Origin of the sequence: Kitasatospora sp. NPDC087861 (assembly GCF_044742585.1) — a bacterium.
Taxonomy (GTDB): Bacteria; Actinomycetota; Actinomycetes; order Streptomycetales; family Streptomycetaceae; genus Kitasatospora.
This window is the reverse complement of the sequence record NZ_JBIUUS010000045.1, coordinates 1-49,530: the sequence shown is the minus strand read 5'-3', so window position 1 is coordinate 49,530 and position 49,530 is coordinate 1. Positions and strand designations below refer to the sequence as shown.

The window sequence follows — 49,530 nt, the reverse complement described above, 5'->3', positions numbered from 1 at the left end:
AGGGTGGTGCAGGTGGTGGCGGTGGGTTCCTGGAGGAAGACCTGGAGCATGGATGGCACGAAGTGGGTGATGGTCACCCCTTCGTCTTGGATCAGCTTGGCGAGGTAGGCGGGTTCGCGGTGGCCGCCGGGTCGGGCGATGACGAGGGTGGCGCCTTCGAGGAGGGTCCAGAAGAATTCCCATACGGAGACGTCGAAGCCGAATGGTGTCTTCTGCAGGACCCGGTCATCGGCGGTGAGGCTGTAGGCGTGTTGCATCCAGGTGAGGCGGTTGACGATTCCGGCGTGGGGGACGACGACGCCCTTGGGTCGACCGGTGGAGCCGGAGGTGAAGATGACGTACGCGGGGTGCTCAGGGGACAGGGTCCGGCCTGTCGGGTTCGTTGTCGGGTGGCTCGACGCCGTCTCAAGGACGCTGCGGTCAACGGTGATCGGAGCACCCGCCTGGTCGAGCAGGTAGTCGATGCGCTCGGCGGGGTAGTCGGGGTCGACGGGCAGGTAGGCGCCGCCGGCCTTGAGGATGCCGAGGAGCGCGGTGACCATCTCGATGGAGCGTTCCATCAGGACGGGTACCACCGTCTCGGGGCCGACACCCTGCTCGGTGAGCAGGTGCGCGACCTGGTTGGCCCGCGCGTTCAGCTCCGCGTAGGTGAGTGACTCGTCCTCGAAGACCACCGCCACCGCGTCCGGTACCTGCGCCACGCGGGCCTCGAACAGTTCGGGCAGGGTGCCCGCCGGGACCTCGGCCGCCGTGTCGTTCCACCCCTCCAACACCCGTTCCCGCTCGGCCGGGCCGAGCAGATCGACCCGGGCGAGCGGGACAGCCGGTTCGTCGACGTCCGCCAGCGTCTCCAGCAGGCGGGCGAGCCGCCGGGCGTGGTCGGCGGCGTCGGCCGGGTCGTATACGCCGGGGTTCGCGTTGACGACGAGCTGCATGCCCTTGTCGGCCCCCCGGTCGTAGACCACGAACGACAGGTCGTCGACGGAGCCGTTGGTGAGGCTGTGCGCGGTGGTGGGGTGCCCGGCGAAGCGCAGGTCGTAGTCGAAGGCCATCACGTTGACGAGCGTGCCGAACAGGCGGGCGTCGCCGGCGCCGACCAGGTTGAGGTCGCGCTGGAGGTCCTCGTAGCGGTAGCGCTGGTGGCGCAGGGCCTGGCGCATGGTGCTGCTGGCCTGGCGGGTGAGGTCGGTGAGCGAGGTGCCGGGGCGGACGGTGAGGCGGATCGGCAGGACGTTGGCGAGCATCCCGGGGGTGCTGCGCTGGAGCGCGGTGCTGCGGCCGGCCACGGGGAGGCCGAGGACGAGGTCCTCGGCCCCGGTGAGCCGGTGGGTGTAGAGGGCGGTCGCGGCCATGATGAGGACGGGCAGGCTGGTCCTGAGCCGACGGGCGGCGGTGCGCAGCCGGTCGGCCGTCGCGGGCGCGATGTCCTCGATGTGGCGGATGCAGGCGTGGGCGGCGGGGGCGAAGCGTCCGCCGAGGCTGACGGCCTCCGGGTGGTCGGCGAACTGTTCCGTCCAGTACCGGCGGTCGGTGGCGAACTGTTCGGAGGTGCGGTAGGCCGCCTCCTCCGCCAGCAGCTTCTGGTAAGGCGGCAGTGGGTCGCGGGCGGGGCGTCCCTCGACCAGGGCGGTGTAGATCTCGGCGACGCGGGCGGCGAGGAGGGCGCCGGTGTAGGCGTCGCCGGCCGCGTGGTGGCCGCGCTGGTACCAGAAGAACCGGTCGCCGGCCGGGAAGAGCGCCATCTCGTAGGCCGGTCCGCGTTCCAGGTCGACCGGATGGGCGAGGTCCACCCGCATCCAGTCCTGGACGGCGGCCCACGGGTCGGGCTCGCCGCCGACGTCCCGTACCTGGACGGGGGAGTCGGGTACCGGGGCGACGACCTGGCGCACCTCGCCGCCGCTCCGGGTGAAGCGCAGGCGCAGCATCTCCGTCTCGGCGACGAGCCGGCGCAGGGCGGCCTGGAACAGCTCGGTGTCGACCGGGCCGTGGATCTCCAGGCACTCGGCGATCTGGTAGGCCGGGTTCGAGGGGTCCAGGTGCTGGGCGAACCACATGCCGGACTGTCCGGCCATCAGCGGCCAGGAGGCGGTCTGGGTGTCCGACATCTTCATTGCTCCGGTTCGTTTACCAGGGGCCGCTGCGACAGGGCGGCGTCGACCGATCGACCTCGGCCGCGCGCGGGCCGAAGGGGGTGGTGCGGGTGGAGGGTTCCACGGGTGAAAGGTGGTGTGGCGAGGGGTGGTGCGGCGAGGGGTGGTGCACGGTGGGGACGGAGCGGGCCGAGGGCGAGGACGGGCCCGGCTGTCGTTGATCACGCTCCGCCGTCGAGACGCTGCCTGACGAACCGTCACCACAGGTGCCCGTCAGGTGAATTCGGCGTTAAGTCTCGACGAACGAGATGGCCCCGGCCGGCCTACCGGCCCTGCCAGCGCGGGGGCCGCTTCTCGACGAAGGCGCGGGGGCCCTCGTCCGCGTCCTCGCTGTGCATGCGGCGCTCCTCCCACGGGAAGCGGGTCCGGAACGCCTGCTCCAGGGGCATGGTCGCGGCCGCGGCGGCCGCCTCCTTGATCGCGCGGACCGCGAGCGGGGCGCAGCCGAGGATGTCCGTGACCCAGGTGTCCACGCAGGCGTCCAGTTCGGCGGCCGGCACCACCTCGTTGACCAGGCCGAGTGCGTGGGCCCGGGCGGCGGTCATCGGGCGACCGGTGATCAGGTGGCCGAGGGCGGCCCGGTAGGGGGCCTGCCGGGTGAGCCGGAAGACGCCGCCGGCCCCGGCGATCAGGCCGAGCCTGGCCTCGGGGAGGGCGAACGTGGCGGTGTCGGCGGCGACGACGATGTCGCAGGCGAGTGCCAGCTCGAAGCCGCCGCCGAAGGCGTGGCCGTTGACCCGGGCGATCACGGGCTTGGCCAGCTCGAACCGCTCGGTGAGCCGGGGCCAGCCGGGTTTGCCGCGGCTGCCGAAGGTGGCGGGGGTGTTGCTGCCGTCGGCGATCCGGGCGGCGAGCTCCTTGAGGTCCTGGCCGGCGGAGAAGGCGCGCTCCCCGGCGCCGGTGAGCACGGCGAGCCAGAGCTCGTCGTCCTGCTCGAAGTCGTCCCAGACCAGGGCGAGCTCCTCGTGCGTGCGGAGGTCCATCGCGTTCAGGCGGTCGGGTCGGTCGAGCGTCACGCGGGCGACGCGGCCGTGCTTCTCGTAGCGGATCCGGGTGAGGTCTGCCAGCTCCATCGGCTCTCCGGCTCTTCTGGGGGTACGTGGGTCCGTCGACCACCGTCCGGGCGGCGGTGGTCGGCCGGTGGCGGACGGTCAGGCGGCAGCAGCAGCTGCAGTGGTGGCGGCCGCCGAGAAGCGGCCGACCTTGCCGATCACGTCCTGGCTGTAGAGGCGCAGGGCCTGCTGCATGGCGAACTCGGCCATGTACTGCCGGAACTGCTCCGGCGGCTCCTCCGCGAGGTTGAGCATCCGGCGGTTGGTGACCACGGCGGGGCTGTCGAGCCGTTCGAGGGATTCGGCCACGGCGCGGTCCATCAGATCCGGTTCGACGACCTCGTCGAGCAGCAGCCGGGCGTCGGGCTCGGTGGCGTGGATCCGGCGGCCCCAGAGCACCACCTGCCGCGAGACCCGGCCGCCGGCCAGCCGGCCGAGCCGCAGGTTGCCGGCGCCGGGCACGATGCCCTCCTGGGCGGCCGGCAGGCTGACGTAGGAGTCGGACGCGGCGACCACCCGGTCGAAGATCATCAGCAGCTGGGCGCCGCCGCCGATGGCGAAGGTGTCGACGGCCGCCACCCACGGCTTCTCGATCACGGGCGTGTGCCAGGCACCGGAGTGCTCGACCCGGAGCCCCCGGAAGATCTTGTTGAGATAGCCGAGTTCGCGCCGGAGCAGGAAGTCGACCAGCGAGATCCGGCCGGTGTGCAGGCTCTTGAGGTTGATGCCGGCGCTGAAGACCCGGCGGCCCCGGTAGCGGGGGTGGGTCATCTCGCCGCCGCGCAGCAGACCGACCCGGACCTCCGGGTCCAGCAGGGCGAGGTCGACGGCGGTCTCCATGTCCTCGACCTGCTGGTTGTCCTCGGCGTTGAGGCAGTCGGTGCGGCACATGGTGAGGTGGGCGGCGCCGTCGCGCCGTTCCAGCCGGACGGAGCCGAGGTCGAGGGTGCCGGTGCGGCGGAACTCGGGCAGCAGGTCGAGGGCGCGGGCCGTGGGCAGCGCCATCGCGTCGATCAGGTGCCGGCCGGAGCCGGGCGAGCGGAGCAGCTCGCGCAGGAAGAGGCCCTGGTCGATCTCCAGGCCCTCCTTCTCGGCCTGGAGCCGGCCCTGCTCGACCGCCATCGACTCGGCGCCGGGGAGCAGTCCGGGCCAGCTTTCGGTGGCGCCGACGACGAGCTCGGGCAGCCGCAGGTCCAGGGTGTGACCGTCGGTCAGCTGCCGGTAGACGGTCTCGCCGTGCAGCCGCAGGAACCGGCCGCGCACAGTGCGGACGGCGTTCTTGGCGTCGGTGGCGAGCGCGTGCTGGGCGGGGGTGCGCTCGGCGGGCACGGGCAGGGCGGCCAGCGCGTCCTCGGCCCGGTCGGCGGCGTCGGCCAGGGCGCGGCGGTCCGCGGCGAGGCTGCTGCCGCCGGTGGCGTCGGTGGCGACGCTGTCGCCGGTGCGCGCGTTGCCGACCGACGCCGGGGCGGCGGTCATACGACGGCCTCGACGGGGGCCTCGAGGGGAACCGGGCCGACGGCCTCGGCGGCGGCCCGGCGCAGCACCCGGTCGCAGGCCGCCAGGTGCCGGCCCAGGGCCTCCTCGTGGCCGGTGGTGGTGGCGTCGAGCATCAGCTGGCGGCGGATCGACAGTCCGGGCCCGGCCGCGGCGAGCAGGTCAGCGGCGTCGGCCAGGGCGGCCGCCGGGTCGTCGGCGAGCTCGTCCAACAGGTGCATGGTCAGCGCCTGCCAGGTCGGGACGGCGGTGCCGAACAGGACGACCTGGCGGGTCGCGGCGGCACCGGCCTGGTTGGCGAGCCGGTGCAGGGCCATGCCGGGCCAGACGCCGTCCGGGCCGGCGGGCGGCAGCAGCCGGGTGGCCGGGTGGGCGATGCGGTAGTCGGTGGTGAGCAGCGCCTCCACGGCGGTGCCGCCGCAGTCGCCGCCGGTGTCGCCGCCGACCAGGGCGACGGTCGGCCGCTCCAGGCGCTCCAGGCGGCGCAGCGCGCGCTCCCACTTGTTGACCAGGGTCAGCGGCGGGGTGGCCGTCGGGGCGGTGGGCGCGCCGGAGACCCGGAGTACCACCGGGGCGTGGCCGTCGGCGTCCTCGGCCCGGTCGCAGAGCGCGTTGAGGGCCTGCACGGTCTCGGGGGAGAGCGGTCGGCCGCCGTCGATGAGCAGCGGCTCTGGGGTGTGGGTCATGGTGGTGTGGTCTTCCTGCTCGGTGCGGACGGCTACCAGCGGGCCAGCGCCGTCTCGATGGTGGATCCCGGGCCCATGGTCATCAGCACGCCGTGGTCGCCGGGCTGCGCCACCTGCTCCTCCAGCAGCCGTTGGTAGGAGAAGAGGAACGAGCCGCTGGAGAGGTTGCCGTAGTCCCGCAGCACGCTGGTGGTGTGCCGGAGGTCGTGCCGGGTCAGGCCCAGGTTGACGCCGACGGCGTCGATGACCTTCTTGCCGCCGGAGTGCACCAGCCAGTGGTCGATGTCGCTGCGGCGCAGGCCGGTGCCGTCGAGCAGCCGGTCGACGACGAGTTCGGCGTGGGCACCGACCACGTAGGGCACGTGCGGGTCGAGGAAGAAGCTGAACCGCTCCTGCTCGTCGTCCCAGTCGTAGCGCATCGCGTCGATCGCGTCGGTGATGATGTAGCTGGAGAACTTCAGGAGTTGCGGGCCTTCGGCGGCGGGCGCCTCGCCGGGAGTGTCGGCTCCTCCTGGAACCCGGGCCCCGTCATGGGCCCCGACCCCGGCCGCCCCGCCGGCGACCAGGGCGACGGCGGCCGAGCCGTCCCCGAAGAGGCTGTTCACCACGGAGGTCCGCATGGTGCCGTCGAAGACGTAGGCGGCGGAGCACGCCTCGGCGCAGACCATCAGCGCCAGCCGGCCGGGGTTGGCGCGTGCCCAGCCGTTGACGGCGTTGAGCGCGTTGAGCCCGGCGTTGCAGCCCATTCCGACCACGTCCAGGCGGCTGGTGTGCGGGTCGATGCCGAGTTCGCGGATGACCAGTGCGCTCAGGCCCGGGGTGAGGAAGCCGGTGGTGGTGACGCAGCAGACGTAGCCGATGTCGGCGAGGTCCGCACCGGCCTCCTTGAGGCACGCCTGGACGGCGCGGACGCCCATGTCCACCGCCTGCGCCTTGTGCTTGGCGAGCAGTTCGCCCTGGACCTCCATGACCCGGGAGCCGTCGGGTCCCTCGGGCGGCAGGGTCAGATAGCGGCGCTCGATCGCACTGTTGAGAAACAGGGAGCGCACCCGGGGATCCCGGACGGCGAAGATGTCCAGGATTTCCTGCTGGGAATAGGAATTCGCCGGAACGGCGGTACCGACTCCGATGATCCGGGCCGGATCGGTCGCGGTGGTCGTCATCGGTACATCCGGTCCCGGTAACTCGGCCTGTTTCGCGGTATTGGCGCGTAAAGGTCGATGGGTGTCACGGTCTCCCCGTTTCTGTTCGGCTTGTGGGCCGCCCTCTGGACGTAACGTACGGAACGCGCGGGCCGGTTCATTCCGTCGTGGATCCGTCAATCCCGACAGCAGTAACGGATGAAGTCCGCGAGCCGGTTCAGGCCTTCTTCGATTTCCTCCGGCCGGAGGTGGCTGAAGGACAGCCGCATGACGTTGCGGGGCTGCGCGTCGGCGTAGAAGTGGTGCACCGGGGTCCAGAGCACCCGGAACTTCTCGGCGCTGACCTCCAGCAGCTCGTCGCCGGCCGGGAAGGGGACGGTGAGCAGCAGGAAGAACCCGCCCGCGGGGACGTTCCAGGAGACGCCCGAGGGGTGGCCGCCCGCGCCGTCCGGGGAGGTGCCGGCGGCGCGGCCGAAGCGTCGTTCCAGGCCGGACAGGACGTGCGCGAGGTTCGCCCGGTAGTGCGCGGTCTCCCGCACGTTGGCCGCCCGCAGGCTGCCCTGGTGGGCCAGCAGCTTGCCGCCGATGACGGCCTGGGCGATCGGCGAGGTGTTGACCGTCAGCATGCTCTTGATCTTGGCCAGCTGGTCGGCCAGGGTGTCGTCCGTGCCGGCCACCCGCTGGTCCGCGAGCACGTAGCCGACCCGGGCGCCGGGCAGGCCGGTCTTCGCGAAGGATCCCAGGTAGACGACCCGGGCGGTGGTGTCCAGGGCTTTGACGGTCGGTGGGCCGCCCGGATCCCCGAACAGGCCGTACGGGTTGTCCTCCAGGATCAGGAGGTCCTCCTCGGCGGCGATCTCCAGCAGCCGTCGGCGGGCCTCCAGGCTCAGTCTGAGCCCGCTCGGGTTGGCGAAGTCCGGGATGACGTAGCAGGCCCGGGGGTTGAGGCCGGCCGCGCGGGCCCGCGCCACCTGGGCGGAGAGGTCCGTCAGGTCGATGCCCTCGGCCGACTCCCGGACCGGCAGGACCCGCATGTCGGCCAGCCGGGCGGCGCCGTGCGCGCCCACGTAGCTGGGCGTCACGGCCAGCAGGACGTCCCGGTCGGTGCGGCGCAGTGCGCGCAGCGTCAGGTAGAGCGCCTCCTGGCAGCCGACCGTGACGACCAGGGCCTGCGGGTCCGCGGTGATGCCCTCGTCCACCCGCAGGTGCTCGGCGATCAGCTCGTGGATGATGCCCTTGGTGCGCCCGTACTGGAGCAGGGTCTGCCGGACGGCGGCCTCGTCGCCGCCCAGCCGGGTGGTGAGGTGCTCGCGGTAGACGTCGAAATAGCGGTGGACGTCGGCCGGGTCGAAGAAGCCCTCGAAGGGTCTTCCGGCGGCCAGGGATATCGCGTCCGGGAACCGCTGGGCGATCTCGTTGAGGAAGTTCATCGATTCACTGACCGGTGCGGTGAGGGAATCGTGAAGGCCCGACAGTTCAAGTTCCGTGACCACGCTCGGGGCGGGTCGGCCGTTCACCACATTCGTCCTTCTGGGCTGTGCGGAGTTCAGCACTCTGCTGACGTGGGTCGGCATCGCATACTCTTGCGTTCGATGCGTCGCGGGCTGCAGGCTAGTCACAGTCTTCAGTCCGTGACAACCGAGGCTTAGTCGAAAGCGCGTAATCCCGGATCTGTCGCATGCCGACGAGTGGTGAATTCATCTTGCGTTAGCATTCCGGCGATCTTCTGTTCCGTCCCGTCCTTGAAGCTCATGAGCCGCGAGTGCGCCGTGCCCGGGGCTCCGCCGACTCCACGGCCGGGGCGGGGCAGGCCGGGTCCTCCCGCCCGCGCACGATCCGAGCGCAGGCGAGGCGCGCAGCCGGCCGGGCCACCGCGAGCAACCGCAAGCACCGGTCACCGTAACCACCGGTCACCGTAACCACCGGCCGCGACAGGCACTGGCCGCCGTCTGCCGACGGTCGATCAGCGCATCCCCCGGCGGCCGTCCATGAGAGGAAACACCGATGACGAACCCGTTCGAGGACACCGAGGGTACCTACCTGGTCCTGGTCAACGAGGAGGGCCAGCACTCCCTCTGGCCCGTCTTCGCGGAGGTGCCCGCGGGCTGGACCACCACGTACGGCCCGGCCGGCCGCCAGGAGTGCCTGGACCACGTGGAGAACACCTGGACCGACATGCGGCCCGCGAGCCTCATCCGCTCGATGGGCTGACCGGCGGCCGCTGCGGGGCCGGTCCGTGCGGGCGGCCGGGCCCGCCCGTGCGGCGCGGTCCGCGCGGGCATGCCCGGCCCACACGCCCTCCGGCCCCGCACGCCCGGCCCTGAACACCCGTCGGCCCCGCACGTCGCGCGGGGCCGACCCCGCGCGACGTGCGCCGGCCCCGGGAGGCCGGCTCGCCCGGCGGGACCCCCGACGCACCGACCAGACCGGGAGCGAACCCGCACCATGCACGGCGATCCGACCCCTGCGCCCCACTACCGCCTGGTCTGCTCCGCCTGCGGGCACCACCAGGCCGACGATGGCCTGACCCTCGGCTGCGCGCGGCCGCACGAGCCCGGGCTCTGGCGGACCGACTACCGGACCGCCGATTTCATCCCCGACCCCACCGCGGGCGGGGTCTTCCGCTACCGCCACTGGCTGCCGGTGCGGCGCACCCTGGCCGGCACCGGCCGGACGGCGGTCTACCGCAGCGAACGGCTGGCCGCCGCGCTCGGCCTGGACGAGTTGTGGATCGCCTTCAACGGCTACTGGCCGGAACGCGGTGGCGACCTGACGACCGGCACCTTCAAGGAGTTGGAGGCCGCCACCGTCCTCGGCCGGATCCCGGAGGACGCCGGCACCCTGGTGGTCGCCTCCGCGGGCAACACCGCCGCCGCGTTCGCCGAACTCTGCGCGCGCCACCGGGTGCCGGTGGTCATCGTGGTGCCCGCCTGCGCGCTGCCCCGGCTGCGCACCCGCACCCCGGACTCGCCGTGGGTGCGCCTGGTCGCCGTCGAGGGGGCGGACTACGCCGAGGCGATCGCCCTCGGCGACGCGCTCGCCGCGCTGCCCGGGTTCACCCCGGAGGGCGGCACCCGGAACGTCGGCCGCCGCGACGGCCTGGGCACCGTCCTGCTCGCCGCCGCCGAGGAGATGGGGCGACTGCCGGCCTACTACGTGCAGGCCATCGGCAGCGGGGCCGGCGCCATCGCGGCGCACGAGGCCGCGCTGCGGCTTCGATGTCGCCCCGGCCCGCTGCCGCAGCTGATCCTGGCGCAGAACGACGCGTACGCCCCGGTCCACCGGGCCTGGCGGACCGGCGAGCGCCCGTGGGAGTGCGCGTCCGAAGCGGACGAACGACTCGCCACCACCCGGGCGTTCGCGCCTGAACTGACCAACCGGCGCCCGCCGTACGACGTGCGCGGCGGGCTCCGCGAGGCGCTGACGCAGAGCGCCGGGCAGGTCCTCACCGCCGACCGGGCGTCGGCCCTGGTGGCGATGGACACCTTCCGCGAACTGGAGGGGAACGACATCGAACCGGCCGCCGGGGTCGCGCTCGCCGCACTCGGGGAGGCCGTCCGGACCGGGCGGATCGACACCGCGGCGCCCGTACTGCTCAACGTGACCGGAGGCGGCCGGGCCCGGCTGGCCCGGGACCACGCCCTGACCGGCCTCCGGCCCGATCTGCTGGTGCCGCGCACCGCCGCCCACGACGCCGCGCGCGTCGCCGGGATCGCGGCGGCGCTCACGGCGGCGGCCCGCCGGCCCATGACGGTCTGACGCCACGTCAGAATCCTGCGGGGGTCGGATCTCTGGAGGGCCGGTCGTCCCTCTTTCGGGTGGTTTGAGACCTCCCTCGTGACCTGGGCGCACGGGCCGCCGGATGATCCTCCCGGGGCCGTGTGCGACGGCCTGAGGAAGGATGACGCGCAGCATGAGCACGACGCGACGAACTGTCCTGAGCGGCGCCCTGGCCGCCCCCTTGCTGGCCCGTTTCACGGGGTCGGCGGCCGGTGCCACCCCGAACGACGACGACACGTGGGGCACGATCTCCGACGGCTGGGTCGAGATCCGCTGGACCCCGCAGGCCCAGGCCCAGCTCGACCGGTTCGAAGCGACGGTCGAAGCCATCGCTCCCGCCCGACTCGTCAAGGACTCCCAGGGGGTGGCGCTGCGCTTCCCGCTGAGGTCCGGAACGGGCGACCCGTCGCCGACCGACCTTCCGCAGGCGCAGGGCAACGGCCTCCTCGACGGCGGCGTGACGGTGCGCACGCCGACCGTCCGGTTGCAGGTCACCAGCCTGAACGGCACCCTGCAGGACGGCCAGGCGTTCGGGACCTGCGTGGTCAACGGGGTCGACGTCGGCATGCGGTCGGTCTTCCGGTGCGGACTGACCGAGGGCGCCCTCGCCGCGGACCCGGCGCCGCCGGGCCGGCCGCTCACGCTCCGCCTCAGCGGGGCGCCGCTGCGCCCGAGCGGCGAGGCGCTGGAGGCGTTCGCGAGCGCCTTCGGCGAAGCCGCGTTCACCGCCGACACCGTGCTGGCGCACGTGACCGCCGAAGGCCGGTACACCCCGCCCAAGCAGGGAACCGCGAGCAGGGAACCGCGAGAAGTGACCGCGAGTAGTGAACGACGAGTAGTGAACCACGAGTAGTGAACCACGAGTAGTGAACCGCGAGTAGTGAACCGCGAGCCGGCCCCGGGCTCACTCGGCCTGGGCCGGCTCCGGCGCACGGGCCGGGCCGGGGACGCCACCGCCGAACCGGCGCTGCCGGCCGGCGTACTCGGCGACGGCGTCCAGCAGGTGGCGCAGGCCGAAGTCGGGCCAGGGGACGGGCTGGAACACGAACTCGGCGTAAGCGAGCTGCCAGGGCAGGAAGTTGCTGATCCGCTGCTCACCGGAGGTGCGGATCAGCAGGTCGACGTCCGGCAGACCGGGCGTGTACAGGTTCCGGGCGATGTCGGCCGGGCCGATGTCCTCGGGCCGGAGCGTCCCCGCGGCCGCCTCGGCGGCCAGCGCGCGGGCCGCGGTGACCAACTCGTCCCGGCCGCCGTAGTCGAGGCAGAGGGTCAGGGACAGCACGTCGTTGTCGGACGTCATGCTCTCGACCACCGCCAGCGCGGCCGCCAGCGAAGGATCGATCCGGTCGCGGCGACCGCACCACCGCACCCGTACGCCGAGCTCGTGCAGCCACTCGACGCCCCTGGTGATCCCGTCGGCCATGGAGTCGAACAGGGCGGCCAGTTCCTCCCCGGAACGGTCCCAGTTCTCGGTGGAGAACGCGTAGACGCTCAAGTGCCGGATGCCCAGCCGCAGGGCGGCGTTGACCAGCCGCATCGCCGCCCGCTCGCCGGCGTGGTGGCCCTCGACGGCCGACAGGCCGCGCAGTTCGGCCCACCGCCGGTTGCCGTCCATGATCACGGCGACGTGGTCGGGCACCGGTCCGAGTTCGCGCGGGGCCTGGCGCCGGGCGGTCCCGGTCGGCGTCAGCGGCTCCAGGCCGTCGACCAGTACCCGCGCTCGCAGGAGCGTGACCTCGTCGAAGTGCAGTTGTGCACCGAGCAACAGGGTGTGCAGGAAGGGCTGGTTCGCCGGGGCCACCATCCCGGCCGCCGGCGCCGCCTGATCCAACAGCTCGCGCCAGCGGTCGAGTTGGAAGCCCACGAGGGCGTCCAGCGCCTCGCGCGGCTCGCCGCGCCGCAGGTCGGCGACGTCCAGGCCCAGCCGCCGCAGGTCCGAGCCCGGCAGGTAGCACCGGCCCGCCGCGAGGTCGATCGGCAGGTCCTCGAAGATGTCCGCCAGCTGGCCCGCCTCGCCCAGCAGTGACGCCAACCGCGAGGCCTCCGGCCCGCGGGGCTCCAGCAGCGGGGTCGACAACTCGAAGACCGTCCCCGAGACCCCCCGCAGGTAGCGCCGCTGGTCCGCGAAGGTGTCGAAGGCCGGCGGGCGGACGCAGTCGGCCTGGATCGCGTCGAGGAACTCCGCCAACACCGCGCGGTCCAGGTCCCACCGCCGTACCGTGTCCACGAACGCCCGCCGCAACGGGTGGTCACTGCGCCCGGACCGCACCTCCGCCAGCGTGTCGGCGCGCCAGCGGGCGATCCGCCCCGCGCGCTCGGCCGGCGCGCCCTCGTCGGCGATGCGATCGGTCCGCACGGCGAAGCCGTGCACGGCACGCAGGTGGGGCCGGACCGCGGCGGGCAGGACCTCGCCCGCGGTCCACAGCGGCAGCCAGAACCGCCGGGTCTCCCGCGCGCAGGCCTCATAGGACTCGCACAGCTCCGGCGTACCACCGAACGGTGCCTCGGTACTCGACATTCCCGGACCCTGCCCTTCCGGCCGACCTCGGCGGCCATGAACCTTCGGCATCACCAACGACCCAACCGCCCATCGGTTTTGCCGACCACGAGGCCGTCTCCAGCACCGCCGACGGCGCTGCCGCAGGCGCCGCCTGCGGCGCGTGGACGCCCCTCGGCGGGCGTGCGGCAGAGCGGCGCGCCCGCTGGACCGGGTGAAGCGAGCGGAAGGCCGGCTTCGGCTGGGGCTACGGAGACCGCGACGGCGAGTCGTCCGGCCCGGCCGGAGGCGGGGTGGCCGGCGGCTGTCCGGCCACGTCCACGTGGTCCGCAGCCGGGGAAGGCGGCTCCGGGAGCGCCGCCGGGGGCGCCTTCTCCTCCCAGCCCAGACCTCCGGCCGAGCCGGGGAGCGGCTGCTCCGCCCAGATGATCTTGCCCTGGGGGGAGTACCTGGTGCCCCAGTGATCGGTGAGCTGCGACACCAGGAACAGCCCGCGGCCGCCCTCGTCCGTCGTCGCCGCGTACTTCAGGTGCGGGGAGGTGTTGCTGCCGTCGGCCACTTCGCAGATCAGGCTGCGGTCGCGCAGCAGCCGCACCCGTACGGGCGGCAGGCCGTAGCGGATGGCGTTGGTGACCAGTTCGCTGAGGACGAGTTCCGTGCCGAACGCCAGATCGGCCAGGCCCCACTCGTCGAGCTTCGCGGTGCTCCACGCTCGCACGTCGGCGACGCTGGCCGGATCGAACGGCACCTCCCGATCGGCGACCTGGTTCGGACCGAGCACCCGGGTCTTCGCGATCAGCAGCGCCACGTCGTCCTGCGGACGGGCCGGCAGCAGGGCGTCCAGCACGGCCTGGCAGTGCTCCTCGGGCTGCCGCTCCTGCTCGGAGAGCACCCCGCGCAGGAGTTCCATGCCGACGTCGAAGTCCCGGGTGCGCTCCTCGATCAACCCGTCGGTGTACAGGACGATCTGGGTGCCTTCGGGCAGGTGCACCTGCGCCGTCTCGAACGGCATTCCGCCCGCGCCCAGTGGCGGGCCGATCGGAAGCTCCGGGAACACGACGCTGCCGTCGGGCCAGACCAGTGCGGGCGCGGGGTGTCCCGCCCGGGCGATGGTGCAGAGCTGGGAGATCGGGTCGTAGATCGCGTACAGGCAGGTGGCTCCGGTGACGGCGGTGCCGTCGCCACTGTCGGACTCCTCCTGGTCGATGCGGTTCACCAGTTCGTCGAGGTGGCCGAGCAACTCGTCCGGTGGGAGGTCGAGGGTGGAGAAGTTGTGCACGGCGGTGCGCAGCCGGCCCATGGTGGCCGCGGCGTGCAGCCCGTGGCCGACGACGTCGCCCACGACGAGGGCCACCCGGCTTCCGGGCAGCGGAATCACGTCGAACCAGTCGCCGCTCACTCCGGACTGTGCGGGCAGGTAGCGGTGCGCGACGGTGAGGGCGCTCTGTTCCGGCAGGGCGCGCGGCAGCAGGCTGCGCTGCAGCGTCACGGCCATGGCGTGCTCGCGGGTGTAGCGGCGGGCGTTGTCGATGCTGACCGAGGCCCGCGCGACGAGCTCCTCGGCCAGTGACCGCTCCTCCTCGTCGAACGGCTCGCGCTTGCGTGACCGCCAGAAGTTGGCGACGCCCAGGATGATGCCGCGCGCCCGCAGGGGAGTGGTGATGAGCGAGTGGACGCCGTACTCGACGATCTGCCGGGTCCGTTCCGGGTCCTGGGCCAGCCAGCCGTGGTCGACGGACAGGTCGGGCACCACCTGCGACCGGCCGGTGTCGAACCCCCGGGCCTGGGGGGTGGAGGGGAGGAAGGTGACCAGCATGCCCGGTGGGTAGAAGGGATGGTCCTCGCGTATTCCGTGGACGGCCGCGCGGCGCAGATCGGACTTGGAGCCGGTCGGCTCGTCTCCCAGCAGGACCGGGTCGGCGAGGTCGACGGTGACGAAGTCCGCGAAGCCGGGAACGGCGACCTGGGCCAGCTCCTCGGCCGTGCGCACGACATCGAAGGTGGTGCCGATGCCGACGCCCGCCTCGTAGAGGAGGGCGAGGCGTTTGCCGGCCACTTCGGCCTTGCCGGACAGCGCGAGCAGCTCCGTGGAGTCACGGATCGTCGCGACCGTTCCCATCGCGCCGCCACGGTCCGTGGACCGCTGGTTCACCGCGAGCAGCCGCCCGCCCGCTTGGTGCACCTCGTCGGTGGCCACCCGGCCCGACCGCAGCAGCTCCGCGGTGTCGGGGTCGAGGTCCCGGAGTTCGTCCAGCCTGCGGCCCTCCGCGTCGGCGGGAAGCCCCAGCAGCTCCTTCGCCTCGTCGTTCGCCAGCAGCAGCCGTCCGTCCGCCGAGACGATGACCACGCCCTCGCGTACGGCGTGGAGGACGGCGTTGTGGTGCTCGTACACGCGGGTCATCTCGGTCGGCCCCAGGCCGTGCGTCTGGCGCTTCAGCCGTCTGGAGACCAGGGCGGTCCCTGCGGTGGCCAGCGTGAGTGCCGCGGCGCCGGTGACCAGGATGACGGGCAGCTGCCGGTTGCCGGCCGTGGTGACGTTCTTGACCTTGAGCCCGGCCGAGACCAGGCCCACCACCACTCCGTCGGGGGCGGTGACGGGCACGGTCGCCTGGACCTCCTGGCCGAGCGGACCGTGCACGCTCTCCGTGTAGACCTGTCCGGCCAGGGAGGGGCCGATCGTCCCGACGAACCTCTTGCCGATCTGCTCCGGCAGGGGGTGCGTGTACCGGATCCCCTGGGTGTTCATGACCACGATGAAGTCGACTCCGGCCTTCTGGCGCGCCGCCTCCGTCAGTGGCTGGAGCACCGCCGTCGGATCGGGCGACTTCAGCACCGCGGGGAGGCCGGGGGCATGCGCGAACGCCTCCGCGACGGCGACCGATCGATTGCGGGCCTCCGTTTCGCTGTCGTAGCGTGACTCGAGGACCAGCGCCAGGATCGCCCCGAGGACGAGCAACAGCACGACCGCGACCTGGAGCACGAACACTTGGCCGGCAACGCTTCGAGGGCTCTTGGCGAAAAGACCCTTGGCGGCCAGTGACGTCTTCGATACGGTCCGTGATCGGTCCGCACGCTCGACCATGCGTCCTTTCTAGCACCGCTGCAGGGTTACGACGAGGTGGCGGCCCCGCGCCTTGCGGGCGGCCCGGGCCCGGCTCCACCGGGGGAGCGCGGCTGCACCCGGACCGTGACGGCGCGCCACTGCCGGTCTGCGGGAAGGTGGCGACGGGTCGGCTGCCGGTCAGGGCCGGTTGGGTCCGCGATAGGGCAGCGTCTGGCTGTAGACGACACTGGTGGTGGTGCTGCCGAAGCCGGCCAGCTCGTCCACGAGCGTCTCCAGATGCTCCATGGAGGTCGCGGCCACCTTCAGGGTGTAGCAGTCGTCTCCGGTGGTGCGCAGGCATTCCAGGATCTCCCGCCGCTCGGCGAGCACCCGGCGCAGCGGCTGGTGGCGGTTGCCCGGGTACTTCAGCCGAACGACGGCGAGCACGGGATAGCCGACCTCGGCCAGGTTCACCGCCGCGTGGTAGCCGGTGATGACGCCCAGCGACTCCAGATTCCGCACCCGTTCGGTGGTGGCCGACGGGCTGAGGTTCACGCGCCGCCCCAGCTCGCTGAGGGAGATGCGCGCCTCCCGCTGCAGCTGCTCGATGATTGCCCAGTCGACTTCGTCAAGATTCACGGCCATATCGCGACTCTACCGGCAGAACCACGGCAGAACGTTGCTATGACCGGGAAGATTCGGTTCCGGACGCCGTGATCGCCGGGATAGCCTCGAATCATGCAACTTGGCGTCAACGTACCGAACTTTGGACCCGGCACCGATCCGGGCGTGCTGCGCGACTGGGCACGGATCACGGAGGGGCTCGGCTACGACCTCCTCATGGTGTCGGATCACGTGGCCGTCACCCCGGACGTGGCCGAACGGTACCCGGAACCGTTCTACGAGCCGTTCACCACGCTGTCCTGGCTGGCCGGCGTCACCACCGGGGTGCGGCTGGGCACGACCGTGCTGATCCTCCCGTACCGGCATCCCCTGCTGGTGGCACGGATGGCCACCAACCTCCACCGGCTCAGCGGCGGCCGACTCGTGCTCGGGGTCGGCGTCGGCTGGGCGCGGCAGGAATTCGCCGCGCTCGGCGTGCCGTTCGCCGCGCGCGGTCGGCTGACCGACGCATGTCTGGCCGCCCTGCGGGACGCCTGGCGCGCGGAGACCGAGGACGGAGCCGCCCCGATCCCCGTCTGGGTCGGCGGCCACAGTGCGGCGGCGCTTCGCCGTGCCGCCAGGTACGGGGACGCCTGGCACCCGCTACGGCTCTCCCTGGCCCGGATGCGCACGATCCTGGCGGACCACTCGCTGCCGGCGTTCGCGCCCCGCATCGCCCTGCGGCTGACCGAAACCCCGGTCGACGACCCCGACCGGATCGCCGGCGTCGGCACCGTCGAGCAGATCCTCGACGATCTCGACCAGCTGCGCCTGCTCGGCGCCGACACCGTCGTACTCGACGCCTACCACGGCGATCCGGAGGAAGCCCGGCGGCCCCACGCGGCCTGGCGGGCGCTCACCGAGGTGGCCACCCACTGGAGGACCGCATCGTGATCACCTCCGCCGACGAGACGCTCCTGCGCCGCGCGATCGGCATCGCGGCCGCCGCCGTCGCCCTGGGCGACGCACCGTACGGCTCCCTGCTGGCCGGCCCGGACGGCACGATCCTCGCCGAGGCGCACAACACCGTGCGGCGCGACGACGACATCACGGCCCACCCCGAACTGAAGCTGGCCCGCTGGGCGGCCCGCGAACTCGACCCGGACACGGCGGCCCGCACCACCATGTACACCAGCTGCCAGCCGTGCACCATGTGCGCCGGCGCCGTCGTCCGCTCCGGGCTCGGCCGGGTCGTCCACGCGCTCTCCACCGAGCAGCTCGTCGAACTCAACCCGCAGTCGGGCGACTGGCCGACGGTGGCGCAGGACGGCCCGGCCCTCTTCGACGAGGCCCGCATCCCCATCGACGCCTACCGCCGGCCGAACTGACCCTGCGTCGCGAACGTCACCAGAGCCTGTCGATCTCTCCGGGATAGAGCTCGATGCGGCTGTCCCGGAACGATGCCTCGGCCCGCCGCCCCTCGGGTGAGAAGAAGTCGGCCATGGTGACCTTGTCGAAGCCGGGCTGGTCACTGGGGAACGGATCCTGCGGCGTTCCGCCGATCAGCACGGTGCCGGAAAGGACCCGCCAGCCCGTACTGCCGTAGAACGCCTGCAGCGGGCTGTCACAGGTGAACAGCCCCACGTCCAGCTGCCGCGCGATCATCTCCTCCCGGGCCGCCGCCACCAGGTGCCGGCCGTGCCCGCGGCCACGAGCCTCCCGCCGGGTGACCACCGCGCTGAGCCCGCCGGCGGCGAAGCGAGCGCCCGCGTGCACGAGCTCCTTGGACAGGATGTCCAGTGCGGCCAGCACCGCCCCGTCGGCCACGAGCAGCATCGACAGCGGCCGCAGGGCGGGGTCGTGGGTCGGAGCGTCGGGAGGGGCGACCGACCCGGGTGGAGACGGCCACGCCTGCTCCTGGAGCTCCCGCACCTGCGCCCGCAGCTCGAACGGAGTGGCTTCCTCGGGGAACGACACGATCTGCATGTGCTCATTCTGCTCACTCCCCGGGGCGGGACCACCGGATTATCCGCGCCCCGGAAGCAGCTTCACGGCATCCGCGTCAGCCTCGACCCGTGATCGTCACAGCGGGCGGGACGGTGATCGTGCACAGTCGCTTGGTGGCCCGGGTGAGGGCGACGTACAGGTCGCGCTCGCCCCCGGGGCGGGCGGCGGTGATCCCGTCCGGGTCGACCACCACGGCGGCGTCGAACTCCAGGCCGCGTGCCTGGGAGGCCGGCACCAGCCGGGCGTGCCGCTCGATCCCCGCGGCCGCGAGCTGCTCCGTCCGGTCATCGGCGCAGATCACCCCGACCAACTCGCCCGGGTACGCGGCGCCCTGCTCCCGCAGCTCCCGCACGAGGGCGGCGACGAGCGATTCCGGGGTGGCGGCAAGGGTGCGAGGCACCTCGCCGCGCCGGATCGACCGGACCGGCGGCCGGTCCGGGGAGATCCGGGCGAGCAGGTCCCCGGTGACGGCGAGGATCTCCTGGGTGGTCCGGTAGCTGACGGTCAGGGTGCGCAGGTCGAAGCGCCGCCCGAGGTGCGGGCCGAGGGACTCCTGCCAGTCCCGGGCCACCGTCGCCGGGCCCGCCTGGGCGAAATCTCCGACGAGCGTCATCGACCTGCCCGGGCAACGGCGCGCGATCATCCGCCACTGCATGGCGGTGAGCTCCTGTGCCTCGTCGACGACGACGTGCCCGAAGACGTGCGGGGGCGGGCCGTCGACCAGGCTCGCCGCCTCGTCGAGAAGCGCCACATCGGCGTCCGTCCAGGGCGCACCGGGCGTTCGCCGCAGCAGGGCCCGCTGGTCGTCGGTGAACTGCCGCAGGGACGCGTCCGGCGCGTCGCCGTCCGTCAGCAGGGCACTGACCACGTCGCCGGGCGTGAGCCGCGGCCACAGGCCTTCGACGGCCCGATCGAGCAAGGCGTCGTCCAGGAGGTCGGCGCGCACGGCGTCGGCGTCGAACTCGTCGGCACCGGTGGCGGGCGCGTCGTCGACACCGAGGCGGCGCAGGTCCGCCGCCGCCACCCGGTCGAGGTCGAGGCCGGTCAGGTGCGCCACCTCGGCGTCGATGCGTTCGAGCGCCTCGGCGCCACTGCGGGCGAGCTCCCGGACGAGGGCGTCGACCAACAGCTCCTTGAACAGCCGACGCGCCCGGTTGTGCGCGAGGCCACTGGTCCGTGCCGACTCCCGCGCCTGTGCGACCTCCCCGTCCTGCAGACGGATCCACTCCTGCCCGACCCGGATGTCGAACTCGCCGCCCGGGGCCTGCCGCGAGCGGACCACGGCGGCCAGCGCGTCGGCCAGTGCGGAACTCCCCTTCAGACGCGCCACGTCGAAGGGCTCCGCCGCGCCCGGGACGACACCGGCCAGTTCCTCGCACGTCGCCAGGACGACGTCGTTCTCCCCGAGCGAGGGCAGGACCTGGCCGATGTAGTCGAGGAACCGCGCGTTCGGCCCCAGGACGAGCACGCCGCGCTCGGCCGCCTTCGGGAACGCGTACAGCACGTACGCGGCGCGGTGCAGCGCCACCACCGTCTTTCCGGTGCCCGGACCACCCTGCACCACCGTCACCCCGCGGTGCGAGGACCGGACGATCGCGTCCTGCTCGGCCTGCAGCGTGGCAACCGCCGTTCCCATCCGCCCCGTACGCCTCTCCTGGAGCGCCGCCGTCAACGGACCGTCGCCGACCACGTCCTGACCGGTGGGTGCGGAGCCGTCGAGCAGCTCATCGCTCACCCCCACCACCGTGCGGCCGGCCAGGCGCAGATGGCGGCGCCGGCGCAGCCCCATGGGATGGACCGGCGTCGCCTCGTAGAAGGGCCGTGCGGCCCCGGCGCGCCAATCCACCAGCACCGGCAGCTCGTCCGCATCCCTGTGCAGCCCCAGCCGCCCGACCCGCAGGACGGTCCCGTCGGCCAGGTCGATCCGGCCGAAGACGAACCCGTTCTCGGCCCCCTCCAGCCGACGGACCTCTCCCGCCAGCCGACCGGCCGCCACCTCCCGCTCGTACACCTCGCCCCCGCCGTCGGACGGCGACGCGAGCACGTGCGCCAGCTGCTCCCGAGCCTCGGCCAGCCGCTCGTCGAACAGCTCGCCTATGACGGAAACCTGAACCCGCTCAAGCTCCACCTCGCGCGCGGCACCATCGTTGATCTGGGACAAGAAAAGGCCCTCTCGGTTCAACCCGCCGGTATTTCGAGGCGCCACTATGCAGACGGATTCCGGAAAAGTAAATATTGACCGAACCGGGTGGAACGTGACCTCCGGTGCACCCCGCAGGCCCGGTTGCGGTACCGGCGCACGTGGGGCCGTTTCCGGGCCGTGGCGCGGTCGACCGGTGGGCGGCTGGTCCGGTCCGACCCCGGGGCGTCGCCGACTGTTACAAGGCGGTGACGATGCGCGCACAACCTGATGCGTGGAGCGGGGCGTCCCTACGGATGACCGGGCCCGGATCGCACCGACCGTGCCTTCGGGCCGAGCAACCACCTCCCCTTGAAAGGGGTGCACCCGTGATCGTCTCCAAGCGGAACTCCCTGCGCCTGGCCGCCGTGACCACCCTCAGCGTGCTCTCCCTCGGGCTGGCGGGCACCGCCATGGCCGCCACCCCCGCCGCCGTCCCCACCTCCGCCACCTCGCAGCAGGCCGCCGCGCAGGCCGGCATCACCGCCAAGCCGTCGGCCACGTCCGTCCAGGCCTGGCAGCTGTTCCGGGTCACCGGCACGACCACCGGCCTCAAGGCGGGCAGCAAGGTGACCCTGCAGCAGAAGCAGCACGGCACGTGGGTCACCCTGCCGGCCTCCGTGACCACCGCCCGCAACGGCTCCTACTCGCTCGGCGTGAAGCTCGGCCTCAAGGGCCTGAACGAGCTGCGCATCGTCAGCGGAAACACCGCCTCTCCCGTGTTCACCGTGACCGTGCACTGACCCACGGCCCACAACCCCGCCGTCGGGCGCCGCGCCGCCCGACGGCGGACGCGCGGTCATGGACGGTGGGGCCCGGGGCCTCGGGATTCGCCCTGGCGTGGTTCGTCCGCCTGTGCGGCGATCCGGGACCGCTCCCGCAGGTGCCCGACGGGTGGTGAGCGTTCGTCAGATGCCCGGGACCGCGTCCTTCGGGAGCGTGTGCCAGTTGGTGACGATCGGCTTGTCGACCGGGGTCCTGCCGACCGGGACGCTGGCCGGGTTCGGGTCGGCGTTGCCGATGCCGACGATGGCGTCCGTGAACTCGACCGCCTGGTTGTCCTTGGTGGTCTTGGACATGACGCCCGCGTACGCGGTCTTGGTGCCGCTCAGGGTGATCGGATCGCCGGTGGCGTGTTCGGCGCCGGCGGCCTCGATGCCGCCCGAGCCGAACGCGATGGTGGGGTGGGCTCCAGGGAGTGTGCAGGTGATGCCCGGCTTGGCCTTGGCCGTGATCAGGATGTAGCCGCCGGCCTGGGATTCGGCCTTCGCGCCGAGGACCAGGTCGTTGGCGCCGCAGGTCTGGCCGTACCCGCTCTTGTCGGCGGCGGGGGAGGAGGGTGCGGCGGGGGACTTGGGCATGGTGGCGGCCTTCGTCGGCGCGGCCCCGGTGGGTGCGGCCCCGGTGGGCGCCGCGGCGGTGGCCGCGGGGCTGGCGGCGGTGGAGCCCGCGTCGCTGTTGTCCGGCCCGCAGGCCGTCGCGGTGGCGGCGAGCGCCGCGACGGCGGCGGCGGTGAGGGCGAGGCGGCGCGTGCGCATGAGGCTCTCCTGCTGTCGTCGGCCGGTGCGGTTCACCGGTGTGTGAACAACGTAAGTGCGGGTCGTTCACCGGCTGGTGCGGGAACTATCCCGATCCTGTTTCAGAACTCGGCGGGCGAGGTCGGAACCAGGCTCCGACCGGGGCCGGACGGCCTGTGAGGCCGGAGTGAAGGTCGTGGGTGGGGCCGGTGATCGTCCGTTGATCGGGCATATACGGCGAGCCTGGAGCATCGGGAACCGGAGGGAACCGGTTCGGAGGCCACAGCCTGACCACCGGGGCTCGTACGGCCGGACCACGGGCCGCGCGGGTGCCCGATGCTGATGCCGCCGCCGGGCCCGACCCCAGTTGGAGTCCGGACCACGAAGGGCAGACGAGGTATGGACGGCGGGCAGTCGATGCAGGCGGTGAGGACGGCGGCGGGCTTCGGCGAGCTGCTGCGGCTACGGCGTGAGCGGATCGGGCTGACCCAGCAGTGCCTGGCCGATCACGCGACCCTGAGCGTGCGGGCGATCCGGGACATGGAGAGCGGCCGGGTGCGCCGGCCCCGCAACGAGACCGTCCGGCTGCTGGCGGACGCGCTGCGGCTGGAGGGTCGCAGCCGGACGGACTTCGAGGAGGCCGCCCGCCGGCACCCGCTCGCGGACGAGCCGGTGGCCGAGCCGGCCGCCCCGCCGGTGGCGCGCGGGGCGATCGTCGGCCGGGAGATGGAGGCCGAGGTGCTGGCCGACGCCTTCGCCGTGCACGGGGACCGGCTGGTCTCGCTGGTGGGGCTCGGCGGGGTGGGCAAGACCCGGCTCGCCCTGGAGGTGGCCCGCCGACTGCACCTGAGCGCCCGTTGGTCGGTGCAGTGGGTGGACTGCGGCGGCGGTCCGCACCCCTGGCGCGGCCTGCCGGACGACATCGTCCGGGAGATCGGCGACCGGACCGCCCTGCTGGTGCTGGACGGCGCCGACGGCGGGGTGGACGCCGGGCAGCTGGACGGGCTGTTCCGCCACTGCCCCGGGCTGCGGGTGCTGATCACCGCCCGGGAGGCCCGGCCGCTGCCCGGGGGCCAGGTCATCCCGCTCGCGCCGCTGCCCGTCCCGGCCCCCGAACTCGACGCCGAACCGGAGGCGTTGGCGCAGGTCGGCGCCGTCCGGCTGCTGCTCTCCCACCTGTGCAGGCTGCGCCCCGGCTACACCCTGGAGCGCTCCGAGGCTCCCGCCGTCGCGGAGCTCTGCCGCCATCTGGACGGCCTGCCAGGCGCGTTGGAGCGCGCGGCGGGGTGGGCGCTGGTGCAGTCCACCGCCCAGCTGGTGGCCCGGCTGACGGCCGTCCCGTTCACGCTGGCGGCACCGCCGGTGGTGTTCGGCGCGCGCGGTGACGTGCGGGACGAGGTGGAGCCGGCGATCCGGCGACTGACGGAGCATCAGCGTGCTTTGCTCGACGTGCTCGTCGACGAGCCCGGGGACTGGTCGGGGGAGGACGCGGCGGTCCGCAGCGGCTGGGCGCTGCAGACCTGCCTGGCGACGGTGCACGAACTGCTGTCGCGCGGGCTGATCCGCAGCGTGCCCGCCCGCGACGGCGTGCGCTTCACGGTGCTCAACCTGTGCCGGCGCCTCGTCCGGGAGGAGCGGGGACTCCGGCTCGCGCCGGGTGGGGACGTCCCGCTGCTGGCCGTCGCGGGCTGACCATCGTGCGCCGGCCGGGCGGCAGTTCGCCGGCCGGGCGCCGATCCTGCCGATTCTGCCGCTTCTTGCCGCATGAGCTGCCGCTTGCCGGACCCGATCGTTCCTAACGTTCTCCGCGGGGCCGGGCCTTCGCGGAACACGCGCCGGAATTCCCAGGCCGCCGGCCGGGGCGTCGGCGGAATTCCATCGACGATCTCTACCGATGAGGGTTGAGTTGTGGATCACAGACAGGCCGAACATCGCGGGCTGGACATCGTCGTGACGACGATGGCCTCGGATTCGCACACCTGGAACCTGGTGTTCCTGCAGTTCCTGCTGGAGGAACTGGGGCACCGGGTGACGAATCTGGGCGCATGCGTCCCGGACGCGCTGCTGCTCTCCGAATGCCGCCGGATCGCGCCGGACCTGATCGTGATCAGCAGTGTCAACGGGCACGGCCACCAGGAGGGCCTGCGGGTGATCCCGGTCCTGCGTGCCTGCCCGGAACTGCGGCGCACGCCGACCGTCATCGGCGGCAAGCTCGGCATCGCCGGAGCCGACGACCCCGACCGCGAGCGGACGCTGCTGGCGGCCGGGTTCGACGCCGTCTTCGAGGACGGCGCCTCGGTGGCCGGGTTCCGTGAGTTCGTCGCCGGGCTGCGTCCCCGGGTCCTGCTGTGACGGGTTTCGGCGCGTTCGTGGCGCAGGCCGCGGCGGCCGGCGCACTGGTGGTCCAGCCCCGGATGGGGATGGCGGGGGCGGACCGGATGCGGGAGGGCCTGCTCGCCACCCGGGGGGCGGCCGCGGTGACCGTCGGCACCATCACCCTGGACAGCTACACCCGCACCGGCGACCTCAGGGCCGCGCGGGACGCACTGGCCGTCGGGGCGGGTCTCAACGGCTACCCGATCGCCACCCACCCGGTCGAGGTCACCCGGGCGGTGCTGCGCGGGGTGGCGGACGCGGGCTTCCCGGTGCAGGTCCGGCACGGGTCGGCCGCGCCGGAGCGGATCTTCGAGGCGCTGCTGGCGGCAGGCCTGGACGCCACCGAGGGCGGACCGGTCTCCTACTGCCTGCCGTACGGCCGCACCCCGCTCCACGAAGCGGTGGACTGCTGGCGGCGCAGCTGCGAACTTCTCGCCTCCATCAGGGAGTTCGGAGCCGAGCCGCACCTGGAGACCTTCGGCGGCTGCATGATGGGCCAGCTCTGCCCGCCCTCGCTGCTGATCGCCATCAGCGTGCTGGAGGCGCTGTTCTTCCGCCAGCACGGGCTGCGCAGCATCTCGCTCAGCTACGCCCAGCAGGCCAACGCCGGCCAGGACGAGGAGGCGTTGGCCGCGCTCGGCCGGATCGCGGGCGAGCTGCTCGCGGACGTCGACCGGCACCTCGTGGTGTACGCGTACATGGGCGTGTACCCGCGTTCGCCCGGCGGCGCGCGGCTGCTGCTGGAGGACGCGGCGCGGCTGGCCGTGCGCGGTGGCGCGGCCAGGCTGATCGTCAAGACCACGGCCGAGGCGCACCGCATCCCGACCGTCGCCGAGAACGTCCGGGCGCTGGAGACCGCCGCCGCGGCCGCCGCGGCGGAGCGTGCCCGCCCGCGGCCCGCCGCGCCGCCGGACACCGGGATCGAGGCCGAGGCCAGGGCGCTGATCGGCGCGGTGCTGGACCTGGACGCCGACCTCGGGCGGGCCCTGGTGCGGGCGTTCGCGGCCGGCTACCTGGACGTGCCGTACTGCCTGCACCCCGACAACGCGGGGCGGACGCGCAGCTCGCTGGGCCCGGACGGGCGGCTGCGGTGGTCCGCTGTCGGCTCGATGCCGATCGCCGGGCTCGTCGAGGGCGGCCGCCCGCCGATCCTCGGTTCGGCCGGGCTGCTGGCCGCCCTCTCCCACGTCCAGCGGCGCTACGACGGCCGGGACGTGCGGTCGTCCGCGCCCGCAGCCCGAGGCCTTCCCGCCGTGCGGTGATCCGCCCGGTGGCGCGCCGCCTGATGACGCACCCCGACCAGCGCTCCACGACCGAGATCCACGGACGCTCCACGAGAACAGACGCCCCGCGAGAGAAGAGGACCCGCCATGCCAGACCCCACGCCCCTTCCCCCGACCGATCCCGGCCGGCACCTGACCGCGCCGGCCACCCGCAGCGCGCTCCGGCTCCAGCAGCACCTGCTCACCGCAGCCCGTGAGTTCCTGCGCGGCCTGGGCTTCACCGAGCTGCTGCCGCCGATCATCGGACCGGTCACCGACCCCGGCGCGCGCGGCTCCAAGCAGGTGGACATCGACTTCTACGGCCACCGCTACAAACTGATGACCAGCGCGATCCTGTACAAGCAGGCCTCGCTGCTCGCCTTCGACAAGATCTTCTGCATCGCCCCGAACGTCCGCCTGGAGCCGCTGGAGACCGCCGGGACGAGCCGGCACCTGGCCGAGTTCCACCAGCTGGACGTGGAGGCCGCCGGCGCGAGCCGGGACGACGTCGTCCAGCTGGCCGAGGACCTGGTGGTGCACATGGTCGACAGCGCGGTACGCGAGCTGCCCAAGGAGTTCGCCGAACTCGGCCGGGACCCACAGGCGTTCGCCGAACTCCTGAAGGGATCCTTCGGCCGCATCCGGCACGCGGAGGCGGTCGCCGAACTGCGGGGCATCGGGCACCCGCAGAGCGCCGAGGCCGAACTCGACTGGGAGGGCGAGGCATTGCTGTCGGCCAGGCGCGACCGGCCGTTCTTCGTCACCGACTACCCGAAGGGCTCGCGCGGCTTCTACGACCGCGAGCACCCGGACGACCCGGGCCTGCTGCGGAACTTCGACCTGCTCGCGCCCGAGGGCTACGGCGAGTTGTGCAGCGGCAGCCAGCGCACCAACGACTACGCGGAGATCATCACCCGGATGCGGGAGACCGGCGAGAACCCGCAGAAGTACCGCTGGTACCTGGACCTGGTGCGCGAGGGCGTGCCGGCCAGCGCGGGCTTCGGCATCGGGGTCGAGCGGTTCACCCGGTACGTCGCCGGGCTGGACGCCGTCTGGCAGGCCAGCGCCTTCCCCAAGCTCGCCGGGGTGGTGTCCCCATGAGTGACCTCAGCGCACCGGGATTCCCGGAGGAGGAGGTCCGGCAGCGGGCCCGCGCCGGGGCGGCCGCCGCGTTCCCGCCCGCCGAGGAGTACGGACACGTGCTGTTCGGCGCCGGTCGACCGGAGGCGGCGGACCGGGCGACGGCGCCGGACGCACTGGACGCGCTGCGGATCGTCCCGCCGCTGTTCCTGCCGCAGCGCCTCGCCAAGCTGATCGACCTCGGCCGCGAGCCCACCTACCAGGACGTCGAACTCGCCACCGCCATCGGCGGGTTCGCCTCCGCGCTGCCGGTGTACGTCTCCGCGACCGGATCCACCCGGGCCGCCGGCGGCGACCTCGGGCTGGCCCTGAGCCGGCAGGCCGGTGCGCTCGGGATCCCGATGGTGATCGGCGAGAACGTGGTGCCGGTCAACGGCTACGGCCGGCTCGGCGAAGCGGCCGACCGCACGCTGCTGGGCCGGCTGCGTGCCTACACCGAGGAACTCCCGGACGGGCTCGGCGGCGTGGCCGTGCAGCAGAGCACCGAGGACGCCGATGCCGAGGTCTGGAACCTTGTCCACAGCGATCCGGCCGCCCTGCCACTGCTCGAATCAGGGCGCCTGGCCTTCGAGTTGAAGGTCGGCCAGGGGGCCAAGCCGGGCCTGGGCGGGATGACCGTGCTGGAGGCCGAGGCCGCCGCGGCGCTCGGCGACCGCTTCGGGCTGGACCCGTTGTTCGGTGACGGGCGGGTGCTGCGCGCCGCGACCCCGGGCACCTTCACCGCGGAGATCCTGCGCCAGCAGATCCGGCTGATGCGCAACAACTACCCGCGGGTGCGGATCTGGGTGAAGCTCTACCCCGGCCGGGACGTGGCCGAGGCCGCCCGGGTGGCGCACGAGGCCGGAGCGGACGCCGTCGTGGTGGACGGCGCGGAGGGCGGCACCGGCTGGGCGCCCGGAGTGTTCCTGCCGCACGTCGGCCTGCCGCTCGCGGAGTGTCTGCGCCGACTGGCGGCCGCGCCGCCGCCGTCCCTGCTGGTCTCCGGGCGGATCTGGGAAGGCGCCCGGGCGGTCAAGAGCCTGGCGCTGGGGGCCCGTGCGGTGGGCCTCGGGCGGGCGGCGCTGCTCGCCGTCGCGGAGGACCGGGAATCCGGTCTCCGCCGTTTCACGGAATGCCTGGAGCTGGAACTCCGGCTGCTGATCAGTGCGCTCGGGAAATACGCTCCCCAGGCCCTGGATCGGGAGGACGTCTGGTCCCCCGAGGGGTTCGGAATCACCGCGGGCCGGTAGTCGTGGCCTGCCCGGAAGGCCGCAGCAGGAAACTGCCGATTTCCTTCCGCTCATTCTGCCGATAGGCCTGTCGAATTCTGCCTATCGTCGCTTTCGTCGCCGATTTCTCTCACGATCTGGGGTTGGATGATGTCCTCACGCGGTTTCCCCACTGAATGCACGGTGCCCGCATTCGCGCCGTTCGCCGCCGCCGTCCGCCGCTTCCCGGAGCGGCCGGCCGTCCGGACCGGCGGCCGGACCATCGGCTACCGGGAGCTGGACGGTCTGACCGCCGCCCTCGCCGCCCGGCTCGACCCCGGGCGGACGGTCGCCGTCACCGGCCGCGACCGGCTGGACCACGTGGTCGCGCTGCTGGCGGTCCTGCGGGCGGGTGCCACCTACCTGCCGCTGGACCGTGCGGCCCCGGAGGAGCGCAACCGCTGGATCGCCGAGGACGCCGGGGCCTCCCTCGCCCTCGACGGTGAGGAGCTCACCGAGCTCACCCGACTCGGCGGCGGTGCGGGCGCGGGCGCCGGCTACGTCATCTACACCTCCGGCACCACCGGCCGTCCGAAGGGCGTGCACGTTCCGCTCACCGCCCTGACCGGGCACCTGGCCGGCGTCGTCGAGACCTTCGGCCTGACCGAGCGGGACGTGGTGCTGCAGTTCGCCCGTCCGACGGTGGACGTGGCCGTGGAGCAGGTGCTCGGCACGCTGTCCGTCGGGGCCTGCCTGGTCCTCCCGGAGCAGCGGATCCTCGCGCCGGCCGCGCTGCTGGACCTGCTGGACGCCGAGGGCGTCACCGTCGCCAACCTGGCCGCAGGCTACTTCCAGGACGTGGTGGCGGCCCTGGGCGGCCGGGTGCCGCGAACCCTGCGGCTGATGATCTCGGGCAGCGACAAGCTGGAGCCCGCCACCGCGGCCGCCTGGCGGGCGGGGACCGGGGTGCCGCTGCTGAACGCGTACGGGCCGACCGAGACCGTGGTCACCGCCACCACCCACCGGCTCGCCGACGTTCAGCCGGAGGCCGGCGTGCCGATCGGCACCGCGTTCGGCGGGCGGCGGCTCTACGTGCTCGACGAGTGCTTGCGGCCGGTGGCGCCCGGCACGGCCGGCGAACTGTACGTCGGCGGGCCGCTGCTGGCCTCCGGCTACCTCGGCCGTCCCGGTCTCACCGCCGGCCGTTTCGTCGCGGACCCGTTCGCGGCGCTGCTCCCGGAGCCGAGGACGGAGCCGGAGTCGGAGCCGAAGACGGACCCGACCACGGACCCGACCACGGACCCCCGCGCCGACCGGCCGCAGGCCCCCGGCGCGCGGATGTACCGCACCGGCGACGTGGTGCGCCGGACGGCCGAGGACGGACCGCTGGAGTTCCTCGGGCGCGGCGACCACCAGCTGAAGATCCGCGGCTTCCGGGTCGAGCCCGGCGAGATCGAGCAGGTGCTGGCCGGGTACCCCGGCGTCACCGGCTGCGTCGCGGTGGCGCACGAGGGCCGGCTGGCCGCGTACGTGACCGGCGCCGCGCCGCCGTACGCCGAGGCCCGGGCCTGGCTGGCCGAGCGGCTGCCCGAGCACATGGTCCCGGCGACGCTCACCGTGCTGGAGGCCTTCCCGCTGACCGCCGGCGGCAAGGTGGACCGCGGGGCGCTGCCCGAGCCGCAGGCGGCGCCCGGGGACAGGCCGGCGGGCCGGCCGCCGCGCACCCCCGCCGAGCAGCTGATCGCGGCGGTCTGGGCGGATGTGCTCGGGGTGCCCGAGGTCGGAGCCGACGACAACTTCTTCCACCTGGGCGGCGATTCGCTGACCGCCGTGCGGGTGGTGGGCCGGGTCTTCGACGTCTTCGGCATGGTGTCGCCGTACACCATCTTCGACGCGCCGACGCTGGCCGAGTTCGCCGCCGCGGTGACCTCCGCGGCCGGTGGCCGGCGCCCGGCACCGGTCCGCTCGGGCGCCGCCGAGGCCCCGCTGTCCACGTTCCAGCGCGGCCTGTGGTTCCTCGACCAGTGGAACCCGGACGCGCCGACCTACGTGGTGCCCTGGGTGTTCCGCTTCGCCGGGCCGGTCGACCCCGAGCTGCTGCGGCGGGCGCTGGCGGGGGTGGTCGAGCGGCACGAGAGCCTGCGGACGACCTTCGAGCTCGCCGAGGACGGTCCGCGCCAGGTCGTCCACCCGGCCGTGGAGCTGCCGTTCACGCTCACCGAGACCACCGCCGACCGGGTGGACGACCTGGTCGCCGAGGCCGCGCTGGAGCCCTTCGACCTGGCGTCCGGGCCCCTGGTGCGGGCGCGGGTCTTCCGGGCCGGCGGGGCGACCACGCTGCTGCTGCTCCTCCACCACATCGTCTGGGACGAGGGCTCGCTGCCCGTGCTGGAGGCCGAACTCCAGGAGCTGTACGCCGCGCTGGCCGAGGGGCGCCCCGCAGAGCTGCCGGAACTCGCCGTCCAGTACGGCGACTACGCCACCTGGCAGTACCAGGACGACACGGTCGACAGCCAACTGGACTACTGGCGCGAGCAGTTGCGCGACGCGCCGACCGCCCCGGCGCTGGCGCCGGACCGGCCCCGGCCCGAGGAGCAGGCCTTCCGTGGCGCCTTCCACCGGTTCACGATGCCGGACCCGGTGGCCGAGGCCGTCCGGGCGCTCGCCCGCAGCGAGGACGCCACCCCGTTCATGGTGCTGCTCGCCGGGTTGGTGCTCACCCTGCACCGCCGCTCCGGGCAGCGCGACCTGATGCTCGGCTCGCCGGTGAACGTTCGCGGCCGGGCCGAACTCGACGGTCTGATCGGCTACTTCGTCAATCTGCTGCCGCTGCGGCTGCACCTGGAGGAGGGCGCCTCCTTCCGCGAGCTGGTCCGGCACGTGCGCGAGGTGGCGATCGGCGGCTACCGGCACCAGGAGGTCCCCTTCGACGACATCGCGAACGCCGTGCTCGACGAGCGCCCCGAGGACCGCAACCCGCTCTGCCAGGTGCTGCTGGAGCTGCACCCGCTGGACACCCGGCCGTTCACGGTCGGCGGACACGAGGTCACCCGCGCACTGCACTCCAACCCGGTCTCCCGCTTCGACCTGTCCGTCTCGGTGGACGACCGCGGCACCGGCTTCACCGGCCGCTTCGAGTACGACAGCGACCTCTTCGGGCCCGCCACCATGGCCGGCCTGTGCGAGGAGTGGCTGGGCACCCTGGCCGCCGCCCTCGACGTGCCGGTGCACGCCCTGTTCGAGGCGCAGGCCGCCCGGGCCCCGCAGGCCACCGCCCTGGCCTCCGGCGAACGGACCGTCGGGTACGGCGAGTTGAACGCCGCCGCGAACCGGCTCGCGCGCCACCTGGTGGGCCTCGGCATCGGCCGCGGCGACACCGTCGCCGTGCTGGCCGACCGCGGTCCCGACCTGGTCACCGCACTGCTGGCGGCACTCAAGACCGGCGCCGCCTACACCCTGCTCGACCCGGACTTCCCGGCCGAGCGGCTGGCCGGCGCGGTCGCCGACACCGGCGCCACCACGGTGATCACCCACCGGCACGCCACCGTGCCGTTCGCCGTCCGGAGCCAGGTGGACCTGGACGCCTCGGCCGCCGAACTGGCCCGGTACGCGGCGCACGACCTCGGCCTGCCGGTCGACGGCGCCGACCTCGCCTGTGTGATGTTCACCTCCGGCTCCACCGGCCGCCCCAAGGGCGCGGCCGTCCCGCACCGCGCGCTCACCACCACCTACCTCGGCCAGGACTACGCCCGCTTCGGCCCGGACGAGGTCTGGCTGCAGTGCTCGCCGGTCTCCTGGGACGCCTTCGCCCTGGAGCTCTACGGCGCGCTCTGCTTCGGCGGCGCGTGCGTCCTGCAGCCCGGCCAGCGGCCGGACCCGCAGACCATCGCCGAGCTGACCCGCCGCCACGGCGTCACCGAACTCCAGCTCTCCGCGAGCCTGTTCAACTTCCTGCTGGAGGAGCTCCCGGAGACCTTCGACGGCCTCAAGCTGGCCATCACCGCCGGCGAGCGGGCCTCCGTCACCCACGTGGCCAAGGCCCTGGAGAACCACCCGGGCCTGGTGGTCGCCAACGGCTACGGCCCGGTCGAGAGCCTCGGCCTGACCACCTGCCACGAGGTCGGCCCCGCGGACGTCACCGGCAGCTCCGTGCCGATCGGCGTCGCGCTGAACGGCAAGGGCATCCTCGTCCTAGACGAGCGGCTGCGCCCCGTCGAGCCCGGTGCGACCGGCGAGCTGTACGCCTCCGGCGCCGGCCTCGCCTACGGCTACCTCGGCCGGCCCGGGCTGACCGCCGGGCGCTTCGTCGCCTCCCCGTTCGGCGCCCCCGGCGAACGCCTCTACCGCACCGGCGACCTCGGCTACGTCAACGCCGAGGGCCTGCTGGAGGTCACCGGCCGGATCGACGACCAGGTCAAGATCCGCGGCTTCCGGGTCGAGCCCGGGGAGATCGAGGACGCGCTCACCCGCCACCCGGCCGTCCAGGAGGCCGCCGTCACCGTCCACGAGCCGGCCCCGGGTGATCACCGCCTCGCCGCCTACGTCACCGTCGGCGCCGACGCACCGGATCCGGACGCGCTGCTCGACCACCTGGCCGGCCTGCTGCCCGAGCACATGGTGCCCGCGACCATCGACGTCCTGGACGCGTTGCCGCTCAACCACAACGGCAAGGTGGACCGGAAGGCGCTGCCCGCCCCCGCCGGGCGCCGGGCCGCCGCCTCCGAGCCGCTGACCGGGGCCGAACGGCTGGTCGCCGACGCGATGTGCGAGGTGCTCGAACTCGCCGAGGTCGGCCGCGAGGACAACTTCTTCCGGATCGGCGGTAACTCGCTGGCCGCCGTCCGGGTCGCGATGCGGCTGTCCCGGGAGACCGGCACCCGCGTCCCCCCGCAACTGGTGTTCCGGGCCAGGACCGTGAGCGCCATCGCCGAACGACTGGCCGCCCGATGACGGGCCGTACCGCATCCGAAGGGAACGAGGCCGTGAGTCCGTCCGACCACCCGGCGCGCACCGTGCCCGTCTCGGGGCTGCAGCGCGGCCTCTGGTTCCTCGACCGCCTCGATCCGCAGGCCGTCACCTACTGCACCCCCTGGACCGTCGACGTCACCGGCCCGCTCGACCTCCCGCTGCTCCAGCGCGCGCTGGACGCCCTGGCGGCCCGGCACGAGGCGCTGCGCACCACCTTCGCGCTGCACCCCGACGGCCCCCGCCAGCAGGTGCACCACACCCGCGCCGTGCCGCTCGCCGTGACCGACCTGCGCCCGCTCGACGACCCCGGCCGGGCCGAACGCCTTGAGGAGCTGCTCGCCGCCCGCTGCGCCGAGCCCTTCGACCTGGCCGCCGGCCCGCTGCTGCGCGCCGAGGCCTTCCGGCTCGCGGACGAGCGCACCACGGTGCTGTTCACCGTCCACCACATCGTCTGGGACGGCTGGTCCGCCGAGGTCTTCGCGCGCGAACTCGCCGAGCTGTACGGCGCGGCGGTGCAGGGCCGCGAGGCCGCGCTGCCGGAGCTGACGGTGCAGTACGCCGACTACGCGCAGGAGGGCCTCGACACCTCGTTCGAGGAGCACCTGACCTACTGGAAGGAGCAGTTGGACGGCGCACCCGCCCTGCTGGAGCTGCCCACCGACCGGCCCCGGCCCGCCGAGCGCGGCGCGGTCGGACGGACCGAGGAGTTCGGCCTCGCCCCCGGTACGGCGGCGCGGGTCCGCGCCCTGGCCGAGACGGAGGGAGTCACCCCGTTCACCGTCCAACTGGCCGCCTTCGCCCTGCTGCTGAACCGCTGGACCGGGGCCGACGACCTGGTGATCGGCACCCCGGTCACCACCCGCGACCGCCCCGAACTGGAGCACCTGCTCGGCTACTTCGTCAACCTGCTGCCGCTGCGCCTGCGGCTCGCGCCCGCACTGAGCTTCCGGGACCTGCTGGAGCACGTCCAGGACGTCGCCTTCGAGGCCTACGGCTACCTCGACGTGCCCTTCGACCAGCTGGTCGACCACCTCGGCGCCGCCCGCAGCGCGCAGCACCCGCCGCTGGTCCAGGTGGTGTTCGGTGCCCACGGAGAGGACCGCACCCCGCTCGCGCTCGGTCCGGCCACCGCCGAGAGCCGGGTGCGCTCCAACGGCACCAGCAAGTTCGACCTCACCTGGTCCGTCTTCGACGGCGGCGAGCTGCGCGGCGAGGCCGAGTACCGCAGCGAGCTGTTCGACGCCGGGACGGTCCGCCGGCTGGCCGCCGAGTTCGACACCCTGCTCACCGCGGCCCTGGACGACCCCGACGCCACCGTGCTGCGGCTGACCACCCGCACCGCCGAGGCCGTCCCGGCCACCGACACCCCCGGCCACTGCCTGCACCACCTGTTCGAGCGGGCCGTCGACGCCCACCCCGAGCGGCCCGCCGTCAGCGACCCCGACCGCACCCTGAGCTACGCCGAGCTCGACCGCCGGGCCAACCGCCTCGCGCACGCGCTGCGCGCCCGTGGGGCCGGCCCCGGCCACCGCATCGGCATGCTGCTGGACCGCACGGCCGACGTCCTGGTCACCGTCCTCGGCGTGCTCAAGACCGGCGCCGCGTACGTGCCCGTCGACCTGGCCGCCCCCGCCGACCGGGCCGCGCTCGTCTTCGGCGACACGGACGTCACCCTCGTCGTCACCGACCGCCCGGACCGGGTGCCCGAAGGCCCCTGGCAGGCCTACGACCTGACCGCCGAGGCCGCCGACCTGGCCGTCCGGCCGGACACCCGGCCGCCGGCCGCCGGCCGCCCCGGCGACGTCGCCTACCTCATCTTCACCTCCGGCTCCACCGGCCGCCCCAAGGGCGTCGCCGTCGCCCACGAGCACGTCAGCCGGCTCATGGCGGACGGCGAGGAGCACTTCGGCTTCGGCCCGCAGGAGACCTGGACGCTCTTCCACAGCTACGCCTTCGACTGGACGGTCTGGGAGATGTGGGGCGCCCTGCTGCACGGCGCCCGCCTGGTCGTCGTCCCGTACGTGACCAGCCGCTCGCCGGAGGAGTTCGCCCAGCTGCTGGAGGAGGAGCGGGTCTCCTTCCTCTGCCTCACCCCCTCGGCGCTGCGCCAGCTGGAGCCCGTCCTGCGCTGCAGCCCGCGCGCCCTGCCCGCGCTGAAGTGGATCATGCTCGGCGGGGAGGCGCTGGACCCGGCCGTCGTCCAGCGCTGGTTCGAGCTCGACCCGCCGCCCCCGGCCCGCCTGTGCAACCTGTACGGCATCACCGAGACCACCGTCCACGTCACCACGCACGACCTGGCCGGCGGCGCCGGCTTCGAGCGCAGCCTGATCGGCGCGCCGATGCCGCACCTGAGCGCGCACGTCCTGGACGACTGGTTGCGGCCCTGCCCGCCCGGCGTGGCCGGCGAGCTGTACATCGGCGGCGGCAGCCTCGCCCACGGCTACTGGGGCCGCCCCGGCCTCACCGCCGGCCGCTTCGTCGCCGACCCGTACGGCCCGCCCGGGGCCCGGCTCTACCGCACCGGCGACGTCGCCCGGCGACTGCCCGGCGGCGGGCTGGAGTACATCGGGCGCGCCGACTTCCAGGTCAAGCTGCGTGGCTTCCGGATCGAGCTCGGCGAGATCGAGAACGCGCTCGCCGCCCACCCGGAGGTCGACGCCTGCGTGGTCACCGTGCACGAGGACCGCCTCGCCGCGTACGTCACCGGGCGCGAGCCCGCCGACGTCCGCGCCTTCCTCGGCCGCTCGCTGCCCCCGTACATGGTCCCGGCGAGCTTCACCGTGCTGGAGTCGCTGCCGCTCACCGTCAACGGCAAGGTGGACCGCGCCGCGCTGCCCGCCCCCGGCCAGCGCAGCGCGGCCACCGCAGGCCGCCACGTCGAGCCGCGCACCCCGGAGGAGGAGGCCTTCGCCGCCGTCTGGACGGAGGTCCTCGGAGTGGACGGCATCGGCGTCCACGACGACTTCTTCCACCTCGGCGGCGACTCCATCCGGGCCGTCCAGCTCGCCGGCGCGCTGCACGAGCGCGGCTGGGGGGTGAGCCTGCGGGACGTCTTCAACGCCCCCACCGTCGCCGCCCTGCTGCCGCTGGCGAAGCCCGTCGAGCAGGGCCCGGACGCCCACGAGCCCTTCGCCCTGATCACCCCGGAGGACCGCGCCGACCTGCCGCCCGGGCTCGTCGACGCCTACCCGATGGTGTCCATGCAGCTCTCCATGGTCTTCCACATGGAGATCGCCGGCGGCACCGACAGCTACCACAACGTCAACTCCTACCGGATCTCCGGCGACCTCGACGAACCGGCCTTCCGCCGCTCCGTCGCCGAGGCCATGGAGCGCCACGCGGTGCTGCGCACCGGCCTCGACCTGTCCGGCTACGGCGAACCGCTGCAACTCGTCCACGGCCGGCTGCCCGCACCCGTCGAGTTCGCCGACCTGCGCGGTGAACCGGACCAGGACGCGGCGATCCGCGAGGTGTTCGACACCCACCGGTGGACGCCCTTCGACCTCACCGCGCCGCCGCTGTTCCGGATCACCGTGCAGCGCCTCGCCGAGGACGCCTTCCAGCTCACCATCTCCGAGCACCACGCGATCCTCGACGGCTGGAGCTTCACCTCGCTGTTCACCGAGATCCTGGAGCGTCACACCGCCCTCGTCGCCGACCCGCTCGGCGCCCCCGCCCCGCCGCCGCGCACCGCCTTCCGTGACTTCGTGGCCGTCGAACGGCAGGCCGCCCGGGACGAGCAGTCGCTCGCGTACTGGGGCGGCAGGCTGTCCGGCGTCAGCGGCCAGCTGTTCCCCGGCAGCGAGGACGTGCACGAGGCGCCGCGCACCGTCGAGCGGGTGCTGCCCGAGGCGCCCGAACAGCTGCGGCTGGTCGCCGACGCGCTGGCCGTGCCCGTCAAGTCGGTCGCGCTCGCCGCCCACCTGCACGCCCTCGCCGCCATCACCGGGCGACGGCGCGTCACCACCGGCCTGGCCGTCAACGGCCGGCTGGAACGGCTCGGCGGCACCGAGGTCTACGGGCTGTTCCTCAACACCGTCCCGCTGAGCTGCGAGCCCACCGACGACCTGCTCGCCCTGGCCCGCGAGGTCCACCGGGAGGAGCTCGACATGATGCCGCACCGCCGGGTGCCCTTCGCCCGCCTGGCCCGGCTGATGACCGACACCGCGCTGGACAGCCAGTTCGGCTACCTGCGCTTCCACGCCCTGGGCCGGCTCAGCTCGGCCCGCATCGTGGACGGGCGGATCGGCAGCGAGCCGACCCTGCGCCACGAACCCAACAGCTTCGCCTTCGGCGCCTCGGTGATCCAGGACCCGGTCTCGCAGCGGGTGCTGCTCGCCGTGGACCACCAGCGCTCGCTGGTCACCGACAGCACCGCCGAGCAGTTCATCGACACCTACACGGCCGCCCTGCACGCCATGGCCGCCGCCGTCCGAGAGTCCTGAGGAACCGTCATGACCGATCTGCTGGACCGCCTGCGCGACGCCGTCGCCGCCCACCCCGAGCGCACCGCCGTCCTCGCCGGCGCGGACCGCCTGGACTTCGCCGAACTCGACCGCCGCACCGCCGCCCTGGCCCGCGCCCTGCGCGCCCGTGGCGTCGGCCGTGGCGACCGGGTCGGCGTCCACCTGGCACGCACCGCCGACCTGCCGGTCGCCCTGCTCGCCGTCTGGCGGGCCGGCGCCGCCTACGTCCCGCTCGACCCGGCCTACCCCGCCGAGCGGCTGGCCTTCATGGCCACCGACGCGCGGCTCGCGGCCCTGATCAGCGCCGACGGCCTCCCGGCGGCCCAGGGCGTGCCGGTGCTGCGCCCGGACGCCGCCGCCGAGGACGGGCCCGATCTGCCGCCGGAGGCCGACCCGCTCGACCCGGCCTACGTCATCTACACCTCCGGCTCCTCCGGCCGCCCCAAGGGCGTCGAGGTGCCGCGCGGCGCCGTCGCCGCCCTGGTGGCGGCGCTGGAAGCCACCGGTGCCTACCGCGCCGAGCCCGCAGTGGTTGGCTGGAACGCCAGCGTCTCCTTCGACGCCTCCGTCCAGCAGTGGGCCCGGATCTGCCGCGGCGACACCGTTCTGGTGATCGGCGAGAAGCACCGCGCCGACCCGGCCCGGCTGGCCGCCCTGCTGGCCGAGCACGCCGTCACCGACCTCGACCTGACCCCGTCGCACTGGGAGCTGCTGCGCGAGCCGCTCGCCGGAGCCCCGGTGCCGCGGCTGTTCATGGGCGGCGAGCCCGTCCCCGAACGCACCTGGCGGGAACTGGCCGACACCGGCGTCGACGCCCTCAACCTGTACGGGCCCACCGAGTGCACCGTCGACGCCGTCACCGCGCCGATCAGCGGCCCCGGACCGCACCTGGGCGAGCCGCTGCCCGGCGTGCGCCTGCACCTGCTGGACGAGAAGCTCGCCCCGGTCGCCGGCGGCGTCGTCGGCGAGCTGTACCTGGCCGGGCCCGGGCTCGCCCACGGCTACCTCGGCCGGCCCGGGCTGACCGCCGGGCGCTTCGTCGCCGACCCGTTCGCGGCCGATGGGCCCCTCCTACCCGATGGCGGGCAAGGAGGGAGGATGTACCGCACCGGCGACCAGGCCCGGCGGGGCGAGGGCGGTCGGCTGGAGTACGTCGGCCGGGTGGATCGTCAGGTCAAGCTGCGCGGCTACCGGATCGAGCTCGGCGAGGTCGAGCACGCCCTGGCCGGGCTGGAGGGCGTCCAGGCCGCCGCCGTCACCGTGTACGAGCCCGCCCCCGGCGACCGCAGGCTGGCCGGTTACGTCACCGGCGGCGTCACGGCCGTCGAGCTGACCGAGCGGCTGCGGGCCACCGTGCCCGCGCACCTGGTGCCCTCGGTGATCACCGTGCTGGACGCCCTGCCGCTCACCCCGAACGGCAAGGTCGATCTGGCGGCGCTGCCCGTCCCCGGGGCCGGGGCGGCGTCCTCCGGGGTGGCGTCCTCCGGGGCGGCGTCCTCCGGGGCGGCGGCCGCCGAGGGCGCCGGCGGACTGGCGGAACAGGTCGCCGAGGTCTGGGGCACCGTGCTCGGCGTGACCGGCGTCCGGCCCACCGACGACTTCTTCTCGCTCGGCGGCCACTCGCTCGCCGCGCTGCGGGTCGTCCACCTGCTGCGCCGCCGGCTCGGCATCGAGCTCCAGCTGCGCCACCTGCTCGACTCGGCCGACCTGGCCGCCTTCACCGCCACCGTCGAGCGGGCCGCCGAGGCCGGCACCGCCGCCCCCCGGCCCGCCCTGACGGCCCGCGCCCGGGTGAGCGGCGCATGACCGCCGCCACGCGGGTGCGACCCCGCGTCGAGGGGGACTGGCTGTTCGTCCCCGCGCCCCAACCGCACCACCCGTTCCGGCTGTTCTGCTTCCCGCACGCCGGGGGCGACGCCACCGCCTACACCCCGCTCGCCCGCGCCCTCGCCCCGACCGCCGAGGTCTGGGCCCTGCGCCCGCCCGCCCGCGGCGGCCGGCTCGGCCACCCGATGCCCGCGAGCTTCGATCTGCTGGTCGACGCCGTCGTGGACGCCCTCGCCCCGCACCTGACCGGGCGGTTCGGCTTCTACGGGCAGAGCTTCGGCGCCCTGCTCGGCTACGAGGTCGCCCGGGCGCTGCCCGCCGAGCGGCGGCCCGAGCTGATCGTCGCCGCCTCCGCCTCGCCGCCCGCCGCCTGGGCCGGACCGGACCGCCCCCAGCACACCGCCGACGACCTGCTCCGCCTCGCCGGCATGGGCGAACTCGTCGAGGGCGAAGCCGAGCTGAAGGAACACGCGCTGCACGGCATCCGGACCGACCTGGCCGTGGTCGCCACCTACCGGCCCCGTCCGCACCCGCCGATCGGCTCCGACCTGCACACCGTCGTCGGCGTCGACGACCCGATGCTCGGCTCCGCCCGGCTCGACAGCTGGGCGGCCCACACCCGCGGCGGCTCCGGCCACCACGTCGTCCCCGGCGGCCACCTGCTCGCCACCGTCGACGGGCCCGGCCCGGTCGACCTGCTGACCTCCCTCATCGCGCGGCCCGGCGCCGCCCACCAGCCCACGACGGAGTACTCATGCTGACCACCACCGCGGTCGACCTCACCGACCCGGACCTGTGGGCCCGCCCCGACACCCCCGGCCTGATCGCGCAGCTGCGCCGGGAGGCCGCCGTCCACCGCACCGACACCGTCGACGACGGGCCGGTCTGGTCGGTGCTCTCCTACCGGCACTGCGCGGAGGTGCTGCGCGACCCCGCCCTCTACAGCTCCGAGCAGGGCTCGCTGCTCGGAGCCGGCGAGGGCAAGGTCCCGGTCGGCTCCGGCCGGATGATGGCCCTCACCGACCCGCCCCGGCACCGCGAACTCCGCGCCCCCGCCAACCCGTTCTTCGGTCCCGGCCCGGTCCGCGGAGCCTCCCGCGGCATCGCCGAGCTCGCCTCCTCGATCGTCGACCAGGCCGTCGAGCGGGGCGAGGTGGACCTCGTCGACGCCGTCTCCGCCCTCCCGCTGTCCGTCATGTGCGACCTCCTGGACGTCCCCGAGAAGGACCGCGAGATGGTCGAGCGGGTCTGCGACGTCGCCTTCCTCGGCCGCACCCCCGAGGAGCGCCGGGCCGGCCACCAGCAGCTCATCCCCTACCTGCTGCACCAGGTGATGCTGCGCCGCACCGACCCGCGCGACGACCTCATCAGCAGGATGGCCACCTACCGGGTCGGCGGCAAGCTGCTGCCGGTCGAGGACGTCGTCCTCAACCTGGACAACATCGTGGTCGGCGGCGTCCAGACCGTCCGCCACACCGCCGCCATGGGTCTGTACACCCTCGTCCAACACCCCGAACTGTGGCGGCAGTTGCAGCAGGGCGAGGTCGGCATGGACGCGGCACTGGACGAACTCCTGCGCTGGACCTCGGTCGGACTGCACACCCTGCGCACCGCGAGCCGGGACACCGAACTCGACGGCCGCAGCATCCGGCGCGGCGACCGGGTCGCGGTCTGGGTGTGGTCCGCCAACCGGGATCCGGAGGCCTTCGACCGGCCCGAGGAGATCCGGCTCGACCGCGCGCCCAACAAGCACCTCGCCCTCGGCCTCGGCGCCCACTACTGCATCGGCGCGCCGCTGGCCAAGGCCGAACTCGGGGCCCTGCTCACGGCGGTGCTGGAGCGCGTCGCCGTGATCGAACCGACCGGCCCGGTCACCCACAACCGCTCGATCATCAACTTCGGCCTGGACCACTTCCCGGTCCGCCTCACCCCGCGCTGACCGGGCCCGGCGGCAGGAGGCGCACGAGCCGAAGTGCCGCGTTCCTGCCTCGACTCCTGCCCTTCGGCCCCCCGGCCCGCCCCTACCTTCGAAGCAACCCAAGGAGGACACCATGAGCAACCCGTTCGAGGACGACAACGCCGGCTACCTGGTGCTGGTCAACGACGAGAACCAGCACTCGCTGTGGCCGGTCTGGATCGACGTGCCGGCCGGCTGGACCACCGTCCACGGCGAGGACACCCGCCAGGGCTGCCTCGACTACATCGAGGCCAACTGGACCGACATCAGGCCCGCCAGCCTGACCGCCTCCCTCGCCCGGCAGTGAGCGCCACCATGCCGACCTGGGAACTGAACCCCGGCCGCCCGCCCCTCGCCCACGCGCCGCGTACCGCCGACCTCGGCGAGGCCTGCGAGTGGCTGCGCGAGAACGAGACCGGGCTCACCGAAGCCCTGCACCGGCACGGCACGATCTTCCTGCGCGGACTGCCGGTCGCGAGCACCGAGGACGTCGCGGCCGTGCGCGACGTCCTCCTCCCCGAGCGCACCCCCTACCGGGAGAAGGCCACCCCGCGCAGCGACTACGGCAACGGCGTCTTCTCCTCCACCGACCTGCCGCCGGCCCAGCCGATCCGGATGCACAACGAGAACAGCTACACCCTCACCTTCCCGGGCCGGCTGCTCTTCGCCTGCCTGATCGCCCCCGAGGAGGGCGGGGCGACCCCGACCGCCGACTGCCGCCAGGTGCTCGGCCACCTGCCCGCGCACCTGGTCGAGCGGATGCGGACCTCCGGCTGGACGCTCACCCGCAGCTACTCGGACTACGTCTCCCTCGGCTGGCGCACCGCCTTCGCCACCGAGGACCGGGCCGAGGTCGAGGCCTACTGCCGGGAGAACGGCATCACCTGGGAGTGGCTGCCGGACGGCAACCTGCGCACCGGCCAGTTGCGCCCCGGCACCATCCGCCACCCGGTGACCGACGAGGAGGTCTGGTTCAACCACCTCGCCTTCTGGAACGAGTGGTCGCTCGACCCGGACATCCGCGAGGCGATGACCGACGAGTTCGGCCCGGACGGCTTCCCGTTCAACACCGGATTCGGTGACGGCGAACCGCTGGAGCGCGCCGACGTCGACGCCCTCAACGAGGCCTACCACGCGGCGACCGTGCGCGAGCGCTGGCAGGCCGGCGACGTGATGCTGGTCGACAACGTGCTCTGCGCACACGGCCGGGACCCGTACCGCGGCGACCGCAGGATCGCCGTCTCGATGGGGCAGCCCCTCGACGTCCTGGACTGCCGGCCCAGTGTCCGGCCCGCCCTGGCCGACGCCTGACCGCGCAGCCCCGAACACCACCGTGCCGTGACGTGAGTAGAGGAAGCACCGTGATCCCGGTTTCGTTCGCACAACAGCGTCTCTGGCTGATCGACCAGATCGAGGGGCCGACCGCGCTGTACAATCTGCCGTTCGCCCTCCGCCTGCGCGGCGAGCTCGACACCGCCGCGCTGCGCGCCGCGACGGCGGACGTGGTCGCCCGTCACGAGGCCCTGCGCACGGTGTTCCCGGTGGCCGGGGGAGTCCCGGTGCAGCGGATCCTGCCGGCCGAGGAGGCGCGGCCGCGCTTCCTGGTCGTGGACTGCGCACCGGCCGACCACCCCGGCCACCAGGACGCGGCCGCCGCCGAGACCTTCGACCTGAGCCGCGAACTGCCCATCCGGGTCACGGTGTTCACCATCTCCCCGACCGAGCACGTGCTGCTCGTCGTCCTGCACCACATCGCCGGCGACGGCTGGTCGCTCGGCCCGCTGCTGCGCGACCTCGCCACCGCCTACCGGGCCCGGCTCACCGGCCGCGCCCCCGCCTGGGAGCCGCTGCCCGTCCAGTACGCCGACTACGCGCTCTGGCAGCGCGAACTGCTCGGCGACGAGCACGATCCCGAGAGCCTGCTCGCCCGTCAACTCGCCCACTGGCGCGCCGCCCTGGCCGGACTCCCGGAGGAACTGGAGCTGCCGACGGACCGCCCCCGGCCGCCCGCCCCCACCGGCGCCGCCGACTCCGTGGACCTCGCCTGGGGCGCCGACCTGCACACCGCCCTGCTCGACCTCGCCCGCACGCACCGCACCACCCTGTTCACCGTCCTGCAGGCCGGCCTGGCCGCCCTGTTCACCCGGCTCGGCGCCGGCACCGACATCCCGCTCGGCACCGGAGTCGCCGGGCGCGCCGACGAGGCCCTGGACGAGCTGGTCGGCTTCTTCGTCAACTCGCTGGTACTGCGCGCCGACACCTCCGGCGACCCGAGCTTCACCGAACTGCTCGGCCGGGTCCGGGAGGCCCAGCTCGACGCCTTCGCCCACCAGGACATCCCCTTCGAGCGGCTCGTCGAGGAACTCAACCCGCCCCGCACGCTCGGCCGCCACCCGCTGTTCCAGACCCTGCTGGTGCTGCAGAACCACGGGCAGGACGCCGAACTCGACCTGCCCGGGCTGGAGTCCGCCCCCGAACCGATCGGCCTGCGGGTCGCCAAGTTCGACCTCAACATCGGCATCGCCGAACAGCACGGCCCCGACGGTGCCCCCGCCGGGCTCACCGGCTCGATCGAGTACGCCGCCGACCTCTACGACCGCACCACCGTCGCCGCCCTGGCCGAGCGGCTCGGCCGGCTCCTGGCCGGCGCCGCCGCCGACCCGCACGCCCCCATCGGCACCCTCGACGTCCTCGCCCCCGAGGAGCGCACCCGCATCCTCACCGAGTGGAACGCCACCGACGCCCCGCGCCGGACCGGCACCCTGGCCGGGGCCTTCGAGCGCCAGGCCGACCTCACCCCGCACGCCACCGCCCTCGCCCACGACGGCGGCACCATCTGCTACGCCGAACTCGACCTCCGCGCCAACCGCCTCGCCCACCACCTGATCGCCCTCGGCGTAGGCCCCGAGACCCCCGTCGCGATGCTGATGGAGCGCTCCGTCGAGGTCGTCGTCGCCACGTTGGCGGTCCTCAAGGCCGGTGGCTGCTACGTCCCCATGCACCCCGGTCTGCCGCCCGAGCGGATGACCGGCGTGCTCGCCGACACCGGCGCCCCCGTGCTGCTCACCGACCGCACCGACGCGGGCTTCCCGCACCGCGCCGTGGTCGTCCGCCCCGGCGACGAGGCCGGCGCTCCCACCCACCGCCCCGGCGTGCCCGTCCACCCGGACCAGCTCGCCTACGCGATGTACACCTCCGGCTCCACCGGCCGCCCCAAGGGCGTCGCCGTGCGCCACCGCGACGTCCTCGACCTCGCCGCCGACCGGCGCTGGCAGGACGGCCGGCACCGCAGGGTCCTGCTGCACTCCCCGCACGCCTTCGACGCCGCCACCTACGAGATCTGGACGCCCCTGCTGGCCGGCGGCACCGTCGTGGTCGCCCCGCCCGGCGCCCTCGACGCCACCGCCCTGCACGACGTCACCACCCGCCACGACGTCACCGCCGTCTTCCTCACCAAGGCCCTGTTCGACCTCGTCGCCGAGCAGGCCCCGGAGACCTTCGCCGCCCTGCGCGTCCTCTGCACCGGCGGCGAGGCCGCCTCCGCCACCCTGCTGCGGCGCGTCCTGGACGCCTGCCCCGACCTGCTGCTCGCCCACGTCTACGGGCCCACCGAGACCACCACCTTCGCCACCCACCACCCGCTCACCCACGCCGACCTCACGGGCCCCCGGGTGCCGATCGGCGGTCCGCTGGACAACATGCGCAGCCACGTCCTCGACGCCCGGCTGCGCCCCGTCCCGCCCGGCGTCCCGGGCGAGCTGTACATCGCCGGCGCCGGCCTGGCCCGCGGCTACCTCAACCGGCCCGGCCTGACGGCCGAACGGTTCGTCGCCTGCCCGTACGCGCCCGGGGAGCGGATGTACCGCACCGGCGACCTCGTCCGGCTGCGCGCCGACGGCGCGGTGGAGTTCCTCGGCCGGATCGACGGGCAGGTCAAGCTGCGCGGCTTCCGGATCGAACTCGGCGAGATCGAGGCGGCGCTCTCCCGCCACCCCGCCGTCCGCCAGGTCATCGTGATCGCCCGCGAGGACCGCCCCGGCGACACCCGGCTGGTCGCCTACTGCACCGCCGAACCCTCGCTCACCCCGGCCGAGTTGCGCACCTTCGCCGGCACCACGCTGCCCGGCTACATGGTCCCCGCGGCCGTCGTCGTCCTCGACGCCCTGCCGCTCAACGCCAACGGCAAGGTCGACCGCCGGGCCCTGCCCGCCCCCGACCTCGCCGCGGCCGACACCGGCCGCGCGCCGCGCGACGAGCGCGAACGGGCGCTGTGCGAGCTCTTCGGCGAACTGCTCGGCATCGACGACATCACCATCGACGACGACTTCTTCGCCCTCGGCGGCCACTCGCTGCTCGCTACCCGCCTCACCGGCCGGGCCCGCACCGACCTCGGCATCGAGCTCACCATCGGCGACCTCTTCCAGGCCCCCACCGTCGCCGGGCTCGTCGACCGGCTCGCCGACCGCGCCGCCGACACCCCCGCCCCGGCCCGTCCGGCCCTGCGGCCCGCGACCCGGCCCGAGCGGGTGCCGCTCTCCTTCGCCCAGCGCCGCCTCTGGTTCCTCGCCCAGGCGGAGGGCCCCGCCGCCACCTACAACGTGACCCTCGCCCTGCGGCTGCGCGGCCCGCTCGACCCCGCCGCCCTGGCGGACGCCCTCGGCGACACCGTCCGGCGGCACGAGGCCCTGCGCACCGTCTTCGCCGACCACGACGGCACCCCCCACCAGCGCGTCCTCGACGCGCCGACGGCCCCGCTGCTCACCACCACCGACCGCCCGGTGGACGAACTCGCCCGCCGCACCTTCGACCTGGCCGCCGACCTGCCGGTGCACGCCTACCTGCGGCCCGAGGGCCCGGACGAGCACGTCCTGGTCCTCGTCCTGCACCACATCGCCGGGGACGGCGCCTCGCTGGGCCCGCTCTACCGCGACCTCGCCGACGCCTACCGGGCCCGCCTCGCCGGCCGCGCCCCCGCCTGGGAGCCGCTGCCCGTCCAGTACGCCGACCACGCGCTCTGGCAGCACGCCCTGCTCGGCGACGAGGACGACCCCGAGAGCCTGGCCGCCCGCCAACTCGCCTACTGGCGCGACGCGCTGGCCGACCTGCCCGACGAGCTGCCACTGCCGCTGGACCGGCCCCGGCCGCCGGTCGCCACCCACCGCGGCGCCGTCGTCCCGGTGGAGCTCGACGCCGAGCTGCACGCCCGCCTCGGCGCGCTCGCCACCGAGCACGGCACGACCCTGTTCATGGTCCTCCAGGCCGCCTACGCCACCCTGCTGCACCGCTTCGGCGCCGGCACCGACCTGCCGATCGGCACCCCGGTGGCCGGCCGCCTCGACGAGGCCGTCACCGACCTGGTCGGCTACTTCGCCAACACCCTCGTGCTGCGCACCGACCTCTCCGGCCGGCCGAGCTTCGCCGAACTGCTGCGCCGCGTCCGGGACACCGACCTCGCGGCCTACGAGCACCAGGACCTGCCGTTCGAGTCGCTGGTCGAGGAGCTGAACCCGGCCCGGTCGCTGGCCCGCCACCCCCTGTTCCAGGTGATGCTGGCCTTCGCCGGCACCCCCGAGGACGGGCCGGACCTGCCCGGCATCACCGTGACCGAGGCGCCGGTCGACTTCGGCACCGCGACCTTCGACCTCACCCTCAGCCTGGTCGAGCGGTTCGCCGCCGGCGGCTCCCCGGCCGGGCTGAGCGGCGGCCTGGAGTACGCGACCGACCTGTTCGACCCGGAGACGGTCCGGCGGCTCGCCGCCGCCCTGGAGCTGATCCTGCGCCAGGCGGTCGAGGACCCCGAGCGCCCGGTCACCGCCCTGGAGGTGCGGGGCGAGGCCGAGCGGGACACCCTCGCCGGATGGAACGACACGGCGCTGCCGGACGCCGACACGCCCTACCTGACGGTGTTCGAGGAGCAGGCCGCGCGCACCCCCGGGGCCGTCACCCTGGTCTGCGGGCCGGATTCGCTGACCTTCGCGGAGCTGAACGCCCGGGCCAACCGGCTGGCCCGCGCCCTCCTCGACGAGGGCGCCGGACCGGACACCGTGGTCGCCCTCGCCCTGCCGCGCTCGGTGGAGTCGGTGGTCGCCGCGCTGGCGACGCTGAAGGCCGGCGCGGCCTTCCTGCCGCTGGACCCGGAGTACCCGGCGGAGCGGATCGCCTACATGCTGGCCGACTCCGCCCCGGCGGTCGTGCTCACCGACGCCCGCTGGCCGCTCGCCGAGGCGCTGGACGGACGCACCGTGCTGCCCGTCGACGAGGAGCTGTGGGCCTTCCACGACGCCCACGACCTGCCCGGCACCGCCCATCCGGGGCACGCCGCCTACGTCATCTACACCTCCGGCTCCACCGGCAGGCCCAAGGGCGTCGTGGTCTCCTGCGGCAACGTCGCCAATCTGCTGGCCTTCCACCGTGCCGAGACCGTGGCCGCCGCCGAGCGTGCCCGGCCGGGCCGCCGGCTGACGGTCGCGCTCACCGCCTCGCTGTCCTTCGACACCTCCCTGGAGGGCTTCCTCTGGCTCGCGGCCGGGCACGAGCTGCACCTGGTCGGCGACGACGTGCGCCGCGACGCGGCCGCGCTGGTGCGCCACGCCGAGCGCACCGGGATCGACGTCCTCGACCTCACGCCCACCTACGCGGACCAGCTGATCGAGGAGGGACTGCTCACCCGCTGCCCGCCCGCCCTGCTGATGCTCGGCGGCGAGGCCACCGGCCAGGCCCTGTGGACCACCCTGCGGGACGCTCCGGACCTGATCGCGTACAACGTCTACGGCCCGACCGAGTGCACCGTCGACGCCCTGTACCACCGCCTCTCCGACAGCGAGCGCCCGCTGGTCGGCCACCCGCTCGGCAACCACCGCGGCTACGTGCTGGACGGGCAGCTGAACCCGGTGCCGGTCGGGGTGCCCGGTGAGCTGTACCTGGCGGGGGCGGGTCTGGCCCGGGGGTACCTGAACCGGCCGGGGCTGACCGCGGAGCGGTTCGTGGCCTGCCCGTTCGAGCCCGACGGGCCCCTCCTGCCCGGTGGCGGGCGAGGAGGGCGGATGTACCGCACGGGCGACCTGGTGCGCCGCCGCCCGGACGGGGACCTGGAGTACCTCGGCCGTACCGACCAGCAGGTCAAGGTCCGCGGCTTCCGGATCGAACTCGGCGAGATCGAGACCGCGCTGACCGCGCAGCCGGGCGTGCTCCAGGCCGCGGTGCTGCCGTACGAGCAGGGCCCGGGCGGGGCGCGGCTGGTCGCCTACCTGGTCGGCCCGGCCGCGTCGGACCCGGCCGGGCTGCGCGCCGCCCTCGCGGCCGAACTGCCCGCCCACATGGTGCCGGCCGCCTTCGTGGGGCTGGAGGCGCTGCCGCTCAACGCCAACGGCAAGCTGGACCGCTCCGCGCTGCCGGCGCCGGACTTCGCGGAGTCCGTGGTGGGCGGTCGGGCGGCGCGGACGGCGCAGGAGGAGATCCTCTGCGGGTTGTTCGCGGAGGTTCTCGGTGTCGATGGGGTGGGTGTCGACGACGACTTCTTCGTGCTCGGTGGTCATTCCCTGCTGGCGACGCGGTTGTTGAGCCGGGTGCGGTCGGTGTTGGGGGTGGAGCTGGGGGTGCGGGATGTGTTCGAGGCGCCGACGGTGGCCGGGCTGGCGGCGCGTTCGGGTGCCGGGGCCGGTCGGCCGGTGTTGGCGGGGGGTGTCGGGCGTCCGGAGCGGGTGCCGTTGTCGTTCGCGCAGCAGCGGTTGTGGCTGATCGACCGGATGGAGGGCCCGAGCGCGCTCTACAACGTGCCGGTCGCGCTGCGGCTGGACGGTGAGCTGGACGTGGCGGCGTTGGAGGCGGCGCTGGGGGACGTGGTGGCGCGGCACGAGAGCCTGCGCACGCTCGTGGCCGAGGCGGACGGTGAGCCGTACCAGCGGATCCTGCCGCCGGACGAGGCCCGGATCGCCGTCGAATGCCGGGACTGCCCGGCTGACGCGCTGGCCGGCGCGGTGGACGAGGAGTCCCGCCGTCCCTTCGACCTGGCGGCTGAACCGCCCTTCCGCGCGACCCTGCTGAGGACGGCCGAGGAGAGCCACGTGCTGCTCCTGGTGCTGCACCACATCGCCGGTGACGGCTGGTCGATGGGTCCGTTGTTGCGGGATCTGTCGGTGGCCTATTCGGTGCGGTGTGGTGGTGGGGTGTCGGTGGGGGAGCCGTTGCCGGTGCAGTA

At 73.9% G+C, this 49,530-nt stretch carries 31 protein-coding genes; 19 read left to right on the top strand and 12 right to left on the bottom strand.

Annotated elements, in window-relative coordinates; translation table 11 throughout:
• From ACIOJE_RS36395 to ACIOJE_RS36370, 6 genes are all read right to left on the bottom strand, one after another.
• A partial coding sequence (locus ACIOJE_RS36395; protein ID WP_400782426.1) for an AMP-binding protein occupies positions 1-2,105 on the bottom strand: 2,105 nt, incomplete at its 3' end.
• A 308-nt stretch (positions 2,106-2,413) separates the two neighbouring features.
• A complete protein-coding gene (dpgD, locus tag ACIOJE_RS36390; RefSeq protein ID WP_400782423.1) occupies positions 2,414-3,223 on the bottom strand; it encodes an enoyl-CoA-hydratase DpgD in 810 nt (269 codons plus the stop codon).
• A 78-nt stretch (positions 3,224-3,301) separates the two neighbouring features.
• Positions 3,302-4,678, bottom strand: a complete 1,377-nt coding sequence (gene dpgC / locus ACIOJE_RS36385; protein WP_400782420.1) for a (3,5-dihydroxyphenyl)acetyl-CoA 1,2-dioxygenase DpgC — start codon at positions 4,676-4,678, stop codon at positions 3,302-3,304.
• A complete protein-coding gene (gene dpgB, locus ACIOJE_RS36380; RefSeq protein ID WP_400782417.1) occupies positions 4,675-5,382 on the bottom strand; it encodes an enoyl-CoA-hydratase DpgB in 708 nt (235 codons plus the stop codon). Before dpgB ends, dpgC begins: the two co-directional genes overlap by 4 nt.
• A 32-nt stretch (positions 5,383-5,414) precedes the next feature.
• Positions 5,415-6,545 (bottom strand): 3,5-dihydroxyphenylacetyl-CoA synthase DpgA, encoded by a 1,131-nt coding sequence (gene dpgA, locus ACIOJE_RS36375; protein WP_400782414.1) that lies wholly within the window; start codon positions 6,543-6,545, stop codon positions 5,415-5,417.
• Positions 6,546-6,700: 155 nt separating this feature from the next.
• Complete coding sequence (locus ACIOJE_RS36370) at positions 6,701-7,954, bottom strand: PLP-dependent aminotransferase family protein (protein WP_400782412.1); 1,254 nt, start codon at positions 7,952-7,954, stop codon at positions 6,701-6,703.
• A gap of 574 nt (positions 7,955-8,528) precedes the next feature.
• Between ACIOJE_RS36370 and ACIOJE_RS36365 the strand changes: the two genes are divergently transcribed.
• From ACIOJE_RS36365 to ACIOJE_RS36355, 3 genes are all read left to right on the top strand, one after another.
• Positions 8,529-8,735 (top strand): MbtH family protein, encoded by a 207-nt coding sequence (locus tag ACIOJE_RS36365; RefSeq protein WP_280683162.1) that lies wholly within the window; start codon positions 8,529-8,531, stop codon positions 8,733-8,735.
• 234 nt (positions 8,736-8,969) lie between these two features.
• A complete protein-coding gene (locus ACIOJE_RS36360) occupies positions 8,970-10,283 on the top strand; it encodes a cysteate synthase (RefSeq protein WP_400782409.1) in 1,314 nt (437 codons plus the stop codon).
• A gap of 154 nt (positions 10,284-10,437) precedes the next feature.
• Positions 10,438-11,157, top strand: a complete 720-nt coding sequence (locus tag ACIOJE_RS36355) for a hypothetical protein (RefSeq protein ID WP_400782407.1) — start codon at positions 10,438-10,440, stop codon at positions 11,155-11,157.
• 51 nt (positions 11,158-11,208) lie between these two features.
• Here ACIOJE_RS36355 and uppS read toward each other — a convergent pair whose 3' ends face one another.
• The 3 genes from uppS to ACIOJE_RS36340 all read right to left on the bottom strand — a co-directional run bounded on the left by uppS (position 11,209) and on the right by ACIOJE_RS36340 (position 16,489).
• The gene (uppS, locus tag ACIOJE_RS36350) at positions 11,209-12,822 is read right to left on the bottom strand and encodes a polyprenyl diphosphate synthase (RefSeq protein WP_400782404.1); all 1,614 of its coding nucleotides are present in this window, start codon (positions 12,820-12,822) and stop codon (positions 11,209-11,211) included.
• 226 nt (positions 12,823-13,048) lie between these two features.
• Positions 13,049-15,883, bottom strand: coding sequence for a SpoIIE family protein phosphatase (locus ACIOJE_RS36345; protein WP_400782401.1), 2,835 nt, complete (start codon positions 15,881-15,883; stop codon positions 13,049-13,051).
• Between the two features lie 159 nt (positions 15,884-16,042).
• A complete protein-coding gene (locus tag ACIOJE_RS36340; RefSeq protein WP_280683155.1) occupies positions 16,043-16,489 on the bottom strand; it encodes an Lrp/AsnC family transcriptional regulator in 447 nt (148 codons plus the stop codon).
• Between the two features lie 93 nt (positions 16,490-16,582).
• On the opposite strand from ACIOJE_RS36340, the gene ACIOJE_RS36335 reads away from it, so the two are divergent.
• A complete protein-coding gene (locus tag ACIOJE_RS36335) occupies positions 16,583-17,401 on the top strand; it encodes an LLM class flavin-dependent oxidoreductase (RefSeq protein ID WP_400782397.1) in 819 nt (272 codons plus the stop codon).
• A complete protein-coding gene (locus ACIOJE_RS36330) occupies positions 17,398-17,835 on the top strand; it encodes a nucleoside deaminase (protein ID WP_280683153.1) in 438 nt (145 codons plus the stop codon). The genes ACIOJE_RS36335 and ACIOJE_RS36330 overlap by 4 nt, the downstream gene beginning before the upstream one ends.
• Before the next feature lie 16 nt (positions 17,836-17,851).
• On the opposite strand, the gene ACIOJE_RS36325 is transcribed toward ACIOJE_RS36330, so the two are convergent.
• Together ACIOJE_RS36325 and ACIOJE_RS36320 are read right to left on the bottom strand one after the other, a co-directional pair.
• On the bottom strand, positions 17,852-18,433 hold the full coding sequence (locus ACIOJE_RS36325) for a GNAT family N-acetyltransferase (RefSeq protein WP_280683152.1): 582 nt from the start codon (positions 18,431-18,433) through the stop codon (positions 17,852-17,854).
• Between the two features lie 76 nt (positions 18,434-18,509).
• Positions 18,510-20,615, bottom strand: coding sequence for a HelD family protein (locus ACIOJE_RS36320; RefSeq protein WP_400782394.1), 2,106 nt, complete (start codon positions 20,613-20,615; stop codon positions 18,510-18,512).
• 347 nt (positions 20,616-20,962) lie between these two features.
• On the opposite strand from ACIOJE_RS36320, the gene ACIOJE_RS36315 reads away from it, so the two are divergent.
• Positions 20,963-21,376 (top strand): hypothetical protein, encoded by a 414-nt coding sequence (locus tag ACIOJE_RS36315; protein ID WP_400782392.1) that lies wholly within the window; start codon positions 20,963-20,965, stop codon positions 21,374-21,376.
• 165 nt (positions 21,377-21,541) lie between these two features.
• On the opposite strand, the gene ACIOJE_RS36310 is transcribed toward ACIOJE_RS36315, so the two are convergent.
• Complete coding sequence (locus ACIOJE_RS36310) at positions 21,542-22,171, bottom strand: DUF4232 domain-containing protein (protein WP_400782390.1); 630 nt, start codon at positions 22,169-22,171, stop codon at positions 21,542-21,544.
• Positions 22,172-22,549: 378 nt separating this feature from the next.
• On the opposite strand from ACIOJE_RS36310, the gene ACIOJE_RS36305 reads away from it, so the two are divergent.
• From ACIOJE_RS36305 to ACIOJE_RS36245, 13 genes are all read left to right on the top strand, one after another.
• Positions 22,550-23,842, top strand: a complete 1,293-nt coding sequence (locus ACIOJE_RS36305; protein ID WP_280683144.1) for a helix-turn-helix domain-containing protein — start codon at positions 22,550-22,552, stop codon at positions 23,840-23,842.
• A 267-nt stretch (positions 23,843-24,109) separates the two neighbouring features.
• Positions 24,110-24,502: a cobalamin B12-binding domain-containing protein gene (locus ACIOJE_RS36300; RefSeq protein WP_400782429.1), complete on the top strand. Its 393-nt coding sequence runs from the start codon at positions 24,110-24,112 to the stop codon at positions 24,500-24,502.
• Positions 24,499-25,788, top strand: coding sequence for a methylaspartate mutase (locus ACIOJE_RS36295; protein WP_400782387.1), 1,290 nt, complete (start codon positions 24,499-24,501; stop codon positions 25,786-25,788). Before ACIOJE_RS36300 ends, ACIOJE_RS36295 begins: the two co-directional genes overlap by 4 nt.
• Before the next feature lie 108 nt (positions 25,789-25,896).
• Positions 25,897-26,889, top strand: coding sequence for an asparagine synthetase A (locus ACIOJE_RS36290; RefSeq protein WP_400782384.1), 993 nt, complete (start codon positions 25,897-25,899; stop codon positions 26,887-26,889).
• The gene (locus ACIOJE_RS36285) at positions 26,886-28,157 is read left to right on the top strand and encodes a glutamate synthase-related protein (protein WP_400782382.1); all 1,272 of its coding nucleotides are present in this window, start codon (positions 26,886-26,888) and stop codon (positions 28,155-28,157) included. Before ACIOJE_RS36290 ends, ACIOJE_RS36285 begins: the two co-directional genes overlap by 4 nt.
• 162 nt (positions 28,158-28,319) lie before the next feature.
• Positions 28,320-33,065, top strand: a complete 4,746-nt coding sequence (locus ACIOJE_RS36280) for an amino acid adenylation domain-containing protein (RefSeq protein ID WP_400782379.1) — start codon at positions 28,320-28,322, stop codon at positions 33,063-33,065.
• Positions 33,066-33,097: 32 nt separating this feature from the next.
• Positions 33,098-37,528, top strand: a complete 4,431-nt coding sequence (locus tag ACIOJE_RS36275) for an amino acid adenylation domain-containing protein (protein ID WP_400782377.1) — start codon at positions 33,098-33,100, stop codon at positions 37,526-37,528.
• A 9-nt stretch (positions 37,529-37,537) separates the two neighbouring features.
• Positions 37,538-39,355 (top strand): non-ribosomal peptide synthetase, encoded by a 1,818-nt coding sequence (locus ACIOJE_RS36270; RefSeq protein WP_400782374.1) that lies wholly within the window; start codon positions 37,538-37,540, stop codon positions 39,353-39,355.
• Complete coding sequence (locus ACIOJE_RS36265) at positions 39,352-40,137, top strand: thioesterase II family protein (protein ID WP_400782371.1); 786 nt, start codon at positions 39,352-39,354, stop codon at positions 40,135-40,137. Before ACIOJE_RS36270 ends, ACIOJE_RS36265 begins: the two co-directional genes overlap by 4 nt.
• Positions 40,131-41,315, top strand: a complete 1,185-nt coding sequence (locus ACIOJE_RS36260) for a cytochrome P450 (RefSeq protein ID WP_400782369.1) — start codon at positions 40,131-40,133, stop codon at positions 41,313-41,315. The genes ACIOJE_RS36265 and ACIOJE_RS36260 overlap by 7 nt, the downstream gene beginning before the upstream one ends.
• Before the next feature lie 112 nt (positions 41,316-41,427).
• On the top strand, positions 41,428-41,640 hold the full coding sequence (locus ACIOJE_RS36255) for an MbtH family protein (RefSeq protein WP_280683126.1): 213 nt from the start codon (positions 41,428-41,430) through the stop codon (positions 41,638-41,640).
• 8 nt (positions 41,641-41,648) lie between these two features.
• Positions 41,649-42,644 (top strand): TauD/TfdA family dioxygenase, encoded by a 996-nt coding sequence (locus tag ACIOJE_RS36250; RefSeq protein ID WP_400782367.1) that lies wholly within the window; start codon positions 41,649-41,651, stop codon positions 42,642-42,644.
• Between the two features lie 50 nt (positions 42,645-42,694).
• Positions 42,695-49,530, top strand: a 6,836-nt coding sequence (locus tag ACIOJE_RS36245) for an amino acid adenylation domain-containing protein (protein WP_400782365.1), incomplete at its 3' end; no start/stop codon positions are given.

Bases quoted from the DNA above. Each gene is read 5' to 3' on its own strand.
- dpgD (WP_400782423.1), bottom strand. From the start codon at position 3,223: ATGGAGCTGGCAGACCTCACCCGGATCCGCTACGAGAAGCACGGCCGC.
- dpgC (WP_400782420.1), bottom strand. From the start codon at position 4,678: ATGACCGCCGCCCCGGCGTCGGTCGGCAACGCGCGCACCGGCGACAGC.
- dpgB (WP_400782417.1), bottom strand. From the start codon at position 5,382: ATGACCCACACCCCAGAGCCGCTGCTCATCGACGGCGGCCGACCGCTC.
- dpgA (WP_400782414.1), bottom strand. From the start codon at position 6,545: ATGACGACCACCGCGACCGATCCGGCCCGGATCATCGGAGTCGGTACC.
- ACIOJE_RS36370 (WP_400782412.1), bottom strand. From the start codon at position 7,954: ATGAACTTCCTCAACGAGATCGCCCAGCGGTTCCCGGACGCGATATCC.
- ACIOJE_RS36365 (WP_280683162.1), top strand. From the start codon at position 8,529: ATGACGAACCCGTTCGAGGACACCGAGGGTACCTACCTGGTCCTGGTC.
- ACIOJE_RS36360 (WP_400782409.1), top strand. From the start codon at position 8,970: ATGCACGGCGATCCGACCCCTGCGCCCCACTACCGCCTGGTCTGCTCC.
- ACIOJE_RS36355 (WP_400782407.1), top strand. From the start codon at position 10,438: ATGAGCACGACGCGACGAACTGTCCTGAGCGGCGCCCTGGCCGCCCCC.
- uppS (WP_400782404.1), bottom strand. From the start codon at position 12,822: ATGTCGAGTACCGAGGCACCGTTCGGTGGTACGCCGGAGCTGTGCGAG.
- ACIOJE_RS36345 (WP_400782401.1), bottom strand. From the start codon at position 15,883: ATGGTCGAGCGTGCGGACCGATCACGGACCGTATCGAAGACGTCACTG.
- ACIOJE_RS36340 (WP_280683155.1), bottom strand. From the start codon at position 16,489: ATGGCCGTGAATCTTGACGAAGTCGACTGGGCAATCATCGAGCAGCTG.
- ACIOJE_RS36335 (WP_400782397.1), top strand. From the start codon at position 16,583: ATGCAACTTGGCGTCAACGTACCGAACTTTGGACCCGGCACCGATCCG.
- ACIOJE_RS36325 (WP_280683152.1), bottom strand. From the start codon at position 18,433: ATGCAGATCGTGTCGTTCCCCGAGGAAGCCACTCCGTTCGAGCTGCGG.
- ACIOJE_RS36310 (WP_400782390.1), bottom strand. From the start codon at position 22,171: ATGCGCACGCGCCGCCTCGCCCTCACCGCCGCCGCCGTCGCGGCGCTC.
- ACIOJE_RS36305 (WP_280683144.1), top strand. From the start codon at position 22,550: ATGGACGGCGGGCAGTCGATGCAGGCGGTGAGGACGGCGGCGGGCTTC.
- ACIOJE_RS36300 (WP_400782429.1), top strand. From the start codon at position 24,110: ATGGCCTCGGATTCGCACACCTGGAACCTGGTGTTCCTGCAGTTCCTG.
- ACIOJE_RS36290 (WP_400782384.1), top strand. From the start codon at position 25,897: ATGCCAGACCCCACGCCCCTTCCCCCGACCGATCCCGGCCGGCACCTG.
- ACIOJE_RS36285 (WP_400782382.1), top strand. From the start codon at position 26,886: ATGAGTGACCTCAGCGCACCGGGATTCCCGGAGGAGGAGGTCCGGCAG.
- ACIOJE_RS36270 (WP_400782374.1), top strand. From the start codon at position 37,538: ATGACCGATCTGCTGGACCGCCTGCGCGACGCCGTCGCCGCCCACCCC.
- ACIOJE_RS36265 (WP_400782371.1), top strand. From the start codon at position 39,352: ATGACCGCCGCCACGCGGGTGCGACCCCGCGTCGAGGGGGACTGGCTG.
- ACIOJE_RS36260 (WP_400782369.1), top strand. From the start codon at position 40,131: ATGCTGACCACCACCGCGGTCGACCTCACCGACCCGGACCTGTGGGCC.
- ACIOJE_RS36255 (WP_280683126.1), top strand. From the start codon at position 41,428: ATGAGCAACCCGTTCGAGGACGACAACGCCGGCTACCTGGTGCTGGTC.
- ACIOJE_RS36250 (WP_400782367.1), top strand. From the start codon at position 41,649: ATGCCGACCTGGGAACTGAACCCCGGCCGCCCGCCCCTCGCCCACGCG.